Here is a 57,671-nt window from a genome sequence, read left to right on the forward strand (position 1 = left end):
GCAGACACCAATGTCGATGACACGAGTGATGATGGAGATGACACGGACGGCAACACGGAAGACGATCCAACAGAAACAGTTATATCTCAAGATCCAATGTTAGCTATTGAAAAAACTAGTAGTTTAGATTTAGGTGCGGATGGTATGGCAACTGTTGGCGATATTATAACATATACATACACAGTTACTAACATAGGTAATGTTACAATTTTTGATATAAGTGTTACAGAGGACGCTGCAGACTTCACGGGAACAGGAGTATTACCAACACCAGCTTATGTGAGTGGTGGTAGTGATGAAGATGGTGAAGCTGATCTCGAGGATATGATTGTAGGTTCAGGAACGATAGTTTACACAGCAACTTATGCATTAACCCAAGAGGATATTGATGCTGGTATAGTAACTAACCAAGCTGTTGCTAGTGGAACAGGTCCTTTAGGTGATGGTGTTACTGATGATAGTGATGATCCAACAGATCCAACAAGTAATGATGATCCGACAGATACTGTAATTCCACAATTACCAACATTATCTATAGAAAAAACTAGCAATTTGGACTTAGGTGCTGATGGTATAGCAACAATAGGTGATGTAATCACTTATAACTATACAGTAACTAATACAGGTAATGTTACAGTTTTCGATGTTAATGTAACGGAGGATGCTGCAGACTTCACAGGAACAGGAGTATTACCAACACCAACTTATGTGAGTGGAGGTAGTGATGAAGATGGTGAAGCTGATCTTGAGGATATGATTGTAGGTTCAGGAACGATAGTTTACACAGCAACTTATGCATTAACCCAAGAGGATATTGATGCTGGTATAGTAACTAACCAAGCTGTAGCTATGGGTACAGACCCATTAGGTGGTGGAGTTAGTGATGATAGTGATGATCCAACGGATCCAACAAGTACGGACGATCCAACAGATACTAGTATTCCACAATCTCCAAGTATGGATATTGAGAAGACAAGTAGTTTAGATACTGGATCAGATGGAGTTGCTGATGTTGGTGATATTATCACATACACATACACTGTTACAAACACAGGAAATGTAACATTATTTGATATAAACGTTACAGAGGACGCTACAGACTTCACAGGAACAGGAGTATTACCAACACCAGCTTATGTGAGTGGCGGTAATGATGAAGATGGTGAAGCAGATCTAGAAGATATGGTTGTAGGTTCAGGAACGATAGTTTACACAGCAACTTATGCATTAACTCAAGCTGATATCGATGCAGGAATTGTTACTAATCAAGCTGTTGCTAATGGAACAGATCCTTTAGGCGGTAGTGTGTCTGATGATAGTGATGATGGGGATGATACAGATGGTAATACAGAAGATGATGTAACTAATACTGAAATAATTCAAGTACCAATGATAAGTCTTATTAAGACAACATTACCACTTGAAGATACAAATGGTGATGGTATTGCAGGTAGTCTAGGAGATATAATTTCTTATGTATTTGTTGTTGAAAATACAGGTAATGTTACACTAACTAATATTGAAGTTGAAGATTTATTACCAGGTATAAATCTAGTTGGTGGACCTATTGCACAGTTGCTTCCAGGTGAAGTTGACAGTACAACATTTACTGCGACATATGAGATTACTCAAGTTGATTTAGATACAGGATTTGTAATAAATTCTGCTAACGTAACAGCTGAGAGTCCAGGTGGAGATTTAGGCGATCCAACAGATGATGTAAGAGATACAAGTGATGACCCTAACGATACTAATGATAATGATGATAACGGTGATGGTGAACCAGATGATCCAACAGTTACACCTGTTAATTCAATCTTTGATTTAGAAGTTACTAAAGTTGTTGATGAAATTCGACCTGTAGTTGGAGATGAAGTTGTCTTCACTATTGAAGTAGCTAATATTGGAAATGTTACTGCAACTAACGTCGTTATCAGCGAACAAATACCAACAGGTTATGTATTTGTATCAGCAATAACTACAGCAGGAACATATTCAGAGTTTGATGGTGAATGGACAGTTGGGCAGTTAGATCCTGATCAAGTTGAAATTTTAGAAATAACAGTGGAAGTACTAGGCTTTGGTGACTATGCAAATACAGCATTTGTTAATAGTGCTGATGGCGGTATAGATATAGATCCTGTAAACGATGAAGGAACAGCGTCTGTAGATCCAATATGTTTAACCATCTATAATGAATTCTCACCGAATGGTGATGGTGTGAATGAGACCTTTATTATTGATTGTCTAGAGCGATTCCCTAATAATAAGTTAGAGGTATACAATAGATGGGGTAATGTAGTTTATTCTAAGAGAGGATATCTCAACGATTGGAGTGGTACTACAAATGGAAGAGCAGTGATGGGACAATCTGATGAGTTACCTGTAGGAACATACTACTATGTCCTTGATTTAGGTGATGGATCAGAACCAAGAGTAGGATGGTTATATATAAATAGATAAGTAAACAACTATAGAAAAAAGACAGAAAGATGATACGTATATTATCAAAAGCAAGTTTAATTTTAATGGTGTTTACTACACTATTAGCAACTGATTTAAATGCGCAGCAAGACCCTCAGTACACGCATTACATGTACAATACGTTGAGTGTAAATCCAGCTTATGCTGGCCAGAGAGAAACGCTGAGTGTTGTAGGTTTGCATAGATCTCAATGGGTAGGTATTGATGGCGCACCACAGACACAATCTTTGGGTATTCATTCACCATTACGTAATGAGCGTATAGGTTTAGGACTAAATATTGTAAGTGATGCATTAGGACCAGCTAGAGAGAATTTTATTGATGCTAATTTCTCATATACCATTCCTTTAAATGCTAATGATTTGAAATTATCATTTGGCGTAAAAGGAGGTTTACACATGTTAGATTTAGATTGGAGTAAAGGACGTTATCGAGATCCAGATAATGTGTTTAATGAAAATGTAAATTTAATATCACCAACTGTTGGAGCAGGATTATACATGCACACCAGAAAATGGTATTTAGGACTTGCAGTCCCTAACTTTTTAGAGACAGACCATTATGATGATTTTCAAGAGTCAAAGGCAACAGAGAAAATGCATTTTTATGCTATAGGTGGTTATGTGTTCAACCTAAGTGAAACACTAGAATTGAAACCTGCTTTCTTGGTAAAAGCGGTTTCAGGAGCACCTATTATTGCAGATGTATCGGCAAACTTTTGGTATAAAAAGAATTTAACTGTTGGTCTAGCTTATAGATGGGATGATTCTGTTAGTGCACTTGTAGGTTTTCAAGCTACACCAGGAATGTTCATTGGTTACGGCTATGATTTAACTACAACAGGATTAAATAACTATAATAGCGGAACTCACGAAATAACTTTAAGATTTGAAGTTAAGCGATTAGGTAGAATTTTATCACCACGTTTCTTCTAAAAATAAGACTATGAGAACAATTTCAAGATATATAAGTTTAGTTTGTGCAGGTATGTTTGCTTTATCTGCCTTTGCTCAAAACGGTAAAATAAAAAGTGTTGAGGATGACTACAAAGATTTTGCCTATGTAAAAACAAGTGAAGTCCTTCTCGAAGTAGCGAATAAAGGCTATAAGTCTGCAGAGCTTTTTCAGAAGTTAGCAAATTCCTATTACTTTAGAAATGATATGGAAAACGCTGCTAAATGGTATGGTGAATTATTTACTATGAACGATGTGATTGACCCTGAATACTATTTTAGATATGCTATGGCTCTTAAGGGAATAGAAGACTACAAAGAATCAGATAAGTGGATGAAAAAATTCAATGAGCTCAAACCAGATGATATGAGAGGAAGGGCTTTTCTTTCTAAAGTGGATTATAAATCTAACATTGAAGAGTTGAGTAGAGATGATATTGAGCCTCATAATTTAGAGATTAATACAGAACTTTCAGATTTTGGTACTACGGAATATGAAAACGGAATTGTATTTGCCTCAGCTAGAGGAGGTGGTCGTAAATATCGTTGGAACGAAGAGCCATATTTAGATTTGTATTCTGCAGAGAAAACCGAAAGTGGATTTGGAGGGGCTAAAGCAATCGAAGGTAAAGTAAATACAAAGTATCACGAGTCTAGTGCAGTATTTTCACCAAACGGAAAATATATGTTCTTTACAAGAAATAACTTTTATAGATTAAAGTATAAAGAAGATGAAACAGGAGTTAATAGATTGCAATTGTATAGGGCAACTTTGAGTGAAGATGGTACTTGGGACGAAATTCACAAAGTACATTTTAACAGTGAAGATTACAGTGTTGCGCACCCAACATTAAATTTGACAGGAACACGTTTATATTTTGCTTCAGATATGCCAGGTACATTTGGACAGTCTGATATTTTTGTAGTAGATGTAAATGATGATGGTACACTTGGTAAACCAGAAAACTTAGGACCGTCAATAAATACAGAAGGACAAGAATCATTTCCATTTATGGATACAAGTGGTAATCTATTCTTTTCCTCAACAGGTTTTCCAGGATTAGGTGGCTTAGATGTTTTCAAATCTGAAGAATTAGACCAAAAAGTTGAAGGTGGTTCTAATAGAAATTTTCCAATTGAAAATGTTGGAAAACCAGTAAATAGTTCTGCAGATGATTTTGGTTATTACGAGAATTTAGTTACTAAGCGTGTCTATTTTAGTTCAAACAGAGAAGGAGGTAAAGGTAGCGATGATATCTATACGTTTGAAGTACCAGAATGTGAGCAATTAGTATTTGGTACTGTTCAAGATAGTAAGACAGACGAACTTATTCCTGATGCTACAGTTATTTTATTTGATGGTGAAGGAAAAGAAATAGAACGCAAAACGGTTGGTGAAGATGCAGCTTTTGAGTTTGAGCTAGATTGTGAAATGGAATATCTTATCAGAGGTGAGAAAGAGACTTACATCTCTGATGAAAAACGTTTTACTACTCCAAAGAAAAAGCAAGAATTACAATTGCAATTACTCTTAGAAAAAGATGTACAAGAAATCAATCCTTGCGATGATTTAGCTAAGATTTTAGATATTCCAATTATTTATTTTGATTTCGATAAGTCAAACATAAGATACGATGCAGAAATTGAATTACAGAAAGTATTAGCGGTATTGAATAAGTACCCAACAATGAATATAGATATTCGTTCGCATACAGATTGTAGAGGACCTGCAGATTATAACGAAAAATTATCTGATAGAAGAGCAAAATCTACACGTCAATATCTAATAGATAATGGTATCGCTGCAGAGCGTTTAACAGCTAAGGGTTATGGAGAATCGCAACTTGTTAATGATTGTGGTTGCGAGCCTACAAACGAATCTAGTTGTTCTGAAGAAGAACACCAACTTAACAGACGTAGTGAGTTTATTATTACAAGTATAAATGGTAAATCTTGTGACGATTAGGAGTAAGACTTCAAGGATATAGAAATAAAAAATAGCCGTTTAAGTAATTAAACGGCTATTTTTTATGAAATCCTTTACCGTTTTTAGACCTTTAGGAGTTAATTTTGCTTTATGATAGAAGAACAAGTCATCCTTGTAGATGAAAACGATAATAAAATTGGCTTAATGCCAAAAATGGAAGCACACGAAAAAGCATTACTTCATAGAGCTTTTTCAGTATTTGTTTTTAATGATAATAACAAATTAATGCTTCAGCAACGCGCATTGCATAAATACCATTCACCAGGTTTATGGACGAATACTTGCTGCAGTCATCAACGAGACGGAGAAACTAATTTAGAAGCTGGGAAAAGACGATTACAAGAGGAAATGGGATTTGTAACTGAATTGGAAGAGACAACCTCATTTATTTATAAAGCACCTTTTGACAATGGATTAACAGAGCACGAGTACGATCATGTTATGATTGGATATTACAACGATGAGCCAAATATTAATGAAGATGAAGTTGCCGATTGGAAATGGATGAATTTAGAAGATGTCAAAGTTGATATAGCATCACATCCTGAGAAATATACAGCTTGGTTTAAAATTATTTTTGATAAATTTTATGAATTTATAAACGTAAAAAAATCATGAAAGTAACAGTACACAGAAAAGCACATTTTAACGCAGCACATAGACTTTACAGAAAAGATTGGAGCTTTGAAAAAAACGATGCTGTTTTTGGTTTGTGCAATAATCCTAACTTTCATGGTCATAATTACGAACTTATTGCTAGTGTAACAGGTGAAATAGATCCTGAAACAGGCTATGTTATAGATGTAAAGATTTTAAAAGATATTATTAAATCTGAAGTAGAAGATGCTTTTGATCATAAGAATTTAAATGTTGAAGTTCCAGAATTTAAAGACTTAAATCCAACTGCCGAAAATATTGCTGTGGTTATCTATAATAAAGTAAAAGCCAAATTAGACCCTAAATTTCACTTAGAAATTACACTGTACGAAACACCACGTAATTTTGTAACCTATTCAGGAGAATAATTAATGAAGAATAAACTTTATCCTTTAAAATTTAAACCCATATTAAAAGATAAAATTTGGGGAGGTACCAAGCTAACAGAACAGTTTAATAAACCATCTGATTCTAATCAATTAGGAGAAAGTTGGGAAATTAGTACTGTGCCAGGAGATATCTCTGAGGTTGTAAATGGTGAGTTTAAAACTCAAAACCTACAGGATTTATTAGAGCTATATAGAGGAGAATTAATAGGCGAGAAGAACTATGAGAGGTTTGGTAATGATTTTCCATTATTAATTAAGTTTATTGATGCCAAACAAGATTTAAGTATTCAATTGCATCCTGATGATGATCTTGCAAAAGAGCGTCATAATTCCTTTGGAAAAACTGAAATGTGGTACGTAATGCAAGCAGACAAAGATGCTAATCTCATTGTAGGGTTTAACCAAAAGATGAATGATAAAACCTACTTAAAGCATCTTGAAGAAAAGACGCTAACCGAAATTTTAAATTTCGATAACGTAAAAGCTGGTGATACTTATTTTATTGAAGCAGGTCGAGTACATGCTATTGGAGCAGGCGTATTACTTGCTGAAATACAACAAACAAGTGACGTTACTTATAGAGTTTATGATTGGGATAGAGTTGACGATCATGGTAACGAACGCGAATTGCATAATGATATAGCTATAGATGCTTTTAAATTTGATTTAAAAGATGATTTCAGAGTTAATTATAGTAGAGAAAAGAATGTCTCTAATAAAATGATAAGTTGTCCTTTTTTTACGACAAATTTTATCGATTTAGATTCAAATTTAGAAAAGAAAAATATCCATGATTCATTTCTAATCTACATGTGCGTTGATGGAAAAGTAGAAGTTGTGGCGGAGGATTCAAAAGAGATAATCTCAAAAGGAGAAACTATTTTAATTCCTGCATCAGTTAAACATTTTAAATTAAACAGTCATAGTGCTAAACTGCTCGAAGTTTACGTTTAAAAAAGTATGAAAATAATTCAAGTATTCCGTACCTTTGTACGCAAATTAACATAGATTATTATGGCAAATAAGAGAGATTTAAAAAAAGATATCAATTACGTTTTTGGTGATATTATTGAAGCAGTTTATTACTGGGAATTAGAAAATTCAGAAAAGCCGACTAAGGAGAGTGAAGCTATTATTGATGAGGCAATTGCATCTTTTGACGAATTAATTGCTCGTGTAAATGATAGAGGCGTAGAGAACGCAAAGGCTCATTTTAAAGCAATTAACAACGACCTTGAATCTAAAGGTAGAGCATTAATTGAAAGAATTAATAAATTAAAATAAAAGTATTTGCAAAATTGAATTTTAGGTTTAATTTTGCGACCGCTTTGCCGATGTAGCTCAGCTGGCTAGAGCAGCTGATTTGTAATCAGCAGGTCGTGGGTTCGAGTCCCTCCATCGGCTCTAAAATTGAAACTCTAATTACGATTTTCGTAGTTAGGGTTTTTTGTTTTACAAGATTAAATTCTCAATATATGTATTAGATTTTTTTTAAGAATATAAAATCAAAAAGCTCTAATTATTAATTAGAGCTTTTTGATTATAACAGATTATTTATTTCTATTTAGAGCTTCTTTCGGCAATAATTTCACCCAGTTTTTTACCGTAAAATGAATTTTTAATGTTTTCGGTTAAATTATTATATACAGAATCTATATAAACAGGATTTGCAGAAGGAATTTCATATAAAGCTAAATAAGGTGCTATGATATTATCCTTGTGGTTTAGTGCAAACTGAATAGTATAAGAATATTTGCGTTTAAACAACGTTTCAGAAGCTTTGTTTAATGAATCTACAGCTATACTATCATTAGCTTTTTGCGCCAAGAAATTAGCTTCTATTAAGTCTAAATTCTGATCATTAAATCTAGACATTATATTAGTGTATTCGTTGAGTAAATCTTGCTGTTCTGAACCATTAATTTCTGCATCGTAATTAAAATTCTTTAATGTAGTTTTTATTTCAGTAACACCTTTGTCGGCAAAAAACGGTATATAATGCTCTTCACCATCGTTCTTAAATAATTTAAGATAGAGTAGTATAGGCTCTTCTATATTTGTTTTCAATGTAAATTCTGGTTGGCCCGAAATAGACATAGAATCAAGGTTTACAATGGTTGAGTCACCTTCTTTTTGGAGATAAACAACACCTTTTTTTAATCCTTTAATAGTTCCTTTTAAAGTGAAGTTAGTATCATTATCACTTCCGCAAGACACAACAAGTAATAGTAAAGTAAAAAGGCTTAGTGTTTTATATAAATTAGTCATGTTTAGATTAAATTTTTAGGTGCGCAAATATCATATTTTGAAATTAAATATACTAGCCTCCTGCAGCTAATTGCATTAAAATTGTACAACCAATTGCAGCAATGGTCCCTACAGCATAGCCAAAAACAGCAAGCAAAACACCAACAGTAGCTAAAGAAGGATGAAAAGCAGATGCTACAATTGGAGCAGAAGCAGCACCACCAACATTGGCTTGGCTACCGACTGCTAAGAAAAAGTAAGGTGCTTTAATTAGTTTCGCCACAAGAATTAATAATAGTGCATGGATTGTCATCCAAACAACACCTATAGCAATTAGTCCAAGATTATCAAAGATTAAAGTTAGATCCATTTTCATACCAATGGTTGCCACAAGAATATAGATAAATACACTACCAAATTTACTGGCTCCAGCACCTTCATAATTTTTAGCTTTAGTAAAGGAAAGAAGAATTGCAATAAGCGTTGCAATACTAATCATCCAGAAGAATGAGGAATCTAAGAATGTAAATACATTTCTAGTCGTTTCAGATTGAATATTACTTACTACACCTTTAAAAAATGGAGCTAAATATCCAGCACATAAATGAGCAACACTAACGGTTCCAAAAGCGATAGCAACAATAATCATAAGGTCAGTAAGTGAAGGGTTTCGTTTAACTTTTTCAGAAAACTGAGTCACCTTTTCTTTTAAACTTTCTATGGAAGATGTATCGGCTTTTAGCCACTTATTAATGCCATTGCGTTTACCAATACCAAATAGAATGATAGCCATCCAGATGTTGGCAACAACAATATCAACGAAAACCATACCTCCATATAGTTTTTGATTATAACCATAAATTTCTAACATGGCTGTTTGGTTGGCTCCACCACCAATCCAACTTCCAGCCAAAGTAGAGAGTCCTCTCCAAACAGCATCTGGACCTACTCCACCAACAGTTTCTGGAGAAACTAGTGAGATTAATAAAATAGCAATTGGTCCTCCAATAACAATACCTATTGTTCCAGTAAAGAACATGGCAAGTGCTTTCCAACCCAAATTAAAAACAGCTTTTAAGTCTATACTTAAAGTCATTAATACTAGAGCAGCAGGTAATAAATAGCGACTGGCAACGTAATATAAATTAGAGCTGTGTTCTATTTTTGCACCAGTTTCAGAAACTGTAGTCCATTCAGGTGCAATAAGTCCTGTTGTTGTTAAAACAGCAGGAAGCATGTAAGCCATAAATAAGCCTGGTACTATTTTATAGAATTTTGCCCAAAAACCAGTTTTTATAGATTCTGTGATAAAGACTAAACCTAAAGCAAGCATTAGGAGACCAAATACAATTGTATCGTTAGTAAAAAGAGGAGTGTTGTCCATAGTTAGGGTTATTAGTTTCGTGCAAAATACCAAAATAAAGGGCAATAAAAAAGTGACTGTTTCCAATCACTTTTCTTCATCAGGTTTATCTTTCTTTTTGGGTTGTCTGTTGTGTTCTTTTAGATGCTGCATTAGCATCCATTCTATTTGTCCGTTGGTACTACGAAACTCATCTGCTGCCCATTTTTCAATGGCTTTTAGCATATCTTCATTTATTCGTAATGCAAAGGCTTTTTTCTTAGACATCAGTATTTAATTTTGTTTTGTAAGCTTCTAATACTCGTATGGCTTCTTCTTTTTTCTGAGTGCCAATTAATAACTTTTTACCGTTTTTTAGTTGGAGTTGTATGCCAATATCTCCAGATACATTGATGGCTCTTCCTTTAGATTTATTCCATAGTGCACCACCTTTTAGTCCCCAACCACCAAACTCTGTAATAGCATCGTAAGTTCTAACATTGGCAGTTTTTATTTCATTCCATGGTAATAATTTAAATTTTAATTGAAACGGAAAAAATTTATAACGAATACCATCTTCATCAATCCGAGTATGCAATTTAAAAACGAAAATAAAACAAGAAGCAACAAGAATAATAGCTAGACTACCTATAAATTCTAAAGTTGAAAAAGACGATGGATTATCTAGATATTCTCTTGTAATAACAAACAAAGGAACTATTGCACTCACAGCAATGAGTACAATAATCCATGTTTGGTTAAATCGTTGTTCTTCTTTAAAAATTCGCATTATCTATTCTTGTCACGTTCAAAAACTATAAACGATATCATATGTTGGTTTGGTGTAATCTCTGCCAATCTCCAACCTTCTTTTGCGTACTTGTTTAGAATTTCTTCTAATCGATCCGTATGGTTTTTCCAACCTAGTTTTGGCTTTATAACTTTATATTCTTTCATGCTTAATGACTTAAAGTTCCGGTATTAACTACAGGAGCAGCCTCTTTGTCTCCACAAAGTACGACCATAAGATTACTTACCATTGCAGCTTTACGTTCTTCATCTAGCTCAACAATTTCATTTTTGTTTAGTTCTTCAATTGCCATTTCTACCATACTTACAGCACCTTGTACAATCTTATGTCTGGCAGCCACAATTGCTGTTGCTTGCTGACGCTTTAGCATAGCATTTGCAATTTCTTGTGCATAAGCCAGGTAGCCAATTCTTGCTTCTAAAACTTCAATTCCAGCAATGGATAAGCGCTCATCAATTTCTTTTTCTAAAGCTTCACTAACTTCGTTTACACTAGAGCGAAGGGTAATGTCTTCATCATGTCCTTCATCAGCAAAATTATCGTAAGGGTACATACTTGCTAACTTACGTACTGCAGCATCCGTTTGTACTCGCACAAAGTTTTCGTAGTTGTCTACATCAAAAGCCGCTTTGTAAGTGTCTTGTACGCGCCATACCAGAATAGTACTAATCATTACAGGATTTCCAAGTTTGTCGTTTACCTTAAGACGCTCACTATCAAAGTTGCTTGCTCTTAGAGAGATTTTCTTTTTGGTATAAAAAGGGTTTACCCAATAGAAACCATTCTTTTTAATAGTACCAACGTACTTACCAAATAATAGTAATACTCTAGATCCATTTGGCTGTACCATGACAAAACCAAATGCCATAACCAACGATAATACAATAGTAATAATTGGCCAAGGTGTTTTTAAAGTAATCATAGTAGCTATGCTTCCAAAAAATACTAATAAAAACAGAAATAGCATAAAGTAGCCATTTGCAGGGACGATGATTTTTTCTTCTTTCATGTTAAAAAATTTAATTGGTTAATCATTAAAATCAATATGATATTAAAATGATATCATAAAGATATATAAGATTAGTGTCTGCTTCCAAATAATTGTTACAATATTTATGAAAAAAAATAAAAAATAGAGTTTGGCATGCGGTTTGTTATATACTAGGTGTAATGGTTACAGCGAGAGTTACAATCGTAACAACACTACAAAATCGTGACATTACATTTTGGTTGGTTAGTTAGTAAAAAAGCATCTCATTTTTGAGATGCTTTTTTTTGATTTTACAATATTTAGAGTAGATTTTAAGCGTTTATAAAAGCAACAATAGCATCAACAAGTTCTGTAGAAATTGATCTAAAAGCTTCATTGTAAGATTTTGAGTTTTCTAAATCATCACCTTTAATTTCGAAGAAGACATGATTCATGTTTTCAATAATTTTTAATTCGGCATCTTCATTAGCATCTTTTAATAATTGTGCTTCTTCCTCTGATACTTGAAGATCTTTTGTGCCATTAACAATAAGCACAGGAATCTTTAATTCGCTAATAATTTCAGTAGGATTGTATTGCATCCAGTTAATCATAAATGGTTGTAAGTCTAAACTAAAAACCGAAGCTAATGCTTGCGGATACTCTGTAGTGGTTTCTCCTTTTTTTAATTTGTCCACTACTTTTTGGGCTTCTTCACCGAGTTTAGGTGCCATTTTTGTAACCTGATCTACAATAACATCTCCAATGTTTTGACCTGCACCAGCCAACGAAATAAAGCCATCAGCGTTTTCTTTTGCTGCAATCATACCTACTAAACTTCCTTGACTATGACCAATAACATAGATTTTTGAATATGCTTCTTTTTCTTTAAAATAATTAATAACACCTTCGGCATCACTTACAAAGTCATCAAACATTATGTCTTTATCTACATCTCCTTTTCTTATTTGTTTTACAATGCGTTTATCGTATCTAAAGCTTGCAATACCTTTATTAGATATGCTTTCGGCGAGTTTCTTTAAAGAGTTATTTTTAAGAAAATTTTGGTTTCCATTACGGTCTGTAGGACCAGAGCCAGCAATAATTATTACTAAACTAGGTTTATCCACATCTATTGGAGTTAATAAAGTACCGTCAACCCATTTTGTTATAGTTAGGTCTTCTATTTTAAATCTAGGTTCTTGACTAAAAGATAACGAAGCCAATAAAAAGCTAAGGACTAATAAATAATATTTCATATCGGTTTATTTATACAGTAAAGGTAGTTGATAATACTTTCTAAGTATAGTTTTTCAACTTTTTTAGAGAACTTTTATTATAATTTTCCATACAATTTTATTTTTTACAAGTGTGCATTTTATCGACGAAATGCATGTTTTTGTCTTTAAATGTTAAAATTAAATGCATTTCATCGATTAATAGTGTTTTTAAGCGACAAAATTAAAACCTAATTATATATTTGAAGTGTACTAAAATTTAGTTTTTAGTTCAATGGATTAATTAATTAATATTTGCATTATGTTATGTTGACTTAGAGACCCTAAATCTACTATCATAATAAAAAAGCAAATTAGAAAAACCGGGTTTGAGGGAACCCGGTTTTTTATTTTTATAAGGTTACCAATTTTCTGAAGGTAAGATTTATTCTAGGTTCAATGTTCCTTTTTGTTTTTGCAATCTGATGCAGCCAATAGTGTTGCATTTCGCCTTTCATTAGTAGTAAACTACCGTGTGCTAAAATGAGTTTATGTCGTTCACTCTTAATAGTTCTATGTTTAAAGTGAAATGGTCGTTCTTCACCAAAACTCACTGAAGCAATAATAGGGTTTATACCTAATTCTTTTTCGTTATCTGCGTGCCAACCGTTACTGTCACTACCATCACGATACAAATTGATTAACAACGTATTGAATTTTTCATCTGAGAATTTTTCAACCTTAGATTTAATATCTAATAGGTCTTCAGTAAAAGCTTCAGGATGCATAGTTATGTTAGAGTAACTGTAGGTTTGGTTTGTTTCTCCAAAAAGTGCTGTTAATCTAGGCTGTTTATACGTTTTTCCAAAAACTGTAATATCATCGTGTTGCCAGTTGGTTTGGTCTTTTATAATTCTAAAATAGTTGCTTGCTTCCTGAGTATTGAAAAAATCTGGTACATAGATAAGCTCTGCATTGGGTAAAATAAAATGTTGTTTCTCTTCAGAAAACAAGTCCATAGCATAATTTTTCTCTAAATTAGTGCATCGTCATGAAAAATAAAATTCTCATATCAATAATTGCTTTGGGTCTTTTGTGCTTTGGTTTTTACCAGAAACAAGAGTTACCAGAAGGGTTTGTGTACGTTAAGTCTGTAGTACCAGATCTGGATGTAGAGTTAAAATATTACACCACAAACAACTTTGTAGGTGATACTATTGATGGATATAATTCTAATAAACTTATACTTACCAGAGCTGCTGCTGAAAAGCTAAAGTTAGTACAAGATGAGTTGCAAGAACAGAATTTGTGCTTATTAGTTCATGATGGTTACAGACCACAGCGTGCTGTTAATCATTTTGTGCGTTGGGCAAGAGTTTTGAATGATACTCTGAATAAGTCTGTTTTTTATCCAAATGTAAAAAAACGAAATTTATTCAAGGCTGGTTACATTGCTTCAAAGTCTGGACATAGCAGAGGCAGTACTATAGATCTTACGGTTATAGATGGCAATACAGGTAAACCCTTAGATATGGGAAGTCCTTTTGATTTTTTTGGTGAACAGTCTTGGGTAGACTATCCTAATATTACAGAGCAACAGAAAAAGAATCGTCAGATACTACAACGTGTAATGTTAAAACACAATTTTAGAAATTATCCTAAAGAGTGGTGGCATTTTACCTTGCGTTGGGAACCTTTCCCAAAGACTTATTTTGATTTTGAGGTGGAGTAGGTGATTTAGTCAATTCGTTCTTTGATTGATTCAGGATCTAAAAAGTAAATTACTAATCCAAGTATAGCTCCAGATATTAATCCACCTATGTGTGCTGCATTATCAATTGAACCAGCTAAACCTGTTAATAGACTTATACCAACATAAATACCAAGCATATTAAATATGCTTTTTTTACTTTCGGATGACATTGCGTTAGTTAAAAGTAAACCTAAAAGAGCTCCAAAAACTCCAAAAATAGCACCAGAAGCTCCAATGCTTACTGTATTATCGTGCCACCAAATACTTGTTATACTCGCGCAAATTCCTGAGAGTAAATAAATAGCAAGAAATTTTATTTTTCCAAATACAGGTTCAATAAATATGGAACCTAAAACTAAACCAAAAATATTAAGAACAATATGCATTAAGCCAGCATGTATGAACATGCTTGTAAATAATCTCCACCATTCGCCATTTAAGACTTCAAACCTTCTGTTACCACCAAAATCTAATAACTCAGTAGCTGATGGAGACAGAATACTTATTCCAGAGAAAACCATAATTAGAAAAACCAAGAGGTTTAAAATAATGATAATAGAGGTTATGTAATGACTGTCTCTTGGTATAAGAAATTGAAGCATCTCTATCAATTCATCAGACTTAGGCTTTATACCTTTCAGTTGTCTTTGATGTACTAATCTGTTATATCCAGGAAATATTAAAGTAAAAAGAAATATTAGAAAACCAATACCAAATGCTCCAAAAATCCATGCCAATGTTGTGCTATTATCATCAGAGTAAGTTCCTCTTTTGGGTTCAATAATTATTAATTCTTCAGGAATATAAGAATCCGTAGTTTCTATAGCTTCCAAGAAGGCATCTTTATCAGTAGAAACTTGCAGAACTTCATAATATGAGGCCTCCAGATAGTTATGAGTTTTGAAGCTTTTTATAGATGTTTTATAAAAAGACCTAAAACGTTGTTCTTTCTCATGTTCACTAAGATTATTGCTTATTTGTAAGTGATATTTTTTTCCATACCAGTATTTTAATGCTACATCTGTCTTCAGAGGATAAACAAAAAAGAGATCGATATTAAAGTATTGACCATATTTCCCACTTACATCAAATTTTCTTTCAACACCAAATAGACTTTTATTTAACTGAAAGTCTTCTACGGAAATATATCTTCCCTCTTTCAGATTTTCTATGGATGATAAGGCTTCGAATTTTGCAGTTGATTCTGTTAAGTAATGATTAGAAATACTTAGCATAGCAAACATTGTTAACCAAACAATAAACTGATGACCAACGCTATCTCTGTTTTGCTTTTTAAATTTTAGTATTCTTAACTTTGGTCTTAGCCAAATGGTTATAGGTATCCAAGGCAATATTATCGGAATCCAAAACTTGTAGTATTCCTCCTTAATGATTAATAAACTAAAGTTTATTGAAAACAACCACCTAAAAGCCAAAGCTATGGCTAGTGTTCCAAACACAACTATAAAGTAAGTTGGCAGGATATATTTGAGCTTTAAGGAATAATTTTTAAGAAAATTTTTATTCATGCACAGTTTAACTCAAATAAATCCAAGCCCAATACATTAAGAAAAATTGTAGTGGAATTCTTAAAATTAATATCCATTTTGGGATGCCTGCGGAAGCTTTTTCACCAGATAGCATATAAAAATGAACTAACAGAAATACAACTAGCATTGCTATGATACCATAAATGGCAAAAGCTTTGGTTTCTGAGAATAGCAAAGCTGCTCCTAAAACAATTTCGGCAATACCACTCAGTAGCACAAGAAATTTGTGGTTTGGTAAGTATCTTGGCATAATACGCATATACATTTTGGGTTTTACAAAGTGCATAAGGCCTGCCAAAATATACATGCCAGCCATAATGTATAGTCCAATTGGGTTATTCATCTTTAAATGTTTTATAGGTTATACCAATGCCGTAATTAAAAAGATTTTTGTCGAGTAAGCTAGATTTAAAACCGTTGCCTTCTTCAAACTTCACCCAATTATTACCACTTATAAATATGCGTTTTATGTAGGTGTTTTTACTCTCAATTTCATCAGTAAATGGTAAAAGTGGTCTAAAATTAGTTGGGATTTTTACTATACCGTTTTTAGTTTTAATTTCCTTGTACTTTTTGTTTGGCAAAAGTTTTCCTTCTTTATCGGTGTAGCCCATCACTTGAATAGATACAAAAAAACCATTTTTAGGAATGTAAATATCATAGTCTTCTACATTGAGTTCATAGGCATCTCCATTTTTTTCTGTTGCTCTAAAAACAATGGTTTCATAAGTGAGTACATTACCAGGTTTGCCATTGTCATTGGCATAAAATTGTACTTTAAATAAGGTTGAAAATTTCTTTTTATCGCTATTGACACGTTTTCGCTTGTTCCAATCTTTAGACTCTAAAGCAATAGGAAATGTAACACTGGTAAGCTTTTGATCTTGCTCTGAAGATTTAGAAAAATATACTGCAATCTCAGATTCTATAGTTGGTAGCCAACAGTTGTAATAATCATCATCGAGATAAGGTTTTAAAGTTTCTTCTTTAAATTTTCGATTAAGATTAGTGCTAAGCACTACTTCATCTAAAGCATCTGCTTGAGGCTGTAATAATAATTGGTTGGGTAAATTTTCTGCAGCAATGTTGAGGTTTTTAAAACCAATGGCCGATATATGTAGCGAGTCTACATCTGGATATAGTTTTTTTGTAAAATAAAACACACCATCATCATCTGCAAAAATGCCTTGACCATTACCAAAAGATATGGTTGCATAGCTAACAGGTGATTGCGAAATGCTATCTAAGACTTTGATTTGAGAAAAGCTTACGTAGCATCCTAAAACGATAGAAAATAAGGTTATATAAAACTTGGAACTCATAGATTATAAAGATGCTGAAATAAATTCAGCATGACAAATAATTAAATGAATTGTATAAAAAAACGCTTCCTCCATATAAATAGGAAGAAGCGTTTGCTTTTTTAGTTGATTAGACTTTTTTATTATTCGTCTAAAGCTTTTTTTGTTTGTGTGTAGCCTACATAAAGTCCTAGTCCAGCCATTATAAAGGTAATTGCAGGATAGATTACATCATCATCTAAATTCGTTGTACTCTCTAGTACATTGGCAATAAAAAGTCCTAACCCAATACCCATAAGTAGAAAAGCAATGTTGATAACAACCACTTTCCAGGCTGAGCCAGAGCGTTTACCAATATTAAAGATACTGGCATCTGCTCCTTTTTCTATAAGTGCAAGACGCTCTTTGTTTCTGGTAGAAAAGTATAAGTATACCATTCCAAAAATTGCAGCAAAAAGACTAATTGGTATTAATATTTCTTCGTCCATAATGTTTGTTTTTTAATTGATGCGTAAAAAAGCATCGATAAATGATTAATTTTAATTGATTCTTAGCTTATGACGACAAGCTAAACTTTTAGGTTACACTTTTTATTAAAAATTTTTTTTCAATCTAATTGTAACCTAATGAAACAAACCGTCGTCTTAACTTAAAAATGACCACCAACGACGAAAACATATTAATTGCAGCTATTAAAAATGGCGATACTAAGGCTTATGCGCAATTAGTAGATCGTTATAAGGACTTGGTGTATACATTAGCATTGCGCATGTTGAAGCATAGAGAAGAAGCAGAAGAGGTAGCGCAAGATACGTTTATAAAGGTGTTTAAATCTTTAGATAACTTTAAAGGAGATTCAAAATTCTCTACATGGATTTACAGAGTAGCTTATAATACCTGTTTAGATACTATTAAGAAGAACAAAAAGCATCTAAATAATGTTGCTATAGATGAGTCTACTTTTAATAAATTAGATACTATCGATAATGCTTTAGACAACATTATTAAAGAGGAAAAAAGCGATTTAATAAAGAAATGTATCAATAAATTACCAGAAGATAGTAGTGCTATTTTAACGTTATTTTATTTTGAAGAATTATCTTTAGATGAAATATCAAAAATTATAAATATTGAAGGCAATACGGTTAAAGTGAAGCTTTTTAGAGCCAGAAAAAAGTTAGCCGTAATTTTAGAACAGTATTTTCAACCCAAAACAGCTTGAAAGATGGAAAATGAAGATAAAAGAATAGAGGATTTAATCAATAAGTTGATGGCTAATGATAGTTTAGAAACTGCTCCAACAAATTTTACTGAAGGAGTAATGTCTAAAATTGAAGCACTTTCAGAAACTAAAACAATTGCTTATAAACCACTAATTCCTAAATATGTTTGGTGGTTGTTAGGTTTGGGTTTTGTGGCCTTAATTGTCAATATTGTTTTAAATAAATCTAGTGATTCTTCAAGCCTTACAGACCGTTATAATTTACCAGATGTATCGTTTGATTTACTCAATAATTTATCTGTAGATTTTTCAAATACTTTAATGTATGCAACGGTATTGTTAGCTGTAATGATTGCCATACAAATTCCGTTATTAAAGCAGTATTTTAATCAAAAATTATCGTATTAATCTGGGTAGTACCAAAACGGAATTGTAGCATAAACCACCCTTTGTGTGTCTTTTTCTCTAATTCGTTTTCTTATTACTCTTAAGATATGTTTGCCTTCATTAAGGTTTTTAATACCAATGTAATTTTCAAAACCTTTTTGCCTTTTACTGCTTTTGCTCAGTACAAACTCACTGTCATGGTAAGTTGTGTCAATTTTTATGGTAAAAACGTCATTAAGTGTTTTGATATAGGCTGATCTGATACTGTCTCTTTTTCTCCAAGAAATGTTATTTGATATTACAATATCAGTATCCAAACCTCTCATGTCCTTTTCTGGTTTTAAACTTTTATTGTAAGAAAAGATATAGTCATCAATATCATCATCAAAGACCAAAAAAACCTTTAAAAAGGTATTAGTAACTACTTTAGACGAAATGGCTACTTCATCAATAAAATCATCATCTTCTAATAAGTCTTCATAATGTCGATTGTCTGTAATATTACTGCTAGAGTATAAGTCTATATTAAAGTAGTTAGATGTATTATACCTCACACTTGTGCCAACCAAGATTAAAATATAAATAGGAACAAGGGAAAGACTAATGCGTCTCCCGAATTTATTGTCTAAAAAGTTATAAACCAAAGGACGATATAAAAACGCTAAGGTGATTCTGCTATATATCCAGTAGATGGGAAAGTAAATTTTGCTTATCCATTTCTTTTTTTTGAGCCACCCTTGAGTAACAAAATCTATAAAGGTGAATAGCATACCTAGCACTATAAAAATTAGAAGCGGTACACCAATCCATAAACCAAGTGTTTCATTAATTGTATCATTATCTAGAAATAATTTTACGACTAAAACAATAGATAAAATTGTAAACGTAAAGGCTAGGACATAAAAAATTAAAAGAAATGAAATTGCAAAGATTACACTACAATAGTTCTCTAACCTTGCAATATATCTGTCAAAAGAGCCAACTTTCTTTTTTAGATACCTTGTAAATTTTGGGCTGTATTTTAATTCTTCATAATCAATATCACCAGAAACATATCGCAATCCCAAAGCACCAATCCAAAGTCCTCGTAAAACAACATGAAGTAGTAAGTTGAAAATTAAAATAGCACAAGAAACCAAAGCAACGGATAATATAATCCATGAATAGATTTTACCATCATTCTGTGCAGCCTTTACTGCAATATTTATATGAGGAAATGCCGTAAACAAACCAAATATGGCAAAACCAGAAATAAGTAACTCTAATTGCCAGCTTTCTTCCTGTAATTTTTGAAGCAATTTTTTAAACGCAGGATTGTTATAATCTTGACTCATGGCTCTTTAGTTGGTGTTATTTAAGTCTAAAGTTAATTATATTCAATTAATTTTTACTTTTTTGATTAAAATTTGAAACCCTTATCATTTTTCTTCGTTTTTAAATACAAAGACGCTAACTAACTAAATGCAAAAGCAAACAGAATCCTTAATTAAAGCCTGTAAAAAAGGCAATCAAATTGCACAGATGCAACTATACGATACGTATTGCAATGCTATGTTTACAGTGGCTAGTCGGTATCTTAATAATGAAGAAGATGCAAAAGACGCTATGCAAGAAGGATTTTTAAAAGCATTTATAAACCTAAATAATTACAAACCAGAAGCAACGTTTGGAGCGTGGTTAAAGCGTATTGTAATCAATCAATGTTTAGATGTTTTAAAGAAAAGGCAAATTGAATTTTTTGATGTTGAAGTTTCAGAACTACAAATAACCAATGAAGACGATTGGAATTTTAATATCAATGTCAGTAAAAAAGACATTCTCAATGCCATTGAGCAACTCAACGAAAAGCACAAAATAGTGATAAAGCTTTATCTCATAGAAGGGTACGATCATGCAGAAATTTCAGAGATATTAGAGATTCCGATAAAAACCTCTAGAACGCACTTAAGACGTGGCAAACTAAAATTACAAGAATTCTTAAAGCCTAAGTATAATGAAGCAAGATATTAGAAATTTATTTAAGGAGGAAGAGGACTTAAAAACACTTCCAGATAATCATAGAGCTGAGTTTTTGGATAAGTTAAATAAACAAAAACAATCTAAAAATAAAAGATATACATGGATAGGAGCTGTAGCTGTAGTAGTTGTAGCGCTAACCATTGGTTTTGCATTATTCACTAAACAACCAACAGAAAATATTTCGCCATTTATAGCGCAAGTCGAAGCAGTAGAAGCTGAGTATTTAGAAGAAATAAAAACCGAGTGGCAAAATTTTATAGCCTTAGCAGATGATGAGGTTTTGGTAGCGCGTTTCAAGAAAAAACTAGATGAGTTAGATGCAGATTATAAGAATATTTCAATTCAATTTAGAGCCAATCCTAATAATATTGAAATCGTAGAACTCTTAATAGATAATCTGCAAACACGATCTCAGATACTTAAAGATATCCAAGAACACATTAAAATTTTAAATCAAAATAACGAACAGTATGAAAAATCAATTTAAAGTATTACTATTGATGCTCATCACATCAGCAATAGGTAACACACAAGTAAATGAAATTTTCAAGAAAAGCTATGATACAACAGATTTAGCGTCTGTTTACCTCCATCTGAATGGCACGTATGTAGAGTTTTCAGAATCAGAAGATGATAAAGTACATTTTGATTACACATTAGAATTTGAAAACTATTCAAAAAAGGAGGTAGAAAGTAAACTTAACGAGATTAAAATCGAAGCAATAATAAAAGATGGTGTTTTGGAATTTAAAACAAGTGGTAGTGAAGCAAAGAATGATGTGTCTTATAGTCTTGAGGCACTTTATGGAATTGAGTTTGAAGGTGATTTTATAAATTTCAAGGAAAAATCTAACCGAGTCTTTAGAAAGTCTAAGCAGTATTTTTTGGACATAAACAGTAGCTCAAGAGGGAAGAGCCTAAAAGAGTATTTAAAGAATTTACGAGAAGTAGATAAGAAAGGAAACAAGAAAAAAATCAACACCAAAAATGTAAAGATTTTAAGAACAAAGTTTTCTATAAAATTACCCTCAGAAATTAAGCTTCGAGTAATGGCAGAAAATTCTAACCTAATTTTTAAGAATGATATAAATAACCAACTGATTGTTAATGCCAGAACTACAAAATTGAAGTTTCAGAATATTCAAAACCCATTCAATGTTTTTGATGTAGTAAATGGAAGTTTTAGAGCAAATTTTTTAGAAGGAGGAAATTATAAATTTACACATGTTGATGAGGTACAAGTAGCACAGTTAAAAAAAGTAGATGTTGATACCGAGTTTAGCAATATTAAAGTTGGTGAAATAGCTGAAAAGGTTAGGATAGTAGATTTTAATAGTAAGTTTTGGTTCCATAATTTTTCTCAAAACTTCAGAGAATTCCAGATGGCATCAGATTATTCTGAAATCAATTTGTTTTTTCCTGAAAAATCAGAATACTTCATCGAAACGTATGGCTACAATACAGTGCATTATTGGGCTAAACTAATCACGGAGATTCCTCCAAGCAGAAAAAAAGAGCATTCTAAAATGATGGTTATTGGTGAGGAAGACAATCCTAACCAAATAAAAATTCATGTTACAAACGGTATTATTCGTTTTGGTGAAGATTTTATTGACTTTGGTGAGGATTAAGTCTATTAAGTTTATAACTTAAAAAAAGAGGTTGTCTGAAAAGTATGAGAATCTGTCATTCTGAATTTATTTCAGAATCTCAATAAGCTGATCTTTAAATTGTTTTAGAATCTGAAACGAGTTCAGATTGACAAAACATTAACTTTTTAGAAAGCCTCTTTGTCTATTATCTAATTTCTAACGTCTAACGTCTAACGTCTAACGTCTAATTTCTAAAGTCTCATAATCAATACCAGCGTTTCTTCTTTTTCTTAGAGGCTTCACTTTTACGTCCCTTTTTGTATTTGCTACCTTTCTTTTTGTGTACAGTAGGTTTTGCATTTGGGTCTAAAGGATAAGGATGTTCCTTTTCAACAGGAATCTGAACATTGATATAGTTTTCAATAGTTTTTATATAGTTTTTTTCATCGGCAGAACACATAGAGTATGCATTACCAATATTACCAGCTCTACCAGTTCTACCAATACGATGTACGTAGGTTTCGGCTTGGTTTGGCATGTCAAAATTAAAGACATTATCTAGCTCATTAATATCAATACCACGAGCAGCAACATCTGTAGCAATTAAAATTTTTACATAACCATTTTTAAACTTATTAAGTGCAGTTTGTCTATCGCTTTGGTTTTTGTCACCATGAATACTGTCTACACGATAGCCTTTTTCTAATAAGCGTTCTTCGAGCTTTTTTACACCAAATTTGGTGCGTCTAAATATGATGACGTTACCTTTTATGGTATTTCTAAGCAGATGCAAACACAATTCTATTTTTCTGCGTTTTGGGACGTAATATAAGACCTGACTCACATCTTGGGCTACAGATTGCGTTGGAGTGACATCAATTCTTTTAGGATTTTTTAAAATAGAATTTGCAAGCTCTTCTATTTTGTAAGGAATCGTAGCAGAAAATAATAAGGTCTGTTTTTCCTCAGGGCAAAGCCGTTCTATTTTTTTTACATCATCAATAAAGCCCATAGCCAACATTAAATCAGCTTCATCTAAGACCAAAGTTTCAACCTTATCTAAGTTGATATAATCTTGTTTGTGTAAGTCTAAAAGACGACCAGGAGTTGCAATTAAAATATCGACCCCTTTTTTTAAAACATCAACCTGAGGTTCAATAGATGTGCCACCAAAAATGGTAAACGATCTTAGGTTAGAAAACTTAGCATAAGTTTTAAAATTTTGATGTATTTGAGATGCTAATTCTCTGGTAGGACTTATGATTAATGCTTTAATTTTTTTACCACGTTTAGGTGCATCTTGCTTGTCAAATAATTGTTGCAAAATAGGTAGCGCATAAGCAGCTGTTTTTCCTGTTCCTGTTTGGGCAGATACAATAACATCTTTGCCTTCTAAAATTAGAGGAATAGCACGCTCTTGCACCAAAGTAGGTTCGGTATAACCAGTAGCTTCAACAGCTTTTTGAAGCGGTTTTATAAGTTTTAGGTCTTTAAATGACATGTATTTAATTTAAATTTTTTGTCTTTCCTGCGTAGGCAGGAATCCATAAACCAATAACAAAAAAGTGGATTCCGCATCACACTTCGACTGCGCTCAATGAGACAGTGCGGAATGACAATAAAGAAACAAAGGTAGAATAAAATTTTACCAACGGTTTTTTGCCCACTGTTTTTGTTCGTGTTCCGTTAAAAATGTCCAAGCTATAAAACGACTTGTTTTTTGACCTTGTCCCATTTCTATAGTTTTTATAGCAGTTGCTTCAACATTTTCAAGGATTTTATATGTAGGTTTTAAAGTAGCTTCTTTAGATACTAATGCTGTAAACCACAAACATTGTTGACTAAATTTTCTACTTTCAAAAATCATATCTTTTATAAAACGAGCTTCACCACCTTTGGTCCACAATTCGTTATGTTGGCCACCAAAATTCAATTTGGTTTTACCTTTAGTTTTTCCTTTGAGGTTTTTAAGCTTTCGTAAATTTGCTTTTTCAGCCGCTTCTTTTGAGGCATGAAAAGGAGGATTGCAAATGCTAAAGTCTATTTTTTCATCTTCAGAAAGTATACCATTAAAAAACGCTTTGCGTTGTTTTTGAAGTCTAAGTTCTATGTAAGAAGAAAGATTTGAATTTTGATTAACAATTTGTTTAGCAGATTTTATAGCATTTTCGCTAACGTCAGAAGCAATAAATGACCAACCGTATTCTTGATGTCCAATAATTGGGTAAATACAATTAGCACCTACGCCAATATCTAGACCTTTTATGTTTGCACCTTTTGGGATTTCTGAAAAGCTCTCAGCAAGTAAATCGGCTATGTAATGTATGTAATCAGCTCTACCAGGAATTGGTGGACATAGATAGTGTTTCGGGATTTCCCAGAAATTAATATCATAATGGTGTTTTAATAAAGCTTTGTTTAGTGTTAAAACCGCATCAGGATTAAAAAAATCGACAGAGTCATCGCCATATTTATTTTTAGAAACGTATTGCGATAGCTCAGGTAAACTCTTAATAAGTTTAGAAAAATCATAACGTGTGTTATGCTTATTTCTTGGGTGCAGTCGCGATTTTATTTTCGAAATGTCGTTCTCTGGTTTCAATTTTAATTCTATTTTATAACAAATATAAATGAAACGATATAGAATCTTCAAGCTATGAATGTGATAAAAAAAAGCGCATGTCTATTAAACTTGCGCTTTTTGGCTATTAATCCTTAGGGATTACTTAAATCGTTGTTAGGGACTGTAAAATTATACTTATTAGCGCAATAAAAAATTGATGTATGTTAATAAATGTGTGATTATCACATTTCTTTTCTAATTCTGCTAAGGCTTTCTGTAGTAATGCCTAGAAATGATGCGATGTGGTAATTTTTTAGATACTTTTCTATGTCTGGGTATGTAATTAAAAAATCTATATAACGTTCTTTAGCAGATTTGGAAAAACTTGCTAAAATCCGCTTTTGAAAAGCAGCAAAAGCGCGCTCTAATTTTTTTCTGATAAAACGATCTATCTTTGGGATTTGATGATATAAATATTCTTTATTTTTTCTATTGATACCATAGATGATAGAGTCCTTAAGCGCTTCAACAGTAAGTATTGCTTTTTCTCCAGAAAAAAAAGCTGTAAAGTCACTCATCCACCAATCCTGTATTCCAAATTGAATTGTATATTCTTTTCCTAGTTGGTCTGTATGAAACGCTCTTAAACAACCATCTAAAATATAGTATTGAGAATCTACATGGTCACCAGGATGAATGAGAATCTCACCTTTTTTAATACTAACTTTATGAAAAAGAGATTCTATAAGCTTTATTTCTTCATCTGTAAAAACAAGCTCTTTAAAAATAGTTTTAATTATAGAGTTATCAGATTTCACCTTTGATTTGATAAATAGTTGAATGAAATTAAATAAAACATAATTTAAACTAAGTTAAATTCGATATTGGTTAATAAAAGAAGTTAAAAGGTGTCTTTGTATAAGAAAAAACCACTTAGAAAATCCTAAGTGGTTTTAATTTTTAAATAGAGGGAAAGCTATTCTATTTTTTTAGCAATGCTTTCTTGACCACCTTGATGCAACGTAAAACTTTCTACCTTTCCTGAAGCATTTTTATTAAATACCACTTTAAGAGCTGCGACCTTTGCAAAAAAGGTAGTTTCGTTTTCAGCAAAAAGTGGAAATTGCTCTTGTCCTGTAGCTTGCGCAAAGATTTCATTTCCTTTTACAGTAATTACTACATTAAAGTTTGGTGCTAATTGGTACTTGCCATCATATTGACTCAAAATGTCATTAGATAGTGTAATTTCTTTTCTTGCTTCTGGCATAGCCTTGTCTATTTGCTTGCCAATATTTTTAGAATCAGTAATAAATATGGCTTGCTTTTTACCATCATCAGACTGTGAAAATTCATACTCAATATTACCATCGGCAAACATGAAACGGTTTTCAGACAAAGGGAAAATATCAAAGACAGTATTTGTTGTAGATTCTCTCATACTTTTTAATGCGCCATCCTTAAAGAAAATATGTCTTACAGTACCATCTTCAAATTGATAAGCTCCAACCCATTTTTTTAGTTGATCTTCATTTAATTGTATTACATCCTTCATTGAAGGATATGGTTTGCCTATGGCAGCAGCAGCCAATTGTGTTGTTACAGCGTCAATATTATTACAGCTACAATTACTTAGGCCTATAACATAGACGTCTTCATTTATTAAATAGATGCCATTTGTAGAGGTGCCAAAAATGCCACCACTATGTGTATAACCTTTAGAACCTTTAAGCGTTAGCTCTCCTAATCCGTAGCCATAATCAATGTGTTCGCCATTGTTCAATTTAGAACCATTAATTGCTTTTTGTAATGTAGATGCTTTTATCAATGTGTTATTTGCTAAAGCATTTTGCCATTTTAGCATATCGTCAATAGTTGAGGTAAGCGCACCTGCTGCATGGGGTAAAGACATGCTGAGGTAACTTGCATTAACATAACCTTTATCTCCTTCTTCATAAGGCATTGCTCTGTTTTTAATGAGTTTGCTATGACTACCATATTGTGAAGCTGTCATACCTAAGGGTTGAAAAATGTGATTATCAATAAAATCTGCATAAGTTTCACCAGATACTACTTCTATAATCTTACCGAGTAATACATAGCCAGAGTTATTGTAACGATAATCTTCACCTGGATCAAAATCCATAGGTTCATTTTTAAAGAAATCTATAAGTTCATCTAAGGTTTTGTCTTGTCTAGCGATTTGTCTTAGATCTCCTATGCTTGTGTAGCTTTTAATACCAGAGGTGTGGTTAAGAAGGTGATGTACAGTTATAGTTTTACCATGTGTAGGGTAATCTGGAATAAACTTAGTAATAGGATCATTTAAGCTTAGTTTGCCTTGTTCTTCTAACATCAAAATAGCAATTGCTGTAAATTGTTTTGTGATTGAAGCCAACATAAATACGTTCTCAGGAATCATATCTACGTCTAGTTCCAAATTAGATTTACCCACAGCCTTTCTATAAATAGCTTTTCCATTTTTTGCAACTAATACCGTCGCTCCAGGTGCATTAACATCAGTGTAATATTGGGCTACAATATCATCGAATTGTTGGGTTAAATTTTGATTTTGAGCTGTTGTAAAAAGGAAGCTAAATACAACAACAATTAGTGAAATCTTTGTTTTCATTGAATGTTTTGATTGATTGTTACTTTAATAAGACGACGTCTCAGATTTAAAGTTACAAAAAAACCACTTAGGATTTTCTAAGTGGTTTTTGAAATTAATTATGAGATTCCTGCTTTTGCAGGAATTTATTACTTTATCATCTCGTAACTGCGCTTAATAAAGTTTGTTAACTCCTCACCTTTAAGTAAGCCTTGCGATAAACGCGCTAAATCTAAACTTTGATTAATTAAGCGCTCTTGCTTTTTCTTGGTTTTGGTATTTAATATTTCACTTACCAAGTCGTGGTTTGTGTTAACTACCAAATTGTACATTTCTGGCATATTGCCCATACCAAACATGCCTCCACCAGTTTGTTGCATCTCTTTCATACGACGCATAAACTCAGGTTGTGTAATCATAAATGGCGACGCACTGCTATCCATAGCTTCTAATTGTACCATGAATTTTTCTGAAGGCACAACTTCTTTTAAAAGTTCATCTAACTTGGTTTTTTCGTCTTCAGATAACTTGGAAATTGTAGTGTCATCTTTTTTGATAAGATTATCAATATGGTCTGCATCTACACGAGCAAAAGAAATATTTTCTTTAGTGGTTTCTAACTTTTGCATTAAGTGACTTACGATTGGCGAATCTAATAATAACACCTCGTAATCTTTATCTTTAGCTGCTTGTATGTAAGCATGCTGTTCATCTTTGTTAGACGCATAAAGAATTACCATTTTATCATCCTTATCAGTCTGCTTCGCTTTAATAGCATTGGTTAATTCTTCAAACGTAAAGTATTTGCCATCAACTGTTGGGTATAATGCGAAAGCATCTGCTTTTTCAAAGAATTTTTCTTCAGAAAGCATTCCATATTCAATAACAATTTTAATATCGTCCCATTTCTTTTCAAAATCTTCACGATTAGAATTGAATAGAGATTTTAATTTATCTGCAACCTTACGTGTAATGTAAGATGAAATCTTTTTCACCGCACCATCAGCTTGTAAGTAACTACGCGAAACGTTAAGTGGAATGTCTGGAGAATCTATAACACCTCTTAACATGGTTAAGAATTCAGGAACGATGCCTTCAACATTATCCGTTACAAAAACTTGATTTTGGTACAGTTGAATTTTATCTTTTTGAATATTAAGATCATTCGTCATCTTAGGGAAATACAAGATTCCTGTTAAGTTAAACGGATAATCTACATTAAGATGAATGTGGAAAAGCGGTTCTTCAAACTGCATTGGGTACAGCTCTCTGTAGAAGTTTTTGTAATCTTGGTCCTCTAAGTCTGCAGGTTGTTTTGTCCATGCAGGATTAGGGTTATTAATGATATCGTCTACAGTAATTTGTTTGTGAGGCTCAGTTGTTTCTTTACCGTCTTTATCTGTTGTGGTTTTTGGTGTAAAATCTGGATCATTTACTTCCTTAGTTCCAAATTTAATTGGAATAGGCATAAACTTGTTGTACTTAGTCAAAAGCTCACGGATTCTTCCTTCTTCTAAGAATTCCTCTTCACCTTCAGAAATATGTAAAATAATTTCTGTACCTCTGTCGGTTTTATCAGCTTCTTCTAAAGTAAACTCTGGTGAACCATCGCAAGTCCAGTGCGCAGCAGGTGCATCAGTATGCGATTTTGTTATAATCTCTACTTTGTCTGCTACCATAAACGCAGAGTAGAACCCAAGACCAAAATGTCCAATGATACCAGCATCTTTAGCCGAATCTTCGTATTTGTTTAAAAATTCTTCAGCACCAGAAAATGCGACTTGGTTAATGTACTTCTCAACCTCTTCGGCTGTCATACCTAAACCTTGATCTATAATATGAAGTTTTTTACCTTCCTTGTCAATTTTTACTTCAATTTTTGGCTCACCATATTCAACTTTAGATTCGCCAATGCTAGTTAAGTGCTTTAGTTTTAAAGTTGCATCAGTTGCATTACTAATCAGCTCACGTAAAAAGATTTCGTGATCTGAGTACAAGAATTTTTTAATTAACGGAAAGATATTTTCTACCGATACATTAATACTTCCTTTTGCCATTGTATTTTAAGTTTTATGTCAGTTCGAGTTGAGACGAAGTCGAAATATCGAGAACTTCTCGATACATTTCGAAATAAATTCGAAACACTCGAAGTGACGTTATTAGTCAATTTATTTCTGGACAGCTACATTCAAATAAAATACCAATCGAAAAATTGTGACAAGATGACATAATTTTAAATATTATGCATGCATAACGAATTTAAATTTTATTGCAAACGAAATCGTATCTTATAGATTAAATTGCAATACTTAAAAAAATACTATGTATAATTCAAAAATAATAGGTTTAGGAACTTATGTTCCAGATAATGTAGTTACTAATGATGATTTATCTAAAATCATGGATACCAGTGACGAGTGGATACAAGAACGCACAGGTATTAAAGAACGTCGTTGGGTAAAGGATGGTGATGGAGATACTACGGCAACTATGGGTGTAAAAGCTGCAAAAGTTGCTATAGAACGAGCCGGAATAGATAAAGACGATATCGATTTTATCATTTTTGCAACACTAAGTCCAGATATGTATTTTCCTGGTCCAGGTGTGCAAGTGCAACATGCTTTAGATATAAAAACGGTTGGAGCTTTAGATGTACGTAACCAATGTTCTGGTTTTGTATATGCCATTTCTGTTGCAGATAATTTTATAAAAACAGGCATGTACAAAAATGTGCTTGTTATTGGTAGCGAATTGCATTCTCACGGATTAGATAAAACCACTCGTGGTAGAGGTGTGTCTGTTATTTTTGGCGATGGAGCAGGAGCAGCAGTTTTAACACGAGAAGAAGATACAAGCAAAGGTATTCTATCTACACATTTGCATAGCCAAGGTGAGCATGCCGAAGAATTGGTGGTAAAAGCCCCAGGAATGGGAACACGTTGGGTTACCGATATTATTGAAGATGATAATAAAGATGACGAAAGCTATTTTCCTTACATGAACGGCCAATTTGTATTTAAAAATGCAGTGGTACGTTTTAGTGAAGTGATTATGGAAGGCTTAATGAAAAACAAATTAAAGCCAAAAGATATTGATATGCTTATTCCACACCAAGCGAATTTGAGAATAGCACAGTTTATTCAGAAGAAATTTCAGTTGAGTGACGACCAGGTGTTTAATAACATACAAAAGTATGGTAATACCACAGCAGCTTCAATTCCAATAGCTTTAACCGAAGCTTGGGAAGAAGGTAAGATAAAAGAAGGCGATACCGTAGTTTTAGCCGCCTTTGGTAGTGGCTTTACTTGGGGAAGCGTTATTATAAAATGGTAAAACAAATTAATCCTGCGAAAGCAGGATTTTTTTTGGAATAGCTTTAAGTAGAATAAAGGTTAGTTTTTGTTATCCCTAAAATATGATGGGATAATTGTTATATTTATTGTATTATAACAAGTTGTGTGTAATTTGAGAAACCCAATGAACAAAGAAGAAATAATAAAGCGAGTTAATGATATAATTGATAAAAGAGGATTTTCGACTTCGATTCAACAAAGCGAAAAACTAACATCAGCTTCTTATTCATTGAATACGAATTATAAGCTAGAAATCTCAAATTATGAAATATTTGATGATAATAAATATTCATTTAAAGTTAATTCTATTCAAGATGTAGGAGAAATATGGTTGGAATTAACAAAAAATAATGATGTCGATATTGAAAGAATAATGAAAGATGCTGTTCAAAAATCGAACATTGATTTAGATAAAGAATTATTCTTAATTTTAAATATTCAATAACCTATTATACTATGGCAAAAAAAATTATTGGAATAAAAAAATGGTCATTGCTTGTTGTGTTTTTAATTGCTTATTCCAACATTTATTCGCAATCACAAGAGGATATAGTAGACTACCTGAAAAACAGAATTGAATTGTATTCACAACGACCTACAACATTAGAAGTCAACAATTGTAAATTGAAAATACAATTAGAAATGTCGATTCCAGGAAGTCCAAGCTATATTACAGAATTGAATTGTTCTTTAAAGAATTTAACTGACGTAATGTATGTTAATGAAAGGCAACCGTGGATTACATTAAAATTTAAAAATAAAGATGTAAGCTATACAGACATTGAACAAAATGGAACTAAAAAACTCTGGAAATATGATGATGACATTAGTTTGTTTTTTTCAAAAGGAACCATCAATGAGAATGAAACCAAAAAGTTAGCAGAATTATTTAAAAAACTTGGAAAAAATTGTGGAGCAAAGATTTTAGATTTTTAAAATAAAAACTACACACAACAATGGCTATAAGTAATTGCTTGTTCTCACCTACTTCTGAAAATCCTTGCGGATTTTCAGTTTGGTGTTTACTTGCAAAATTAAGTGCTAAACCACGCAACTACTCATAGCCGAGACCGTTGCCATTCATTGACTGAACGCACTCAAAAACTGAAAATAAAAAGAAATGAAAAAAACATTAAAAATAATTTCTACAGCATCAATTCTATTATTTGGAATTTTATGGATTTCTAGCAAATTTGATTTCTTGACTGAATATAACTCTATAGATTTTAGAAATATTCTTGTACTAATATATTTGTTTACAAGTTTAAAATATTTTCAAATGGAGGTTAAAGATAAAAACGCTGAAATTCAGGAATTGAAATTGAAACTGGAGAAATCAAAAAAGGAAATTTTAAAAAACTAAATACTGAATTTGACAATCTGATGAGTTACTCACTCAAACGGAATTGAATAATATTACGGAATAAAATGCTGACTGAATTCACTCAAACTCAGAAAATCGGAAAACAGAATTTATCGGAATAATAACGAATTGAAAAAACAACGAAATGGCAACACCGTATATAATTTATTGCTAGTTCTAGCCTACTTACGAAAATCCTCGCGGATTTTCTATTCGGTTTTTATTTGCTAAATTAAGTGCTTAAAACACGCAACAAACCATATACAACAACGTTGTGCATAATGCAGAAATCGTACTGAAAATGAACATTTGAACTAAAAAAGCCAACGCACAAACAGCACATTTATTTTTTGCCAATGCGAAATTCCAACGCTTAAAAAAATAAAAGAGCTGTTTCCTGCCAACGCTCAATCTGAATTAATTATTTTTATGCCCAAATATGGCAAAATTTATACAACACTTAATAGATGAAATAATTGACCAATATATGTACGCTGACGAAACAAAGCGTCCGTGGATAATTGGCTTTAGTGGTGGAAAAGATTCTACTGTAATGCTTCAACTTGTTTGGGAAGCAATTTCACAGATAAAAGAATTAACTGGAATAGTAAAACGTGACATCTATGTGGTTTGCAATGATACGATGGTAGAAAATCCTGTAATCACTGAATACGTTTACAGAGTTTTAGACAAAATAGAAACTGCATCAAGAGACCAAGATATCCCTATTCGTGTAATTAAAACAATCCCACGTTTAGAAGATTCATTTTGGGTAAATTTAATTGGGAGAGGTTATCCAGCACCAAATAACGCATTTCGTTGGTGTACTGAACGTTTAAAAATTAGACCAACTTCAAGATTTATATTGGAACAAGTTGATGAAGTTGGAGAGGCAATCATACTTATTGGTACAAGGTCTGCTGAAAGTGCTCAACGTGCAAAATCTATGAAAAAGCACGCTATTAAAGGTAAAAGACTTACAAAGCATCCAACACAGCCAAATACTTATATGTATGCCCCAATTAGAAATTTATCATTAGAAGAAGTTTGGTATATAATAAATACAATGCCTTCGCCTTGGAAAGCAGACAATTCAGAACTATTTCAAATTTATTCAGATGCAAGTGCTGACGATTATGAATGTCCTACTGTTGTAACCTCAAAAGAGCATAAATCTTGTGGTCAAAGTAGGTTTGGTTGTTGGGTTTGTACAGTTGTAAAAAAAGATAAATCTATGAGTGCCCTCATTGAAAATGGTCTTACTTGGTTACAACCACTACTTGAATTCAGAAATCAACTTTACAATGAGCGAAACATTCAAGAAAATAGGATGCCACAAAGAAGAAATGGTACAGATGCAATAAATGGAATGGGACCTTATACACCAAAATATAGAGCATCTATTTTAGAGAGAGTAATTACTGCTCAAAAAGAAATTCAAATTGACAGACCACACGTTGAACTAATTACAAATCAAGAGTTAGTTGCTATTCAAACAATTTGGTACAGAGATTTGATTTTTAATTATAAAGTTTCAAACATTTATCACTCTGCATACAACACCAATATAAATATGGAAGAACAAAATAAAAAGCAGGAAAAGGAATTGGAATTACTCAAAAAATCCTGCGAGAAAAATCCAGAAGATTTTGAACTCATACAAGAGTTGCTAATGCTTCAAAAAAACAAATCCTTATTAAACAAGAAACGAGGACTTAAAAATGATATTGAAAACAAGATTGAGGAATATTTAAAGAAAGATAAATAAATGTTTATAAAAGAAATTGAACTCAATAATTTCAGAATCTATAAAGGTAAAAATACGATAAACCTTTCGCCTGAAACTGACAAAAACATTACTCTTGTAAGTGGTAAAAATGGTTTTGGTAAAACCACTTTTTTAATGTCATTGGTTTGGTGTCTATATGGCAAACAAATGCAAAATGTAGATGAACTTTATCTAAAAGAAATCTCGGACAAAGGTGGTTATCCAAAATATATTGGAAATAGTTTAAACAGACTTGCAAAGGTTGAAGGAGAAAATAAATTTTCTGTTTCTGTAACCTTTAATGATGTCAAAATTCAAGAAATTCCTTGTAAAGAAATCAAAATAACTCGTTCATTTAATACTATTTCAAGTACGAGCGACAAAGTTGAAGTATTGGTCGATGGTTTTGAAAACGAATTAATACTTGATTTAACAACAGACGGACAACAAGGCGAAGAAATATTTATTAGAGATTACATTCTACCAATTGAAATTGCTAAATTTTTCTTTTTTGATGCAGAAAAAATTGTTGCACTTGCTGAAATAAATTCACCAGAACAAAGAAGACTTTTAAGTAAAGCCTACACAGAAGTTTTAGGAATCAAAAAGTACGAAGACTTAAAAGAACAATTAGAAAATATTCAAGATGATTATCGTAAAAAATCTGCTAAACCAAAGGAAAAAACAGAGTTAAATTCCATAATTGCAGATATTGACAATGCAGATATAGAAATTGAAAGCCTTGAAAAAGAAATCTCGGAACTTGACGAAGAGAAAATAGAGAAAGCTAACGCTTCTAATGATATTCAAAGAAAATTAATTACCGAAGGTAATAAAATGACTTTGGAGCAACTAAATAATTTAAAAGTAGAGGAAAGCGAACTAAACAATAAAATGATTGGTTTGCAAGATGGACTAAAAGACCTTTTTGACTTGATACCTTTTGGATTGGCTGGAGAAACTTTAATGGAAGTTTCAACTCAACTAAAAGACGAAAAAGATTATCGAGATTCAAAATTTATTCAAGAAGATGTTGATGTAAAAACCAAAAATATTTTGGACGATTTGGAGGATAAAAAGCGAAGTTTTCCAATTGTAATTCCAACGGATATTCGGAATTTTTATGAAAAACAGATAAGTGCTTTAGTCAAAAAACATTTCTTTTCAGACACACCAGAATTACCAAGTAATTTTAAAACGTTGCACGACTTTTCAGATACTGAAACAAATGAGTTTAATACCCTAATTAATACGCTTAAACATTCATTCAAAAGTTCATTTACAAATTTGAACGACGAATATTTAAGAACAAAAAACTCGATTGATAGTATTCGCCGAAAAATTCGTGATGCTGAAAAAGATGCAGAAGATGAGCATATTGCAAGTTTAAGAGCCGATAAAGAAAAGTTGGATACAAGAGTTTTGACCATAGAATCAGAAATCAGAGATTTAAACCAAAAAATTGGAACATTTAAAAACACGAAGAAAACCTTGAAGCAAAGACAAGAGGAATTAAGAAAGAAAATTGATAATTCTCGCAAATATTCAGACAAGGATGCCAAAGCGCAAGAGATAATCAACAAACTAAAAGTATTCATTAAATCATTTAAGGAAGAAAAGAAAAAATCTCTTGAAGAAAATATTTTAAATGAATTAAACATCTTACTTCACAAGAAAAACTTCATTGAAAAGGTTACTGTTGATATAAATCAAGCTGGAGATGATGTTGATATAAGTCTTTTTAACTCTCGTAATGAAAAAATAGACAAAGGCTCTTTGTCTATGGGAGAACGACAAATGTACGCTTCTGCCCTACTAAAAGCGCTTGTTGACGAATCTGACATTGAGTTTCCTGTATTTATAGATTCGCCAATGCAAAAATTTGATGCAGACCACGCCCAAAATGTGATAAAAGAATTCTACCCAAATGTTTCTAAACAAGTTGTGCTATTTCCTTTGCTACATAAAGAATTAACAGTACCTGAATTTAATTTGCTAAAGCCAAAAATGAGCAAAGCATATTTAATTCACAATTATAGTACAGATGCTTCAAAATTCGTGGAAGCAACACCTGATAATCTATTAACAAAATACGACGAACTCGATGCAAATTAATATTAGAACTTCAGAAGCAAACCAAGACATCGTTCGCAGTTTAACAAGCAAATTACCTACTGGTACAAAAGAAAATGTAATTGCACGTATTGCACTTGGTTATTCTCTACAGAATGGTAAAAAATTTACTACAAATGATTTTACTCTTTACGATTCAAAAGGTAAAGAATATAAAGACCATATATTATTTGACGCAAAACATCGAGACTTTTATATCGCAAGTATTTGTCAATATTATGGTATTTATAAAACAGATGAAAATATTCCCAAGTTTGTAAAATTGCATATTGACCACGGTTTGGAATTAATGGACAATTTGTTTTCTAATAGTAAAAACTATACTTTTTTTGACTTTTTAATTGGCCATTTAGATAAAGGTATTGAAATGCTAAATAGCGTTGAAGTAAATCTTGACGCTGTTAGAAACAATAATCAAAACATTGAAAAAACATATTTTAAAGAACCAATTAAATTGAATATTGGCTCTAAAATCGATGAAAAAGAATCAATCATATTAGAATTCAACAATACCGAAGTTTACAATAACTCGCATATTGCAATTGCAGGTGCATCTGGTACAGGTAAAACCCAATTTGCACTTGAATTATTAAATCAAATTAGTCAAGAATCAAATCATCACGTTAATTATATTTATTTGGATTTTAAAGGTCTAAAAGATGACGACCTTAAAGAATATCAACCTTTTTTTGATAAAACTCGTGCAACGTTTGTTGATGTACCTTCAATTCCATTTCCAGTAAATCCACTTTCATTTATTGACAGTATTAATGAAACGGACAGACAAATGGGAATAGATAAATTTGTAGATATTGTATGCAAATATTCAAATCTTGGTCCTAAACAACGTGGTCAATTGAGAGACGTTATTTTAGAATGTTTTCACGAGAAAAAAGCTGGAGAATACCCAACTTTACCTGAAATAAACGAAAAACTATTAGAAAGTGTTGGAGACAAAAGAGACACACTTACAGAAATAATCTATGAGTTGAGTAGCTACAATATTTTTGAGGAAGAACAAAAAGGTAAATCGTTCTTAAATCAAAATATCTATCTCTCACTTTCTGGCGACCTTTCAAACTCTGTTCGTTTTACTTCTCTTTTCCTTATCATAAATTATATTTACAATACGTTTGCAAATATGGAAAGTACACCAACTGAAAATGGTTATAGAGGAATGCGATATGTGTTGCTTATTGATGAAGCTCACGTTATCTTTAAAGAGAAAAAATATCAAGAAATACTTGATAAGATTTTAAGAGAATTCCGTTCTAAAGGAGTTGCTACTGTTTTACTTTCACAAGGTATAGCAGAATTTAATCAACCAGGATTTGATTTTTCAAGTAATTGTGAGATTTCTTATTTACTTAATATAAAAGATAAAACTAATTCAAAAGCAATAAACAAATTTTTAGGATTGAGTGATAAAGAAGGTATTACAAGTGCAAGAAGTTTAGAGAAGATTTCGAAAGGTCAAGCAATATCTAATATGAAAGAATTTGACAAAGGAAAACTATTTAAAATTGCCCAATTTTGGGAAAATAATAAATAATAGTTTGAATTGAATTGCCAACGCTTAAAGCCATACACATTTACAGTCGCACAAGCCAACGCTACACCAAAACTGTAAAAGAGTATGTCTTGCCAAGGCTAAATCTGAACTAAATAATAAACATCGGAAAAACAAGCTGAACGTGAAAAGTACTATGCACAACAACGTATATAAAAAATAGCGGTTTAATCGCTTAATCGAAACAAAATGAATAAATTAGAGGTACGTTATAATCCGAAAAATTAGTGTATAAAATCCGCTACTTTTCATATACAAGACCGTTGGCTTTAATATTGAAAAACCAAATCCGAATGAGAAACCTTCTGAATTTAACTTTAATTCTACTTTGTTTCAGTTGTAAATCTACAAAGGACTTATCACAATTCGAGAGTTTAGCTGAATTGATAATTGAGGTTAATGACAGTGAGCAATTGGAATCCTTTTCTAACAAACTTCAGAAATTCAAACTAAATCCTGAATCAGTTTTTAAAGATGGGAGTTACTATTACGATACTGAAAATATTAAAAATCAATCTTTTAGAGGGCTGAGTGATGACATAAAAAAGAAGCCTGAATGGTTTTTACTAATTGATAACTTGAGTGATGGAAAATATATTTGGGAATTTGATTGGAAACAAAGAATGGATGACATTAAATGGTCACTTGACCAAATGGCTGAACGAAAAAAATATGCGTTACCAAAATTACCTGAAATTCAAAACGAGAATGAAAAAGATACTGGAGCATTACTCGGAATTATAAACGAGACGTTGAATAAAAACGGTTTGACTTTAATCAATCTTTATATTGATAGTGACTCTTATGTAACTGCATTGATCGATAAAAAAAATCTGGAAAAAATTATTGCAAAAGCTTCGGAATCAGGAAATAAAATAACAGAATATAAAAAATACTAAAGTCAACAACGTGTATGACTCATTTCGGCTGAACTCCTAATCGGAATTGATTGCAATTTGCTACCTTTCGTTCATTGCGGAAAATCCTCACGGATTTTCAGTTTGGTGTGTACTCGCAATATTAACCAATAATTCAACTAATCTACAACCTACGTGATAATTAAAAAAACAATAACAATTATACTTCATTTTGCAATTGCAAATACACTAATTATAATTGTATATTCAATTTATCCATATTATTATCATTGGGCAATAGGACTTTTTTGCTACCTAATTATAAATCTTATATTTTATAGAGTTATTCCTAATAAGCATATTAAGGGATTAATAAATTTAGCTAAAGCGGATTATAAAACAGCATTAAAAGATTTTGAGAAAAGTCATCTGTTTTTTAGTAAGCACAATTTTTTTGATAGATATGGTTTTATTTTTTTATTAAAAATGTCACGTTATAGTTATAGGGAAGCTGCTTTATTGAATATGGCTTTTATAAATTATAAAATCGGAAACATAGAAGAAGCTTTAAAATTATATGAAAAGGTTTTGAGTATAAACTCTGAAAATCGAATAGCCAAAAAAGGAATAAAAATAGTTGAGTTATGAAAAACTTATTAAAGCTTTTAGCCATAATAACTATGGTTGCTTGCTCTACTACAAAAAGTGTAGTTGAGAGTGAGCCTTATATGTACAGTGTACAAAATGAAGATGGTTCTGTAACTAAAGTAAAAAGCCATACAAAAGGTACTTTATCTGAGACAGAGTACGAGCATCTAAAAAATCACTTAAACAGTATATCTGAGCAAAATATAGATTTTAGTAAAAAATTGGTAATCAATTTTATAGATAATGATCCATTAATATATAGGAAAGGCTTTGAGGTACCTTGGGACATTTTTAAAGGAAATATGGATGCCAGCTTAGATAAAATAGAGGAATGTAATCACTTTTGGATTATAAATAAAAGAGTGAAAGACTTACATTATTATCATGGAAAGAAAATACATTGGCTTAAAGATGAAAATGAAATAATTAGAAATCTATTCTTTATGCACAATGGACTAAATGGAGGTTTTGTAATTGTAAAGCCCAATGGTGAGTACTTTCTTAAAGTTGGTGAATATAAAAAATCGGACTTGCTAAAAAGTTTTAAAGCCTTCTGAGCAAAACTAAAAAAGCCCAAACAACCTAAAGTTGTCTGGGCTTTTCAGCTATTAACCAATTTAACTAACACTATTATAAAATTTAAAAAATCTTATAAAAACTATTACTTAAAACTTATCTCACTTACTTAGACGTAAAACGTTTCATTTTATTTCAACGATTAACATATTTAACGTGCATTTAACAAAAACCCTGACCAGTTTTGCAACTGTCAGGGTTTTCTATTTAATAGTTAAACATTAACACTAACCATCAACTATTTATGTAAACTATTAAATTTGTTTTTAAGTCTTTCTATTATAAAGACTATTTTATTTGAGCATTGTGACACTTTTGGGTGTTAAAAAAGACCACCACCTTGTTTAACGTCGTTATCTCTTTGTTTACGAGATTTTGCTCTGTACTTGCCACCACCAAAACGGTAAGATAATCTACCAGAAATCTGTTGGCTTTCCCAGTTAAATTGTCCTTTTTGAAGGAATGGTCGTTGACCATCAAACTGAGCGTACATGGTGTCGAAAATATCATTGTAGCTTAAGCTAAAGTTAGCTCTACCTTCCATAAAAGTATAGCGCATACCTAAGTTTACCATAAGCATATCGCTCATTTAAAATTGGATGTTTTTATTCTTAGCTCTATACATTCCGAAAGCCGAGAAACTTAAGCTGTTACTTACTTTAAAGTTGTTGAACGCTCTTAAATTCCAAGCCACGTTATCTACTTTAACAGTGTTTAATACAATGTTTTGGTTGTCATCAAAAGACTCAGCTATACTTTTTTGGGTTTGAGAAAACAAATCAAAACTAGCATTAAAGCTCCACCATTTTGTAGGTCTGTAATTAGATGATACTTCGATACCATAAGATGATGAATTGTCAAAGTTAAGGTTGGTTAAGATCAATCTATTGGTGTCTGTTCTGTCTATTAAAATTGCTTGTTGTATTTCGTCTTCTATAATTCTGTAGAACACTCCGGCTGTAATGCTTCCTTTTTCGAGTTGTCTGGTGTAGTTTGTTTCAATAGAATTGGTAAACTGTGGACGTAATTCCTGATTTCCAAATTGAGAAATCAAAGGTGTATTCCACTCAGGTAAAGGGTTTACTTGCCCTATTCCTGGTCTGTCAATTCTTCGGCTATAACTTAATTGATATGAGTTTTTATCTGAAGGAGAATAGGTGAAAAATGCAGAAGGATACAGTTCAAAATAATCGTTTTCAAAAGGAATAGTTAATTCGTCATTGCTAGATAAATCGATTTTATAAGCTTCTGAATCTACAATTACAGATTCCGCTCTCAGTCCAATTTGGTAACTCCATTTTTCTAACTTTTTGCCGTAGGTAGCATAAGCTGAATAAATGTCTCTTGAATAGTCAAAATTTGTTGTAGTCGGAATATAGTCGCCAAACTCGTTTTGCTCACGAGCATTAGATTCGTAAAAAATACCAGTGTCAAATAAACGTGCTTGTAGCCCTAGTTCTAATTTTGTGGTTTCAGATAACGGATTTACATAATCTAAGTTAATAGTCGTGTTATCGCGTTCTGTGTCTGTAGCTTCGATAAAGTTAGGACGTTGCGTACTGTAAAATAAATTGTTAGTATCTCCAGAGCCTTCATAAGTATTGTAATCTACTTCAAGCTCAATATTGTGACCTTCGTCATTAAAATTGTGCTTATAGTTAAAATTGTATTGTTGGTTGTCATTCTCATTATCCGTTCTTGTGTATTGCGATTGGTTTAAAGAGGTATCGAATAAGTATGCAATTCTAGAATCTACATCTCCGCGACCATCGTATATGTTCTGGTTAGTAAAAACAGAAAACGTATTCTTGTCATCTAGATAAAAGTCTAAACCAACTTTGAATAAGTTAGACTTGTTATTGTTAAGAACATTGAAGTTTTGTTGAATGTCTTGCTCAATTCTATTTATTTGACCATAATGATAGTTTTTAACAACACCATTACTGTATGAGCCAAACAGGTTAAACTTTCCGTTACGGTAATTGGCATCTATAGAGCTGTTGAATTTTGGTTCTTTATCATGAGCCAAGCTAACGTTAATGTTACCATTAAAACCAATTTGAGTGTTTTTGTGCAATATGATGTTTATAATACCACTCATGCCTTCAGGATTGTATTTTGCAGATGGATTGGTAATTAACTCTATACTTTTAATTGAAGTAGAAGGTATCTGCTTTAATAACTGGTCTGCCGGAATGTTAGATAATTTACCATCTACCATTACACGCACATTTTGGTTACCACGTAAGCTAATAGCACCACTTTGCTGGTCTACACTTACCGATGGTAAATTGTTCATAATCTCACTAGCTGTTGCACCAGCTGTTTGCAAGTCTTTACCAATGTTAATTACTTTTCTATCTACCTTTTGTTGAATAGTTGAGGTTTCTGCAACAACGGTAACTTCATCAAGACCTTCGGATGATTCTTCTAAGAGAATATCTCCCATCTTAATGTTGTAGTTGCCTTTTCCGATAGTTTCGTTTTTTAAAATGGTTTTGTAACCAATAAATGTAATTTCTACCTGTATGTTACCTTCAGGAATTTTCTCGATAGTAAAGTTTCCTTCATTATCTGTAATACCACCTGTAAGAACTTTGCTTGCGGCATCTTTTACAACAATATTTACATAAGGTAATGGTTCGTTAAGGTTGGCATCTAGTACTCTACCAGAGATAGAACCGTTTTTAATGTCTTTGTTGGAATTGGGTTGGGCGCTTAAAATGGTTGATGAAACCAAAATAAGCATTAATAAGAACTGCTTCATTTTTTGATTGAAATTTGATTGATTGATAGTTTCTTTATCTCTAGACGACTATTTTTACATCATGTTACTTTAATTAACACTACTTAACATTCTTTTAACATATGAGTAAAAAAACATTGGTTCTTGGTGCGTCTTTAAAAGCAGACCGTTATTCTAATATTGCTATTAACAGATTAAGACAAAACAATCATGAGGTTGTGGCTTTTGGTTTAAAGCAAGGCGAAGTCAATGATGTAGCAATAGATACAGAGTTGTTAGATTACAAAGATGTAGATACTGTAACATTGTATCTTAGTCCGAAGCATCAAGAAGCTTACTATGATTATATTGTAGGTTTAAATCCTAGGCGCGTTATTTTTAATCCAGGTACAGAAAATCCTGAGTTTTATGAAATTCTTAAAGAGAACAATATTGAGTTTGAAGCGGCTTGTACGCTTGTACTGTTATCTATAGACCAGTATTAATTTTTTCTTTTGATTAATAACATTCCGATGAACATCAGAATTCCGTTAATGATTAGAATTTCAAAACCAATTTCATAGCCATTAAATAGATCTTTAGAATAAAGATTTAATACATAGGAAATAACAGGTGCTATAATGGCTATAATCCAAACAAACTTGTCTTTTATTTGATGCTTTGTGAATAAGCCAAAGGCAAAAAGTCCTAGTAATGGGCCGTAAGTATAACCAGCTGCTTTAAAAAGCTTCCAGATAACAGATATGTCTTTAAAAATAAAATAAAATAAGATGATTACTATAACCAACACAAAACTAAAGCCAATGTGAGTTCTTTTGCGTATGCCTTTTTTAGATGCTTCAGGTTTGTTTTCGATATCTAAAATATCAAAGCAAAAAGATGTAGTTAAAGATGTTAATGCAGAATCTGCACTAGAATATGCCGCAGCAATTAATCCTAGTAAGAAAAATGCAGAGGTGACAACACCTATTTCCGGTAGCATAGCAATGGTTGGAAACAAATCATCTTTGGTTGCAGTAATTCCGTTTTTAGCCGCATAATCTGTAAGCATTAATCCAAGAACAAGAAATAGAATATTTACAAATATCAGTACCACACTAAAAGAAAGCATATTTTTTTGAGCGTCTTTTAGGCTTCTACAGGTTAGGTTTTTTTGCATCATATCTTGATCCAGACCTGTCATGGTGATGGTGATAAATATTCCAGAAAGAAAGCTCTTCCAAAAGTATTGAGGGTCGTTACTGTCATTAAAAAAGAAAACCTTGCTTAAGTTACTTTCTTTGGTGTAATCAACGATTTCTTTTACGCTATTTAAATCTAAAGCTGAAGCCAAAAATACTATGGTTACAACCACAGATATTAGCATAAATAAAGTTTGTAATGTGTCTGTGAAAATAATGGTTTTAATTCCGCCTTTAAAGGTGTAGAGCCAAATCAAAGCAATGGTAATAATTACTGTAACCACAAACGGAATGTCAAAAAGATCAAACACTAAAAGTTGAAGTACTTTAGCCACTAAAAATAACCTAAAAGCAGCACCAACAGTCCTGGAAATAAGAAAAGCTACAGAGCCAGTTTTATAACTCGTTTTTCCGAATCTATCTTTTAAGTAGGTGTATATAGATGTTAAGTTTAACCTGTAATACAGTGGAAGCAAAACAAAAGCGATGATTAAATAACCAAACAAATAGCCAAATACAACCTGTAAATATCCAAATTGATTAGCCTCAACAGCACCAGGAACAGAGATAAAAGTAACTCCAGATAATGAAGCGCCAATCATACCAAAAGCCACCAAATACCAAGGTGCTGACTTGTTGGCCTTAAAAAAGGCAGCATTAGAATCTTCTTTTCCTGTTAAATAAGAAATCAATACTAAAACTGCGAAGTAACTGGCTATTAAAATTAAAATTGAAGTTGGGCTCATAAAAGAAATTCTTTGCTCAAAAATTTATGAAAAATAGTATTTTTGAAAAAAATAGCTATTTAAATTCAATTTTTTATGAAAAAGATAATTTTACTGGTAGCATTAGGGCTTTTTGGTTTTAATGCTTCTGGCCAAGACTACCGTAAGCTAATTGAAGAAGGCAATCACACCATAAGTTACATCACAGAAGCTGCAGAACAACATTTTGATTCTGTTGGTAGAGGAAGAGGAACAGGTTTTAAGATCTTTAAACGCTGGCAATACTTTGCTGAGCGTGCTATGGATGAAACCGGAAAACTAAAATCTCCTGAGTTTTATTATGAAGCATTAGAAGATTACAATGTAAGCATTAATAGTGAAGGTTTAGCAGCAAGAACTACAGTTGGTATTTGGGAAGAAATGGGGCCAACCTATTGGGATGCAACTTCTGGATGGAATCCTGGTGTTGGTAGAATAACTTCTTTTGCTGTTGATAAGTCTAATTTAGACCATATTATTGTAGGAAGTGAAACAGGAGGTGTTTGGAAAAGTATAGATGGAGGAATATCTTGGACTGTACTTTCCGATAACTTATCTAATATTGATGTGTATGCACTAGCCATAGATCCAACAGATAGCAATACTTATTTTTGGGGTTCTACTAGCGGAACAATTTTTAAATCTGTAGATGGAGGTGCAACTTGGTCCTTATTGTCAGATATTGGAGGAGGCACTGTTAATAAAATATTGGTAGACCCAACAAATGCTATGAAAATTTATGCAAGCGTTCAAGGTAATGGATTGTATAAGTCTACAGACGGAGGAGTGACTTGGAATTCTATTTATTTTGTTCCTACAGGTACTGGTTTTGATTTTGAATTTAAACCAAATGATCCAAATGTAATTTATGCTTCAGGAAATGCTTTTTATATATCTACTAATGGAGGAGCAAGCTTTTCTCAGATAACAGGTTCTGGTGCTAATCAATTTTCTAATGGCCCAAAAATGATTGGTGTTTCTGCAGACAATCCTAATGTTGTTTATGTCTTAGAAGCTAACGGTGGAACATTTGGAGCTTTATATGCTTCTAGTGATAGTGGTAGTAGTTTTACAAAGTTAACGCATACACAAAACTTTTTTGGATACGACTCAAATGGAAATGATACACTTGGGCAAGCACCAAGAGATATGGATATTACGGTAAACCCTAACGATGTTAATGATGTGCATATCGCAGGTATTAACACTTGGCGTTCCACAGACGGAGGTGCTAACTTTAGTATTACTTCGCAATGGGTTCCTAGTAGTGCTAATAATATGGCTATTGGTTATTGTCATGCAGATGTAGATATTATGCATTTTTCAGGTACAGGAGCTAATGCAAAATTATATGTAGGTACAGATGGAGGAATATACAGAGCAGATAATCCAACAACAGTGAGTTCAACTTATTATACGGATTTAACACCAGGATTGGGAATTAGACAATTCTATAAGATTGGTGTTAGCCAAACAGATCCTGTGGTTGTTACAGGAGGTTCACAAGATAATGGTACTTCTACCTTAAGAGAAGATGGACTTTGGACAGATTGGCTAGGTGCAGACGGTATGGAAGGTTTTGTAGATAAAAATAATACATCTATTATGTATGGAACCACTCAATTTGGATCTCTCTACAGAACTGAATACAATGTATTTGGAAGTAATGTAGTTTCTCTTACACAGCCAGATGGAAAAGGAGGCGATTATAATTGGAATTGGGTTGTGCCTTTTGAGCAAGACCCAATAATTCAAAATACAATATATGTAGCTTTTGATGAAGTATACAAATCAGATGACAGCGGTTCTAATTGGGTTTCCATATCTCCAAATTTTGGTGCAAGTATAGACCATTTTAAGATTGCGCCAAGTAATAATCAAGTTATGTATTGTGCCATTAATGGTACGTTGAGATTTACGGTTAACGGAGGTGCTTCTTGGACAGTTTCTCCTTTAAGTTTAGGTGGTTCATCAATTATAAACGAAATTGCTGTGCATCCATCAGATCCTAATAAAGTTGCTGTTGCAACTACCAATAATCAAAAGGTCTATGTTAGTTTAGATGGAGGTTTAACGTGGACGTCAAAACTAATGAACTTGCCTAATTTTGTAGCTCAGGCTTTAGCTTGGCAAGATAATGGCGAAGATGGATTATATGTTGGGATGAATTATGGTGTATTCTACACAGATAATACATTAACCGAATGGGAACCGTTCAATAATGGCTTGCCTAATGTTAGAATCAACGAATTAGAAATAAATACGGCTGATAATAAAATTTATGCAGCAACTTACGGTAGAGGGCTTTGGAGATCTAACATTTATGATGCTGCTCTAAGTATCAAGGATTTTCAATTTAATGATTTAACAATGTATCCAAATCCAGCTAAGGATGAGTTAAACTTAAAATGGAATACATCTGAAGACGTCAGTATAAGAATTTTTGACACTCAAGGTAAAATTATGTTTTATGGAAAAAAAGTAAACCTATATAACGGTTTTAAGGTAGATGTGTCATCATTTGGTAATGGTGTTTACTTTGTGAAGTTAAATAGCGACAAGGGTGAAATTACCAAAAAACTTATTTTAAAGTAAAATTAAAATCATAACAAAAGCCCAGCCATAAATCTTAATGTGGTTGGGCTTTTGTGTATGCAAAAATCAGTACCTTCGCAATCATGGAATTTTCTTCTAAACTTTTGGAAAATGCGGTAAACGAAATGTCGCAACTACCAGGTGTTGGTAAGCGCACTGCATTACGCTTGGTTTTGCATTTATTGAGACAGCCAGAGCGACAAACTGTTTTGCTCGCAGAAGCACTTTCAAAAGTTAGAGCCGAAATTAAATTTTGTAAATCTTGTCATAATATTAGCGATAAAGAACTTTGTGAAATCTGCGAAAACCCAAATCGTAATGAAGAATTAATTTGTGTTGTAGAAGATATCAGAGACGTTATGGCAATAGAAAACACAAGTTCATTTAGAGGGCTGTATCATGTCTTAGGAGGAAAAATTTCACCAATGGATGGAGTAGGACCTCAGGATTTAAATATTACTTCACTTGTAGAAAAAGTGAAATCAGGAAAAGTGAAAGAACTCATCTTTGCTATGAGCCCTACAATGGAAGGAGACACAACCAACTTTTATATTTTTAAACAAATACAAGACTATAATGTTAAGACCTCTACAATTGCAAGAGGTGTTGCTGCAGGAAATGAATTAGAATATACAGACGAGATTACCTTAGGCAGAAGTATTCTAGATCGTATTCCGTTTGAGGCTTCTCTAAAATCATAATTGTATTTTGAAGCTTTCCATAGTCATACTCAATTATAACGTGCGTTACTTTTTAGAGCTCTGTCTAAGAAGTGTAGAAGCAGCAATAGAAGATATTGATGCAGAAATTATTGTAGTAGATAATGATTCGTCCGATGATAGTTGTACTATGATAAAGGAGTTATTTCCAAATGTAAAGCTCATTGAAAATAAAGAGAATTATGGTTTTTCTAAAGGGAATAATATAGGTGTTGCTAGTGCAAAAGGCGAGTATTTGTGTATTCTAAATCCAGATACAGTAGTTGCTGAAGATACATTTACAAAAGTTTTACGTTTTGCAGAATCTCATAATAACTTAGGAATTGTAGGATGCCACCTTATAGATGGTAGAGGAAAGTTTTTACCAGAAAGCAAACGTCATGTTCCTACTCCCAAGGTAGCGCTTCAAAAATTAATAGGTAATTCAAAAAACTATTATACTAATAATCTAAAACCTAATGATGTTGGTAAAACAGAGGTATTGGTGGGTGCTTTTATGTTGCTAAAAAGAGTTGTTTATAATGAAGTGGGTGGCTTTGATGAGGATTATTTTATGTATGGTGAAGATATCGATTTATCGTATAAAGTTTTAAAGGCAGGTTACAGTAATTATTACTTTGGTGAAACTTCTGTTGTGCACTATAAAGGTGAGAGCACGTTAAAAGACAAAGCGTATGCTAAACGCTTTTATGGTGCTATGGAAATTTTTTACAAAAAACACTTTAAGCGGAATATACTTATATCTGCATTAGTGAAAATAGTGTTGATCTTGGCTTCAAAGAGAAACCCTATAAGTAAGTCAGAGAAATTAATTTCTAAAGAAGTCGTAGTGATATCAGAATCTACTAATGATGAACAACTTAAAAATAGAATTAATTGTCCAATTGCCTTTACCTCGACTTTAGAAGATATACCAAGCGAAGCAAAAGTTGTTTTTGATTCTGAATTTTTAAGTTACAAAACTATTATTGAATTTATAAAAACACAGAATATTACTAAACAAAACACCTATAGAATATGGCTAAAAAGTAGTAATTTTATGCTCGGAAGCGATAGCAGTACAGGTAGAGGTGAAGTAGTGTGCTTTTAATTTTTGTTGAATAAAAATCAGTAAAACAGACTGTTTTTTATTAATTTTGCATTCGATTTTAAAATAAAGACCTTCAAATTATAGATATGACAAAGTTTGAACTTAAGTTACCTAAAATGGGAGAGAGTGTTGCTGAAGCAACCATAACATCTTGGTTAAAAGACGTTGGCGACACTATTGAAGCCGATGAAGCTGTTTTAGAAATAGCAACAGACAAGGTAGATAGTGAAGTACCAAGTGAGGTTGATGGTGTGTTGGTAGAAAAGCTTTTTGATGTAGATGATGTCGTACAGGTAGGTCAAACCATTGCAGTAATAGAAACAGAAGGAGGCGATACCGTTGAAGTAAAAGCACCAACAACTGAATCTAAAAAAGAAGAAGCACCGAAAGCTGCAGCAGACGTAGCGCAAACCGTTGTGGCTGCAAAAGAAACTACACAGCCTGTAATTTCATCAGGTGATCGTTTTTATTCTCCTTTGGTTAAAAATATAGCAAAAGAAGAAGGGATTTCACAAGCAGAATTAGACGCTATACCAGGCACAGGTAAAGATGGTCGTGTTACTAAAAATGATATTAAATCTTACTTGCAATCTCGTAGTTCTGCTCCAGTTGAGGAAGTAAAATCTCAGCCAGTTGCTGAGCAAAAGGCAACAGTTAAAACAGAAACTTCAAGTCAATCAAAAGAAAAACCAGCTACTACACCAGTAGTTGCTTCAGGTGAAGATGAAATTATAGAAATGACCAGAATGGGTAAACTCATTTCTAAGCATATGGTAGATTCTGTGCAAACTTCTGCTCACGTTCAGTCTTTTATTGAAGCAGATGTAACAGAAATCTGGAACTGGAGAAATAAACATAAAAATAGCTTTAAAAAGCGCGAAGGTGAAAATCTAACCTTTACTCCAATATTTATGGAGGCTGTGGCTAAAGCATTGCGCGATTTTCCAATGATGAATATCTCAGTACAAGGAGATAGTATTATAAAGAAAAAGAATATTAACTTAGGTATGGCTGCTGCCTTACCAGATGGTAACCTAATAGTGCCTGTAATTAAAAATGCAGATCAACTTAATTTATTAGGTATGGCTAAAAAGGTTAATGATTTAGCCAATAGAGCAAGAGAAAATAAATTGAGTCCAGACGATATACAAGGAGGAACATATACCGTAACTAATGTAGGTACGTTTGGTAGCATTATGGGTACACCAATCATCAATCAACCACAAGTTGGTATTTTAGCATTAGGTGCTATACGAAAAGTACCTGCGGTTATAGAAACTCCTCAAGGTGACTTTATAGGTATTAGATACAAAATGTTTATGTCTCATTCATACGACCATAGAGTAGTCAATGGTGCATTAGGAGGACAATTTGTAAAGGCTGTAAAAGATTATCTTGAAGCTTGGGATCCTAATAGAGAAATTTAATTAATGTCTTGTCATGCTGAACTGCCACACTGAGCGTGTCGAAGTGTTGATTCAGTATCTCACATATATAAAAAAGCACAGTTTTTAAAACTGTGCTTTTTTTATGCTACAAAATCGTCCCATCGCTTAAGATAGTTTATAAACTTTTCACCTAAACCTTCAGACTTTAAGTATGCTTCAGAGACAGGGTTGTCAACTGGTTCGAAATTTTTGTTTTCCATTACCTTTTTAGGAAAATCATGATTAAGAATTCCAGACTTTCCAATAGTGACAAAGTCAACCCCTTTATTAATAACATCATATACATCTTTACCAGATCTAATTTTTCCTGCAACAGTAAGTTTAACGGTTTTAAAATTAAGTTCTAATATATGATCTAATAAACTTTTGTTACTCGATGGGAATTCTTCTGGTTTTTTAAAACAATCCCAAAGTGATAGGTCTAAAAAATCAATAGCTCCACTATCAATTAATTGCTGACTTATCAATTTTATTTCAGATAATTTCATGCCAAAGCGCTCTGGCGACAAACGTATACCTACTAAAAAATCGCTTCCACAAGTTGCTCTTATGCCTTCTAAAATCTCAAAAATTAAACGCGCTCTATTTTCTAGAGAACCACCATACTTGTCTTGTCTTTTGTTAATATCAGAACTTAAAAACTGAGTTAATATATAACCATGTGCGCCATGAACTTCAACACCATCATAGCCGCTTTGCTTTGCTCTAAGGGCTGCGTTTATAAAATCGTTACGAAGTTGTTCTACCTCTTGTAATGTAAGAGCTCTGGCATTATGTTTTTCACTGTCAGAAGGACAAACCGCTTTTTGTTGTATAACCTCAAATGGAGAACGCATTCCGGCATGATGTAACTGTGTCACGACTAAACTACCATATGATTTTACTTTAGAAACCAACTCCTTATGGCTGTTAATTAGATCGTCAGAAAAAATACCTAACTGTCCAGGAAACCCTTTGCCTATTTCTTGTACATGAGAGGCACAGGTCATAACCAGGCCAAAACCTCCTTTAGCTCTCATAGATAGCCATTTTAAATCTGCTTTAGATGCCAATCCGTTGTCATGACTTTGTTGATTTGTCAGTGGAGCCAACATAAAACGATTTGGCATTGTTATGCCACAATTAAAGGTTAAGCTTTTATCTAGGTCGCTATTCATTATTTTCTGTGTTTAAGAGTTAGTGAAATTTACATGTCTATGTGCTATAATCAAATTGTATCTCAACAATTAGTTATAGAAATGCCTTACATTTGTGTAAATTTAAAACACATGCAGCTTAATCTAAAAAAACCTATCTGTTTTTTCGATCTAGAAACCACAGGTATCAATATAACCAACGATAGAATTGTAGAAATTTCAATATTAAAAGTGCACCCTAATGGAAAGGAAGAAACCTATACCAAAAAGGTAAATCCAACCATTCCAATTCCACCAGAGGTGACTAAAGTTCACGGTATTTCAGATGCTGATGTTGCAGATGCACCAACCTTTAAAGAAATTTCCAAAGAGGTCTATAATTTGATTAAAGATTCAGATTTAGGTGGTTTTAATTCTAATAGATTTGATATTCCGCTTTTAGCAGAAGAAATGTTACGTGCTGAAGTAGATTTTGATATGAAAAACCGTTTAGCAGTTGACGTACAAACCATTTTTCATAAAATGGAACAACGTACACTGAGTGCAGCCTACAAGTTTTATTGCGATAAAAATTTAGACGATGCGCATAGTGCAGAAGCAGATACTAAAGCAACATACGAGGTGTTAAAAGCACAATTAGAGCGCTATGAAGAACTAGAAAATGACACTAAATTTTTAGCAGAATTCAGCTCTCGTAAAAAGTTTGCAGATTTTGCAGGATTTTTAATTTTCAACAAAGAAGGGGAAGAATGCTTCTCTTTTGGTAAACACAAAGGAAAGCGCGTTGTAGATGTTATGGAGCAAGAGCCAGGCTATTTTGGTTGGTTGTTAAATGCAGATTTTCCATTGTATACTAAAAAAGTGTTAACTGCAATTAAGTTACGTCAGTTTAATAATAAATTGGGATAAATTCCAGCGAAGGCAGGAATTATTTTCCTAGTTATATGAAAGTATTCTTTTTATTATTGCCATTTTTGGTATTCGCGCAACATCACGTTGCTAAAGGCGTGGTCTTAGATAAAGTAACTAACGAACCAATTCCTTATGTCAATATTTCTATTCTAGAGTCTACTATAGGTACCTCTAGTGATGATGACGGAAGCTTTCGTTTGGAAATTAACGAAGATGATACAAATAAGTTGGTCAGTTTATCATCATTAGGCTATGCAAGTAGCAAAATACCAGTTTCCTTATTTCTAAAGTCTGAAAAAATTTTTTTGAAACCTAAAACAGAGGTTTTAAAAGAAGTATTCATTAAGGATAAGTTTGAAGAGAAAATCAATGTTGTAAACAAAATTGAAGATTCAGATTTATGTTACGGATACGGTTCATTAGCAGAAAATCCATGGATAATGGCTTTGTATTTTCCATACAACGAGGATTACCAAGAAACAGAATTTCTGAAGTCGGTTAAATTTCACTTTGGAAATTTTAAAAATAAAAAAGCGAAGTTTAGATTAAGGCTATTTACCATAGGAAAAGACAGTCTTCCACATGAAGATATTTTAAAAGAGAGTGTCGTTGTAGAAATAAAAAAGAAACAAAAGGAGGCTGTTGTTGATATTTTAGACTATGATATTTTCTTTCCAAAAGAAGGTTTTTACGTTGCTTTTGAATGGTTGTATATCCCTTATAATGCTGAAGAAGTAACTTTTCATTTTACCGATAAAAAAAAGAAGAAAGAAAAGCGTATCAAATATCAACCTACATTTTCAGCAACTTGTGAAAATGAAGGAAAGTATATGGTAGCATCTTATATCTCTGGTGAATGGCGTTTTTATGCGGCTAATACTTATAAAAGTGAAAAGAAGGCAGTACCAGCAATATCCTTAACTTTGTCTAACTAAATCTAACCAGTCTAATAATCTAATTTTAATGAAACTCATTTGCATCGGTCGTAATTATACAGACCACATCAAAGAATTAGAAAACCAAAAACCAACAGATCCTGTAGTGTTTTTAAAACCAGATACTTCAATCTTACTAAAAAAGCAACCATTTTTTATTCCAGATTTTTCTGATGAAGTTCACCATGAGGTTGAAGTTTTGGTAAAAATCAAGAAAGTAGGCAAATACATCGATAAAAAATTTGCTCATAAGTATTATGACGAAATCGGATTAGGAATAGACTTCACAGCTAGAGATCTTCAGGCGCAATTAAAAGCAAAAGGCTTACCATGGGAAAAAGCTAAAGCCTTTGATGGTGCTGCTGTAATAGGGAAATGGTTGCCTAAATCTAATTTTGAGAATGTAGATAATATCAACTTTAGTTTAAAGAAAAATGATGAGGTCGTACAATCGGGTAACACAGAACTTATGCTTTGGAAGATTGATGAACTTATAGAATATGTGTCGAAATATTTTACTTTAAAAATTGGAGATATTATCTTTACCGGAACACCTGCCGGAGTTGGTAAGGTTTTTGCAAATGACAGATTAATAGGATATATTGAGGACCAAGAAATGTTTTCAATCAAAATAAAATAAATGGCAAAACATTATAAATTAGATCGCGTACGCGAAATGGCAGATAACGATGAAGATTTCGTTATGGCTTTAGCAGCAGCTTTTATTGAGGAAGTTCCAGAAGATGCAGAACGCTTAAGAAAAGCTGTTCCAGAAGGTAATTATTACGAAACATATCAGGCTGCACACAAAATGAAACCCACAGTGGATTTGTTTGAGCTAGGTATTTTAGACAAGCTTATAGAGGTACAGGATTGGGGAAAGTTTGAAAAATCTGATGAAAATATAGATGCTCAACTTCAAATTGTATTGTCTGCTGTAGAAAATGCAACCAAAGAAATAAAAGCAGATTTCGGATTATAAATGCAAGCAGAAATAATAACAATTGGTGATGAAATTCTCATTGGTCAAATTGTAGATACAAACTCAGCATTTTTAGGTAAAGAATTTATTAAAATAGGTGTTTCTGTCTATCAAATTACTTCTGTTCAAGATGATAAAGAGCATATTCTAAAAGCTCTAAAAGAAGCTGAAGAAAATGCAGATATTATTATCATTACAGGTGGCTTAGGACCTACCAAAGACGATATTACTAAGCATACCATTTGTGAGTATTTTAATGATACTTTAGTTGAAGATAAGGCTGTTCTTGAAAACGTAGAGCGGATTTTTTCAAAATATAATGTCCCACTTTTAACGGTTAATAAGCATCAGGCTTTAGTGCCTTCTAGGGCTAAAGTGCTTATGAATAAGTATGGTACAGCACCAGGCATGTGGTTAGAAAAAAATGGGAAAGTTTTTGTTTCACTTCCAGGTGTGCCATACGAAATGAAGGCTTTGATTAAAGATGAGGTTATTCCTTCATTACGATCTAAATATAAGTTCCCTTATATAAAGCACAAAACACTCTTAACTTATGGTATAGGCGAAAGTGCACTTGCAGATAGGATAGAGGCTTGGGAAGACAACCTGCCAGATTTTATAAAATTAGCCTATTTACCAAGTTTAGGACGTGTAAGGTTAAGACTTTCGGGAAAATCAGTTAATAAAGAAACATTAGAGAATGAACTGATAAGACAGATAGACTTATTACTTCCTCAGATTGAAGATGTCTTTGTTGGATATGAAGAAGATTTGTCAATAGAAGCAATATTAGGAAAGCAACTTACGGATCAAAAAAAGACTTTGGCCATTGCAGAAAGTTGTACAGGTGGTCAGATAGCGAAAGCCATTACAGCTAACGCAGGTGCTTCAAAATATTTTAAAGGCAGTATTGTAAGTTATGCTACAGAGTCTAAGGTTGGTGTACTAAATGTGTCAGAAGACATTATAGATGCTAAATCTGTAGTAAGCAAAGAAGTGGCTGAGGCTATGGCAGTTAATGTGCGTCAGTTATTTAAGACAGATTACGGTATAAGTACAACGGGTAATGCAGGTCCTTCAAAAGGGGATTCTGATGCAGAGGTTGGTACAGTATGGATAGCTATTGCGTCAGATAAAGGTGTACAGGCAGAAGTTTATAATTTTGGAAACCTAAGAGAAAAGGTAATTATGAGAGCAACAAACAAGGCTTTTGAGATGCTGCAAAAAGAAATATTAAAAAAGTAGAAATTTATGTTTGTTGAAACATAAAGTTTTACTAAATTTGCACCCTGTTAAAAAAATAACATACCTAAAGAAAGAATACAATGTCAAGAGTTTGTGAACTTACTGGGAAAAAAGCGATGGTAGGAAACAATGTTTCTCACGCAATGAATAAAACAAAACGCAAGTTTAACGCAAACTTGATTAAGAAGCGTTTTTACATTCCTGAAGAAGATAAATGGGTAACATTAAAAGTTTCTACATCTGCATTAAAGACTATCAATAAAATTGGTATTACTGCAGCATTAAAAGAAGCTAGAGCAAAAGGATTTTACAAATAATAGCATACGCTAAAGTCAATTTACAATGGCAAAGAAAGGAAATAGAATACAAGTTATCTTAGAGTGCACAGAGCACAAAGCTTCTGGTATGCCAGGAACTTCAAGATATATTACAACAAAGAATAAGAAAAACACGCCAGATCGTATGGAGATTAAAAAATTTAATCCTATACTTAAGCGTATGACAGTTCATAAAGAGATAAAATAATAAATCATGGCAAAGAAATCAGTAGCGTCTTTACAGACAGGATCAAAAAGATTGACAAAAGCTATTAAGATGGTGAAATCACCTAAAACTGGAGCATACATGTTCGTTGAATCAGTAATGGCACCAGAATTTGTCAATGAATTTTTAGATAAGAAATAATCTTTATTTAGATAATAGATTTATAGAACTGCTTTCATATTTGAAAGCAGTTTTTTTATGTCTATATTTGACCGATTATGACAACTTAGCAGAAACGTATTAAAGGCAGGGTTGTTGCTATTAGCTAAGCAAATAGAAATTAAATGAGTTTTTTTAAAAAAATATTTTCTTCAGAAAAGAAGGAAACCTTAGATAAAGGTTTAGAAAAATCTAAATCCTCTTTTTTTACCAAATTAAATAAAGCTGTTGCAGGAAAGTCTAAAGTCGATGATGATGTTTTAGATAATCTTGAAGAAGTTTTGGTAACTAGTGATGTAGGTGTAAATACCACTCTAAAAGTTATTGAGCGAATTGAAGAGCGCGTGGCAAGAGATAAGTACTTAGGAACATCTGAGCTTAATAAAATTCTAAGAGAAGAGATTGCTGGTTTATTATCCGAAACCAACTCTGGTGAAGAAACCGATTATACAATTCCTGAGTTACCAGTTCAAGATAATGGTAAAAAAACGCCTTATGTTTTAATGGTAGTAGGTGTTAATGGTGTGGGTAAAACAACAACTATTGGTAAGTTGGCGTACCAGTTTAAGAAAAAAGAGTTAAAAGTGGTTCTTGGTGCTGCCGATACATTTAGAGCTGCTGCGATAGACCAATTACAAGTTTGGGCGGACAGAGTAGAAGTTCCAATGATAAAGCAAGAAATGGGAAGCGATCCTGCTTCTGTAGCTTTTGATGCTTTACAATCTGGTGTTAACCAAGATGCCGATGTGATTATAATTGATACTGCTGGTCGTTTACATAACAAAGTCAACTTAATGAACGAGCTTTCTAAAGTAAAGCGTGTGATGCAAAAGGTAGTTGGTGATGCTCCTCATGATGTCCTTTTAGTTTTAGATGGTTCTACAGGACAAAATGCG

57 protein-coding genes, 1 tRNA gene and 1 pseudogene (1 of these 59 running past the window's edge) are annotated in these 57,671 nt (G+C 32.6%); 38 read left to right on the forward strand and 21 right to left on the reverse strand.

Annotation, left to right across the window (positions count from 1 at the left end; all coding sequences use genetic code 11):
* The 8 genes from V1468_RS06070 to V1468_RS06105 form a co-directional block, all read left to right on the forward strand.
* Window positions 1-2,463 (forward strand): DUF7507 domain-containing protein (locus V1468_RS06070; protein WP_331809351.1); only part of this gene is annotated, 2,463 nt, incomplete at its 5' end.
* Between the two features lie 29 nt (window positions 2,464-2,492).
* The gene (locus tag V1468_RS06075; protein WP_331809352.1) at window positions 2,493-3,419 is read left to right on the forward strand and encodes a PorP/SprF family type IX secretion system membrane protein; all 927 of its coding nucleotides are present in this window, start codon (window positions 2,493-2,495) and stop codon (window positions 3,417-3,419) included.
* Between the two features lie 10 nt (window positions 3,420-3,429).
* Complete coding sequence (locus V1468_RS06080; RefSeq protein WP_331809353.1) at window positions 3,430-5,403, forward strand: OmpA family protein; 1,974 nt, start codon at window positions 3,430-3,432, stop codon at window positions 5,401-5,403.
* 111 nt (window positions 5,404-5,514) lie between these two features.
* Complete coding sequence (idi, locus tag V1468_RS06085; RefSeq protein WP_331809354.1) at window positions 5,515-6,042, forward strand: isopentenyl-diphosphate Delta-isomerase; 528 nt, start codon at window positions 5,515-5,517, stop codon at window positions 6,040-6,042.
* The gene (locus tag V1468_RS06090; protein WP_331809355.1) at window positions 6,039-6,449 is read left to right on the forward strand and encodes a 6-pyruvoyl trahydropterin synthase family protein; all 411 of its coding nucleotides are present in this window, start codon (window positions 6,039-6,041) and stop codon (window positions 6,447-6,449) included. The genes idi and V1468_RS06090 overlap by 4 nt, the downstream gene beginning before the upstream one ends.
* Before the next feature lie 3 nt (window positions 6,450-6,452).
* A complete protein-coding gene (locus V1468_RS06095; protein WP_331809356.1) occupies window positions 6,453-7,424 on the forward strand; it encodes a type I phosphomannose isomerase catalytic subunit in 972 nt (323 codons plus the stop codon).
* Between the two features lie 60 nt (window positions 7,425-7,484).
* A complete protein-coding gene (locus V1468_RS06100) occupies window positions 7,485-7,754 on the forward strand; it encodes a hypothetical protein (RefSeq protein ID WP_331809357.1) in 270 nt (89 codons plus the stop codon).
* A 46-nt stretch (window positions 7,755-7,800) separates the two neighbouring features.
* Window positions 7,801-7,874, forward strand: a tRNA-Thr gene (locus V1468_RS06105).
* A 156-nt stretch (window positions 7,875-8,030) separates the two neighbouring features.
* Here the strand turns inward: V1468_RS06105 and V1468_RS06110 are convergent.
* The 8 genes from V1468_RS06110 to V1468_RS06145 all read right to left on the reverse strand — a co-directional run bounded on the left by V1468_RS06110 (window position 8,031) and on the right by V1468_RS06145 (window position 14,076).
* The gene (locus V1468_RS06110; protein WP_331809358.1) at window positions 8,031-8,738 is read right to left on the reverse strand and encodes a DUF4369 domain-containing protein; all 708 of its coding nucleotides are present in this window, start codon (window positions 8,736-8,738) and stop codon (window positions 8,031-8,033) included.
* A gap of 52 nt (window positions 8,739-8,790) precedes the next feature.
* Complete coding sequence (locus V1468_RS06115) at window positions 8,791-10,101, reverse strand: DUF819 family protein (RefSeq protein WP_331809359.1); 1,311 nt, start codon at window positions 10,099-10,101, stop codon at window positions 8,791-8,793.
* 66 nt (window positions 10,102-10,167) lie between these two features.
* The gene (locus V1468_RS06120) at window positions 10,168-10,347 is read right to left on the reverse strand and encodes an Arc family DNA binding domain-containing protein (protein ID WP_076617084.1); all 180 of its coding nucleotides are present in this window, start codon (window positions 10,345-10,347) and stop codon (window positions 10,168-10,170) included.
* Window positions 10,340-10,849 (reverse strand): hypothetical protein, encoded by a 510-nt coding sequence (locus V1468_RS06125; protein WP_331809360.1) that lies wholly within the window; start codon window positions 10,847-10,849, stop codon window positions 10,340-10,342. Before V1468_RS06125 ends, V1468_RS06120 begins: the two co-directional genes overlap by 8 nt.
* Entirely contained in the window at window positions 10,849-11,016 is a 168-nt protein-coding gene (locus tag V1468_RS06130; RefSeq protein WP_243472564.1) for a DUF4177 domain-containing protein, read from the reverse strand. The genes V1468_RS06125 and V1468_RS06130 overlap by 1 nt, the downstream gene beginning before the upstream one ends.
* A 2-nt stretch (window positions 11,017-11,018) precedes the next feature.
* Window positions 11,019-11,879, reverse strand: a complete 861-nt coding sequence (locus tag V1468_RS06135; protein ID WP_243472563.1) for an SPFH domain-containing protein — start codon at window positions 11,877-11,879, stop codon at window positions 11,019-11,021.
* 293 nt (window positions 11,880-12,172) lie between these two features.
* Window positions 12,173-13,099, reverse strand: coding sequence for an alpha/beta hydrolase (locus tag V1468_RS06140; RefSeq protein WP_331809361.1), 927 nt, complete (start codon window positions 13,097-13,099; stop codon window positions 12,173-12,175).
* A 371-nt stretch (window positions 13,100-13,470) separates the two neighbouring features.
* Window positions 13,471-14,076, reverse strand: coding sequence for an alpha-ketoglutarate-dependent dioxygenase AlkB family protein (locus V1468_RS06145; protein ID WP_331809362.1), 606 nt, complete (start codon window positions 14,074-14,076; stop codon window positions 13,471-13,473).
* A gap of 32 nt (window positions 14,077-14,108) precedes the next feature.
* Between V1468_RS06145 and V1468_RS06150 the strand changes: the two genes are divergently transcribed.
* Entirely contained in the window at window positions 14,109-14,789 is a 681-nt protein-coding gene (locus V1468_RS06150; RefSeq protein ID WP_331809363.1) for a M15 family metallopeptidase, read from the forward strand.
* Between the two features lie 5 nt (window positions 14,790-14,794).
* On the opposite strand, the gene V1468_RS06155 is transcribed toward V1468_RS06150, so the two are convergent.
* From V1468_RS06155 to V1468_RS06170, 4 genes are all read right to left on the reverse strand, one after another.
* Window positions 14,795-16,339, reverse strand: coding sequence for a rhomboid family intramembrane serine protease (locus V1468_RS06155; protein ID WP_331809364.1), 1,545 nt, complete (start codon window positions 16,337-16,339; stop codon window positions 14,795-14,797).
* Window positions 16,340-16,346: 7 nt separating this feature from the next.
* A complete protein-coding gene (locus tag V1468_RS06160; RefSeq protein ID WP_331809365.1) occupies window positions 16,347-16,703 on the reverse strand; it encodes a DoxX family protein in 357 nt (118 codons plus the stop codon).
* Entirely contained in the window at window positions 16,696-17,682 is a 987-nt protein-coding gene (locus V1468_RS06165) for a peptidase associated/transthyretin-like domain-containing protein (RefSeq protein WP_331809366.1), read from the reverse strand. Before V1468_RS06165 ends, V1468_RS06160 begins: the two co-directional genes overlap by 8 nt.
* Window positions 17,683-17,804: 122 nt before the next feature.
* The gene (locus tag V1468_RS06170) at window positions 17,805-18,149 is read right to left on the reverse strand and encodes a DUF6249 domain-containing protein (RefSeq protein WP_331809367.1); all 345 of its coding nucleotides are present in this window, start codon (window positions 18,147-18,149) and stop codon (window positions 17,805-17,807) included.
* A 167-nt stretch (window positions 18,150-18,316) separates the two neighbouring features.
* On the opposite strand from V1468_RS06170, the gene V1468_RS06175 reads away from it, so the two are divergent.
* Together V1468_RS06175 and V1468_RS06180 are read left to right on the forward strand one after the other, a co-directional pair.
* Window positions 18,317-18,883 carry an RNA polymerase sigma factor gene (locus V1468_RS06175; RefSeq protein WP_331809368.1) on the forward strand — a complete coding sequence of 189 codons (567 nt, stop codon included), beginning with the start codon at window positions 18,317-18,319 and terminating at the stop codon, window positions 18,881-18,883.
* A 3-nt stretch (window positions 18,884-18,886) separates the two neighbouring features.
* Window positions 18,887-19,291 carry a hypothetical protein gene (locus V1468_RS06180; RefSeq protein ID WP_331809369.1) on the forward strand — a complete coding sequence of 135 codons (405 nt, stop codon included), beginning with the start codon at window positions 18,887-18,889 and terminating at the stop codon, window positions 19,289-19,291.
* Here the strand turns inward: V1468_RS06180 and V1468_RS06185 are convergent.
* The gene (locus V1468_RS06185; RefSeq protein WP_331809370.1) at window positions 19,288-20,604 is read right to left on the reverse strand and encodes a hypothetical protein; all 1,317 of its coding nucleotides are present in this window, start codon (window positions 20,602-20,604) and stop codon (window positions 19,288-19,290) included. The genes V1468_RS06180 and V1468_RS06185 overlap by 4 nt on opposite strands.
* Window positions 20,605-20,731: 127 nt before the next feature.
* Between V1468_RS06185 and V1468_RS06190 the strand changes: the two genes are divergently transcribed.
* Genes V1468_RS06190 through V1468_RS06200 form a run of 3 tightly spaced genes read left to right on the forward strand, consistent with a single transcriptional unit; the run spans window position 20,732 to window position 22,920 of the window.
* Window positions 20,732-21,280, forward strand: a complete 549-nt coding sequence (locus V1468_RS06190; RefSeq protein ID WP_331809371.1) for an RNA polymerase sigma factor — start codon at window positions 20,732-20,734, stop codon at window positions 21,278-21,280.
* Entirely contained in the window at window positions 21,264-21,776 is a 513-nt protein-coding gene (locus tag V1468_RS06195; RefSeq protein WP_331809372.1) for a hypothetical protein, read from the forward strand. Before V1468_RS06190 ends, V1468_RS06195 begins: the two co-directional genes overlap by 17 nt.
* Window positions 21,760-22,920 (forward strand): hypothetical protein, encoded by a 1,161-nt coding sequence (locus tag V1468_RS06200; RefSeq protein ID WP_331809373.1) that lies wholly within the window; start codon window positions 21,760-21,762, stop codon window positions 22,918-22,920. Before V1468_RS06195 ends, V1468_RS06200 begins: the two co-directional genes overlap by 17 nt.
* Window positions 22,921-23,146: 226 nt before the next feature.
* Here the strand turns inward: V1468_RS06200 and V1468_RS06205 are convergent, their stop codons facing one another.
* The 5 genes from V1468_RS06205 to htpG form a co-directional block, all read right to left on the reverse strand.
* Entirely contained in the window at window positions 23,147-24,382 is a 1,236-nt protein-coding gene (locus V1468_RS06205) for a DEAD/DEAH box helicase (protein ID WP_331809374.1), read from the reverse strand.
* A 144-nt stretch (window positions 24,383-24,526) separates the two neighbouring features.
* Entirely contained in the window at window positions 24,527-25,483 is a 957-nt protein-coding gene (gene rlmF / locus V1468_RS06210; protein WP_331809375.1) for a 23S rRNA (adenine(1618)-N(6))-methyltransferase RlmF, read from the reverse strand.
* Window positions 25,484-25,686: 203 nt separating this feature from the next.
* Window positions 25,687-26,262, reverse strand: coding sequence for a Crp/Fnr family transcriptional regulator (locus V1468_RS06215; protein WP_331809376.1), 576 nt, complete (start codon window positions 26,260-26,262; stop codon window positions 25,687-25,689).
* Between the two features lie 158 nt (window positions 26,263-26,420).
* The gene (locus V1468_RS06220) at window positions 26,421-28,073 is read right to left on the reverse strand and encodes a serine hydrolase (RefSeq protein WP_331809377.1); all 1,653 of its coding nucleotides are present in this window, start codon (window positions 28,071-28,073) and stop codon (window positions 26,421-26,423) included.
* Window positions 28,074-28,201: 128 nt separating this feature from the next.
* On the reverse strand, window positions 28,202-30,109 hold the full coding sequence (htpG, locus tag V1468_RS06225) for a molecular chaperone HtpG (RefSeq protein ID WP_331809378.1): 1,908 nt from the start codon (window positions 30,107-30,109) through the stop codon (window positions 28,202-28,204).
* 265 nt (window positions 30,110-30,374) lie between these two features.
* Between htpG and V1468_RS06230 the strand changes: the two genes are divergently transcribed.
* The 10 genes from V1468_RS06230 to V1468_RS06275 all read left to right on the forward strand — a co-directional run bounded on the left by V1468_RS06230 (window position 30,375) and on the right by V1468_RS06275 (window position 40,301).
* Window positions 30,375-31,385 carry a 3-oxoacyl-ACP synthase III family protein gene (locus V1468_RS06230; protein ID WP_331809379.1) on the forward strand — a complete coding sequence of 337 codons (1,011 nt, stop codon included), beginning with the start codon at window positions 30,375-30,377 and terminating at the stop codon, window positions 31,383-31,385.
* Between the two features lie 144 nt (window positions 31,386-31,529).
* Entirely contained in the window at window positions 31,530-31,850 is a 321-nt protein-coding gene (locus tag V1468_RS06235) for a hypothetical protein (protein WP_331809380.1), read from the forward strand.
* Between the two features lie 11 nt (window positions 31,851-31,861).
* Window positions 31,862-32,341 (forward strand): hypothetical protein, encoded by a 480-nt coding sequence (locus V1468_RS06240; protein ID WP_331809381.1) that lies wholly within the window; start codon window positions 31,862-31,864, stop codon window positions 32,339-32,341.
* A gap of 184 nt (window positions 32,342-32,525) precedes the next feature.
* On the forward strand, window positions 32,526-32,768 hold the full coding sequence (locus tag V1468_RS06245; protein WP_331809382.1) for a hypothetical protein: 243 nt from the start codon (window positions 32,526-32,528) through the stop codon (window positions 32,766-32,768).
* A gap of 439 nt (window positions 32,769-33,207) precedes the next feature.
* A complete protein-coding gene (dndC, locus tag V1468_RS06250) occupies window positions 33,208-34,536 on the forward strand; it encodes a DNA phosphorothioation system sulfurtransferase DndC (RefSeq protein WP_331809383.1) in 1,329 nt (442 codons plus the stop codon).
* On the forward strand, window positions 34,537-36,651 hold the full coding sequence (gene dndD, locus V1468_RS06255) for a DNA sulfur modification protein DndD (RefSeq protein WP_331809384.1): 2,115 nt from the start codon (window positions 34,537-34,539) through the stop codon (window positions 36,649-36,651). It begins immediately after the preceding gene.
* The gene (locus tag V1468_RS06260; protein ID WP_331809385.1) at window positions 36,641-38,221 is read left to right on the forward strand and encodes a DndE family protein; all 1,581 of its coding nucleotides are present in this window, start codon (window positions 36,641-36,643) and stop codon (window positions 38,219-38,221) included. Before dndD ends, V1468_RS06260 begins: the two co-directional genes overlap by 11 nt.
* 311 nt (window positions 38,222-38,532) lie before the next feature.
* A complete protein-coding gene (locus V1468_RS06265; RefSeq protein ID WP_331809386.1) occupies window positions 38,533-39,138 on the forward strand; it encodes a DUF6630 family protein in 606 nt (201 codons plus the stop codon).
* A gap of 153 nt (window positions 39,139-39,291) precedes the next feature.
* Entirely contained in the window at window positions 39,292-39,744 is a 453-nt protein-coding gene (locus tag V1468_RS06270) for a tetratricopeptide repeat protein (protein WP_331809387.1), read from the forward strand.
* Window positions 39,741-40,301 carry a hypothetical protein gene (locus V1468_RS06275; RefSeq protein WP_331809388.1) on the forward strand — a complete coding sequence of 187 codons (561 nt, stop codon included), beginning with the start codon at window positions 39,741-39,743 and terminating at the stop codon, window positions 40,299-40,301. The genes V1468_RS06270 and V1468_RS06275 overlap by 4 nt, the downstream gene beginning before the upstream one ends.
* Before the next feature lie 341 nt (window positions 40,302-40,642).
* On the opposite strand, the pseudogene V1468_RS06280 reads toward V1468_RS06275, so the two are convergent.
* Window positions 40,643-43,087, reverse strand: a pseudogene (locus V1468_RS06280) (TonB-dependent receptor domain-containing protein).
* 101 nt (window positions 43,088-43,188) lie between these two features.
* Between V1468_RS06280 and V1468_RS06285 the strand changes: the two are divergent.
* Entirely contained in the window at window positions 43,189-43,551 is a 363-nt protein-coding gene (locus V1468_RS06285; RefSeq protein WP_331809389.1) for a CoA-binding protein, read from the forward strand.
* Here the strand turns inward: V1468_RS06285 and V1468_RS06290 are convergent.
* Window positions 43,548-44,993, reverse strand: a complete 1,446-nt coding sequence (locus tag V1468_RS06290) for a sodium:solute symporter (RefSeq protein ID WP_331809390.1) — start codon at window positions 44,991-44,993, stop codon at window positions 43,548-43,550. The genes V1468_RS06285 and V1468_RS06290 overlap by 4 nt on opposite strands.
* A 75-nt stretch (window positions 44,994-45,068) precedes the next feature.
* On the opposite strand from V1468_RS06290, the gene V1468_RS06295 reads away from it, so the two are divergent.
* The 4 genes from V1468_RS06295 (at window position 45,069) to V1468_RS06310 (ending at window position 50,842) form a co-directional block, all read left to right on the forward strand.
* Window positions 45,069-47,606, forward strand: a complete 2,538-nt coding sequence (locus V1468_RS06295; RefSeq protein WP_331809391.1) for a T9SS type A sorting domain-containing protein — start codon at window positions 45,069-45,071, stop codon at window positions 47,604-47,606.
* An 83-nt stretch (window positions 47,607-47,689) separates the two neighbouring features.
* A complete protein-coding gene (gene recR, locus V1468_RS06300) occupies window positions 47,690-48,307 on the forward strand; it encodes a recombination mediator RecR (protein WP_331809392.1) in 618 nt (205 codons plus the stop codon).
* A gap of 7 nt (window positions 48,308-48,314) precedes the next feature.
* A complete protein-coding gene (locus V1468_RS06305) occupies window positions 48,315-49,415 on the forward strand; it encodes a glycosyltransferase family 2 protein (RefSeq protein ID WP_331809393.1) in 1,101 nt (366 codons plus the stop codon).
* 86 nt (window positions 49,416-49,501) lie between these two features.
* Window positions 49,502-50,842, forward strand: a complete 1,341-nt coding sequence (locus V1468_RS06310) for a dihydrolipoamide acetyltransferase family protein (RefSeq protein WP_331809394.1) — start codon at window positions 49,502-49,504, stop codon at window positions 50,840-50,842.
* A 101-nt stretch (window positions 50,843-50,943) separates the two neighbouring features.
* Here V1468_RS06310 and V1468_RS06315 read toward each other — a convergent pair whose 3' ends face one another.
* Entirely contained in the window at window positions 50,944-52,020 is a 1,077-nt protein-coding gene (locus V1468_RS06315) for an NADH:flavin oxidoreductase (protein WP_331809395.1), read from the reverse strand.
* Between the two features lie 111 nt (window positions 52,021-52,131).
* Here V1468_RS06315 and V1468_RS06320 point away from each other — a divergent pair, with 111 nt between their 5' ends.
* The 9 genes from V1468_RS06320 to ftsY form a co-directional block, all read left to right on the forward strand.
* On the forward strand, window positions 52,132-52,908 hold the full coding sequence (locus tag V1468_RS06320) for a 3'-5' exonuclease (protein WP_331810007.1): 777 nt from the start codon (window positions 52,132-52,134) through the stop codon (window positions 52,906-52,908).
* A gap of 35 nt (window positions 52,909-52,943) precedes the next feature.
* On the forward strand, window positions 52,944-53,846 hold the full coding sequence (locus tag V1468_RS06325) for a carboxypeptidase-like regulatory domain-containing protein (RefSeq protein ID WP_331809396.1): 903 nt from the start codon (window positions 52,944-52,946) through the stop codon (window positions 53,844-53,846).
* A 28-nt stretch (window positions 53,847-53,874) separates the two neighbouring features.
* Entirely contained in the window at window positions 53,875-54,486 is a 612-nt protein-coding gene (locus V1468_RS06330; protein WP_331809397.1) for a fumarylacetoacetate hydrolase family protein, read from the forward strand.
* On the forward strand, window positions 54,487-54,828 hold the full coding sequence (locus V1468_RS06335) for an Hpt domain-containing protein (protein WP_331809398.1): 342 nt from the start codon (window positions 54,487-54,489) through the stop codon (window positions 54,826-54,828).
* Window positions 54,829-56,073 (forward strand): competence/damage-inducible protein A, encoded by a 1,245-nt coding sequence (locus tag V1468_RS06340; protein WP_331809399.1) that lies wholly within the window; start codon window positions 54,829-54,831, stop codon window positions 56,071-56,073.
* A gap of 80 nt (window positions 56,074-56,153) precedes the next feature.
* A complete protein-coding gene (gene rpmB, locus V1468_RS06345) occupies window positions 56,154-56,390 on the forward strand; it encodes a 50S ribosomal protein L28 (protein WP_138434594.1) in 237 nt (78 codons plus the stop codon).
* Between the two features lie 25 nt (window positions 56,391-56,415).
* On the forward strand, window positions 56,416-56,598 hold the full coding sequence (gene rpmG / locus V1468_RS06350) for a 50S ribosomal protein L33 (protein ID WP_076616981.1): 183 nt from the start codon (window positions 56,416-56,418) through the stop codon (window positions 56,596-56,598).
* A 6-nt stretch (window positions 56,599-56,604) separates the two neighbouring features.
* A complete protein-coding gene (locus V1468_RS06355; RefSeq protein ID WP_243472526.1) occupies window positions 56,605-56,757 on the forward strand; it encodes a DUF4295 domain-containing protein in 153 nt (50 codons plus the stop codon).
* A gap of 143 nt (window positions 56,758-56,900) precedes the next feature.
* Window positions 56,901-57,671: the 5' portion of a signal recognition particle-docking protein FtsY gene (gene ftsY / locus V1468_RS06360; protein WP_331809400.1), read on the forward strand. The gene runs 204 nt beyond the window's last position; the window shows 771 of its 975 coding nt (coding positions 1-771); it begins with the start codon at window positions 56,901-56,903; its stop codon lies off the right edge, out of view.

The sequence above is a fragment of the Winogradskyella poriferorum genome, from assembly GCF_036553625.1.
Classification (GTDB): domain Bacteria; phylum Bacteroidota; class Bacteroidia; order Flavobacteriales; family Flavobacteriaceae; genus Winogradskyella; species Winogradskyella poriferorum.

Coding starts and splice junctions, on each gene's coding strand:
- rpmB (WP_138434594.1), top strand. CDS start 56,154: ATGTCAAGAGTTTGTGAACTTACTGGGAAAAAAGCGATGGTAGGAAAC.
- V1468_RS06130 (WP_243472564.1), bottom strand. CDS start 11,016: ATGAAAGAATATAAAGTTATAAAGCCAAAACTAGGTTGGAAAAACCAT.
- V1468_RS06125 (WP_331809360.1), bottom strand. CDS start 10,849: ATGCGAATTTTTAAAGAAGAACAACGATTTAACCAAACATGGATTATT.
- V1468_RS06140 (WP_331809361.1), bottom strand. CDS start 13,099: ATGAAATATTATTTATTAGTCCTTAGCTTTTTATTGGCTTCGTTATCT.
- V1468_RS06325 (WP_331809396.1), top strand. CDS start 52,944: ATGAAAGTATTCTTTTTATTATTGCCATTTTTGGTATTCGCGCAACAT.
- V1468_RS06340 (WP_331809399.1), top strand. CDS start 54,829: ATGCAAGCAGAAATAATAACAATTGGTGATGAAATTCTCATTGGTCAA.
- V1468_RS06190 (WP_331809371.1), top strand. CDS start 20,732: ATGCAAAAGCAAACAGAATCCTTAATTAAAGCCTGTAAAAAAGGCAAT.
- V1468_RS06160 (WP_331809365.1), bottom strand. CDS start 16,703: ATGAATAACCCAATTGGACTATACATTATGGCTGGCATGTATATTTTG.
- V1468_RS06320 (WP_331810007.1), top strand. CDS start 52,132: ATGCAGCTTAATCTAAAAAAACCTATCTGTTTTTTCGATCTAGAAACC.
- V1468_RS06185 (WP_331809370.1), bottom strand. CDS start 20,604: ATGAGTCAAGATTATAACAATCCTGCGTTTAAAAAATTGCTTCAAAAA.
- V1468_RS06075 (WP_331809352.1), top strand. CDS start 2,493: ATGATACGTATATTATCAAAAGCAAGTTTAATTTTAATGGTGTTTACT.
- idi (WP_331809354.1), top strand. CDS start 5,515: ATGATAGAAGAACAAGTCATCCTTGTAGATGAAAACGATAATAAAATT.
- V1468_RS06310 (WP_331809394.1), top strand. CDS start 49,502: ATGACAAAGTTTGAACTTAAGTTACCTAAAATGGGAGAGAGTGTTGCT.
- V1468_RS06120 (WP_076617084.1), bottom strand. CDS start 10,347: ATGTCTAAGAAAAAAGCCTTTGCATTACGAATAAATGAAGATATGCTA.
- V1468_RS06355 (WP_243472526.1), top strand. CDS start 56,605: ATGGCAAAGAAATCAGTAGCGTCTTTACAGACAGGATCAAAAAGATTG.
- V1468_RS06175 (WP_331809368.1), top strand. CDS start 18,317: ATGACCACCAACGACGAAAACATATTAATTGCAGCTATTAAAAATGGC.
- V1468_RS06110 (WP_331809358.1), bottom strand. CDS start 8,738: ATGACTAATTTATATAAAACACTAAGCCTTTTTACTTTACTATTACTT.
- V1468_RS06260 (WP_331809385.1), top strand. CDS start 36,641: ATGCAAATTAATATTAGAACTTCAGAAGCAAACCAAGACATCGTTCGC.
- V1468_RS06240 (WP_331809381.1), top strand. CDS start 31,862: ATGGCAAAAAAAATTATTGGAATAAAAAAATGGTCATTGCTTGTTGTG.
- V1468_RS06290 (WP_331809390.1), bottom strand. CDS start 44,993: ATGAGCCCAACTTCAATTTTAATTTTAATAGCCAGTTACTTCGCAGTT.
- V1468_RS06295 (WP_331809391.1), top strand. CDS start 45,069: ATGAAAAAGATAATTTTACTGGTAGCATTAGGGCTTTTTGGTTTTAAT.
- V1468_RS06335 (WP_331809398.1), top strand. CDS start 54,487: ATGGCAAAACATTATAAATTAGATCGCGTACGCGAAATGGCAGATAAC.
- V1468_RS06315 (WP_331809395.1), bottom strand. CDS start 52,020: ATGAATAGCGACCTAGATAAAAGCTTAACCTTTAATTGTGGCATAACA.
- dndC (WP_331809383.1), top strand. CDS start 33,208: ATGGCAAAATTTATACAACACTTAATAGATGAAATAATTGACCAATAT.
- V1468_RS06220 (WP_331809377.1), bottom strand. CDS start 28,073: ATGAAAACAAAGATTTCACTAATTGTTGTTGTATTTAGCTTCCTTTTT.
- dndD (WP_331809384.1), top strand. CDS start 34,537: ATGTTTATAAAAGAAATTGAACTCAATAATTTCAGAATCTATAAAGGT.
- V1468_RS06150 (WP_331809363.1), top strand. CDS start 14,109: ATGAAAAATAAAATTCTCATATCAATAATTGCTTTGGGTCTTTTGTGC.
- V1468_RS06115 (WP_331809359.1), bottom strand. CDS start 10,101: ATGGACAACACTCCTCTTTTTACTAACGATACAATTGTATTTGGTCTC.
- V1468_RS06195 (WP_331809372.1), top strand. CDS start 21,264: ATGAAGCAAGATATTAGAAATTTATTTAAGGAGGAAGAGGACTTAAAA.
- V1468_RS06230 (WP_331809379.1), top strand. CDS start 30,375: ATGTATAATTCAAAAATAATAGGTTTAGGAACTTATGTTCCAGATAAT.
- V1468_RS06135 (WP_243472563.1), bottom strand. CDS start 11,879: ATGAAAGAAGAAAAAATCATCGTCCCTGCAAATGGCTACTTTATGCTA.
- V1468_RS06265 (WP_331809386.1), top strand. CDS start 38,533: ATGAGAAACCTTCTGAATTTAACTTTAATTCTACTTTGTTTCAGTTGT.
- V1468_RS06145 (WP_331809362.1), bottom strand. CDS start 14,076: ATGGACTTGTTTTCTGAAGAGAAACAACATTTTATTTTACCCAATGCA.
- V1468_RS06100 (WP_331809357.1), top strand. CDS start 7,485: ATGGCAAATAAGAGAGATTTAAAAAAAGATATCAATTACGTTTTTGGT.
- V1468_RS06205 (WP_331809374.1), bottom strand. CDS start 24,382: ATGTCATTTAAAGACCTAAAACTTATAAAACCGCTTCAAAAAGCTGTT.
- htpG (WP_331809378.1), bottom strand. CDS start 30,109: ATGGCAAAAGGAAGTATTAATGTATCGGTAGAAAATATCTTTCCGTTA.
- V1468_RS06200 (WP_331809373.1), top strand. CDS start 21,760: ATGAAAAATCAATTTAAAGTATTACTATTGATGCTCATCACATCAGCA.
- V1468_RS06275 (WP_331809388.1), top strand. CDS start 39,741: ATGAAAAACTTATTAAAGCTTTTAGCCATAATAACTATGGTTGCTTGC.
- V1468_RS06235 (WP_331809380.1), top strand. CDS start 31,530: ATGAACAAAGAAGAAATAATAAAGCGAGTTAATGATATAATTGATAAA.
- V1468_RS06245 (WP_331809382.1), top strand. CDS start 32,526: ATGAAAAAAACATTAAAAATAATTTCTACAGCATCAATTCTATTATTT.
- V1468_RS06095 (WP_331809356.1), top strand. CDS start 6,453: ATGAAGAATAAACTTTATCCTTTAAAATTTAAACCCATATTAAAAGAT.
- V1468_RS06170 (WP_331809367.1), bottom strand. CDS start 18,149: ATGGACGAAGAAATATTAATACCAATTAGTCTTTTTGCTGCAATTTTT.
- V1468_RS06090 (WP_331809355.1), top strand. CDS start 6,039: ATGAAAGTAACAGTACACAGAAAAGCACATTTTAACGCAGCACATAGA.
- V1468_RS06155 (WP_331809364.1), bottom strand. CDS start 16,339: ATGAATAAAAATTTTCTTAAAAATTATTCCTTAAAGCTCAAATATATC.
- rpmG (WP_076616981.1), top strand. CDS start 56,416: ATGGCAAAGAAAGGAAATAGAATACAAGTTATCTTAGAGTGCACAGAG.
- V1468_RS06080 (WP_331809353.1), top strand. CDS start 3,430: ATGAGAACAATTTCAAGATATATAAGTTTAGTTTGTGCAGGTATGTTT.
- V1468_RS06180 (WP_331809369.1), top strand. CDS start 18,887: ATGGAAAATGAAGATAAAAGAATAGAGGATTTAATCAATAAGTTGATG.
- V1468_RS06165 (WP_331809366.1), bottom strand. CDS start 17,682: ATGAGTTCCAAGTTTTATATAACCTTATTTTCTATCGTTTTAGGATGC.
- recR (WP_331809392.1), top strand. CDS start 47,690: ATGGAATTTTCTTCTAAACTTTTGGAAAATGCGGTAAACGAAATGTCG.
- V1468_RS06285 (WP_331809389.1), top strand. CDS start 43,189: ATGAGTAAAAAAACATTGGTTCTTGGTGCGTCTTTAAAAGCAGACCGT.
- V1468_RS06330 (WP_331809397.1), top strand. CDS start 53,875: ATGAAACTCATTTGCATCGGTCGTAATTATACAGACCACATCAAAGAA.